At 73.7% G+C, this 56,213-nt stretch carries 55 protein-coding genes and 1 pseudogene (2 of these 56 only partly in view); 26 read left to right on the plus strand and 30 right to left on the minus strand.

Translation table 11 applies throughout. The features are described from left to right. A protein-coding gene (locus JOD95_RS14895) for an Asp23/Gls24 family envelope stress response protein (RefSeq protein ID WP_209685810.1) crosses the window boundary here: on the plus strand, positions 1-691 show its 3' portion. It extends 479 nt beyond the left edge of the window; 691 of the gene's 1,170 nt are visible here — the last part of the coding sequence; its start codon lies off the left edge, out of view; it ends in the stop codon at positions 689-691. Further along, positions 688-1,101, plus strand: a complete 414-nt coding sequence (locus JOD95_RS14900) for an MFS transporter permease (RefSeq protein WP_209685812.1) — start codon at positions 688-690, stop codon at positions 1,099-1,101. Before JOD95_RS14895 ends, JOD95_RS14900 begins: the two co-directional genes overlap by 4 nt. Positions 1,102-1,128: 27 nt before the next feature. Here JOD95_RS14900 and JOD95_RS14905 read toward each other — a convergent pair whose 3' ends face one another. From JOD95_RS14905 to rimK, 4 genes are all read right to left on the minus strand, one after another. Beyond that, a complete protein-coding gene (locus tag JOD95_RS14905; RefSeq protein ID WP_066658648.1) occupies positions 1,129-2,103 on the minus strand; it encodes an NAD(P)-dependent oxidoreductase in 975 nt (324 codons plus the stop codon). After that, positions 2,100-4,904, minus strand: coding sequence for an alpha/beta fold hydrolase (locus JOD95_RS14910; protein ID WP_209685814.1), 2,805 nt, complete (start codon positions 4,902-4,904; stop codon positions 2,100-2,102). Before JOD95_RS14910 ends, JOD95_RS14905 begins: the two co-directional genes overlap by 4 nt. Continuing rightward, on the minus strand, positions 4,901-5,974 hold the full coding sequence (locus JOD95_RS14915; protein ID WP_209685962.1) for a 3-oxoacyl-ACP synthase III: 1,074 nt from the start codon (positions 5,972-5,974) through the stop codon (positions 4,901-4,903). The genes JOD95_RS14910 and JOD95_RS14915 overlap by 4 nt, the downstream gene beginning before the upstream one ends. Before the next feature lie 68 nt (positions 5,975-6,042). Then, complete coding sequence (gene rimK, locus JOD95_RS14920) at positions 6,043-7,221, minus strand: 30S ribosomal protein S6--L-glutamate ligase (protein ID WP_058727301.1); 1,179 nt, start codon at positions 7,219-7,221, stop codon at positions 6,043-6,045. A 68-nt stretch (positions 7,222-7,289) separates the two neighbouring features. On the opposite strand from rimK, the gene JOD95_RS14925 reads away from it, so the two are divergent. Continuing rightward, positions 7,290-7,751 (plus strand): RimK/LysX family protein, encoded by a 462-nt coding sequence (locus tag JOD95_RS14925; protein WP_066656091.1) that lies wholly within the window; start codon positions 7,290-7,292, stop codon positions 7,749-7,751. 199 nt (positions 7,752-7,950) lie between these two features. Beyond that, positions 7,951-8,622, plus strand: coding sequence for a peroxiredoxin-like family protein (locus JOD95_RS14930; protein ID WP_209685816.1), 672 nt, complete (start codon positions 7,951-7,953; stop codon positions 8,620-8,622). A 105-nt stretch (positions 8,623-8,727) separates the two neighbouring features. Here JOD95_RS14930 and JOD95_RS14935 read toward each other — a convergent pair whose 3' ends face one another. Further along, positions 8,728-9,282, minus strand: a complete 555-nt coding sequence (locus JOD95_RS14935; protein ID WP_209685818.1) for a TetR/AcrR family transcriptional regulator — start codon at positions 9,280-9,282, stop codon at positions 8,728-8,730. 23 nt (positions 9,283-9,305) lie between these two features. On the opposite strand from JOD95_RS14935, the gene JOD95_RS14940 reads away from it, so the two are divergent. From JOD95_RS14940 to JOD95_RS14960, 5 genes are all read left to right on the plus strand, one after another. Continuing rightward, complete coding sequence (locus JOD95_RS14940) at positions 9,306-10,535, plus strand: MFS transporter (protein ID WP_209685820.1); 1,230 nt, start codon at positions 9,306-9,308, stop codon at positions 10,533-10,535. 10 nt (positions 10,536-10,545) lie between these two features. After that, a complete protein-coding gene (locus JOD95_RS14945) occupies positions 10,546-11,814 on the plus strand; it encodes a sensor histidine kinase (protein WP_209685822.1) in 1,269 nt (422 codons plus the stop codon). Beyond that, on the plus strand, positions 11,796-12,503 hold the full coding sequence (locus JOD95_RS14950; protein WP_209685824.1) for a response regulator transcription factor: 708 nt from the start codon (positions 11,796-11,798) through the stop codon (positions 12,501-12,503). The genes JOD95_RS14945 and JOD95_RS14950 overlap by 19 nt, the downstream gene beginning before the upstream one ends. A 130-nt stretch (positions 12,504-12,633) precedes the next feature. After that, positions 12,634-13,515 carry an ABC transporter ATP-binding protein gene (locus JOD95_RS14955; protein ID WP_209685826.1) on the plus strand — a complete coding sequence of 294 codons (882 nt, stop codon included), beginning with the start codon at positions 12,634-12,636 and terminating at the stop codon, positions 13,513-13,515. Beyond that, positions 13,512-14,588: an ABC transporter permease gene (locus JOD95_RS14960; protein ID WP_209685828.1), complete on the plus strand. Its 1,077-nt coding sequence runs from the start codon at positions 13,512-13,514 to the stop codon at positions 14,586-14,588. The genes JOD95_RS14955 and JOD95_RS14960 overlap by 4 nt, the downstream gene beginning before the upstream one ends. A gap of 564 nt (positions 14,589-15,152) precedes the next feature. Here JOD95_RS14960 and JOD95_RS14965 read toward each other — a convergent pair. After that, positions 15,153-16,217, minus strand: a complete 1,065-nt coding sequence (locus tag JOD95_RS14965) for a YeiH family protein (protein ID WP_209685830.1) — start codon at positions 16,215-16,217, stop codon at positions 15,153-15,155. A gap of 53 nt (positions 16,218-16,270) precedes the next feature. On the opposite strand from JOD95_RS14965, the gene JOD95_RS14970 reads away from it, so the two are divergent. Then, the gene (locus JOD95_RS14970; protein WP_209685831.1) at positions 16,271-16,951 is read left to right on the plus strand and encodes a hypothetical protein; all 681 of its coding nucleotides are present in this window, start codon (positions 16,271-16,273) and stop codon (positions 16,949-16,951) included. Positions 16,952-16,970: 19 nt separating this feature from the next. On the opposite strand, the gene JOD95_RS14975 is transcribed toward JOD95_RS14970, so the two are convergent. Further along, the gene (locus tag JOD95_RS14975) at positions 16,971-17,594 is read right to left on the minus strand and encodes an LppP/LprE family lipoprotein (protein ID WP_209685833.1); all 624 of its coding nucleotides are present in this window, start codon (positions 17,592-17,594) and stop codon (positions 16,971-16,973) included. Between the two features lie 172 nt (positions 17,595-17,766). Between JOD95_RS14975 and JOD95_RS14980 the strand changes: the two genes are divergently transcribed. Then, positions 17,767-18,108: a hypothetical protein gene (locus JOD95_RS14980; protein ID WP_066656115.1), complete on the plus strand. Its 342-nt coding sequence runs from the start codon at positions 17,767-17,769 to the stop codon at positions 18,106-18,108. A gap of 100 nt (positions 18,109-18,208) precedes the next feature. Here the strand turns inward: JOD95_RS14980 and JOD95_RS14985 are convergent, their stop codons facing one another. Together JOD95_RS14985 and JOD95_RS14990 are read right to left on the minus strand one after the other, a co-directional pair. Further along, positions 18,209-19,066: an ABC transporter permease subunit gene (locus JOD95_RS14985; RefSeq protein ID WP_066656118.1), complete on the minus strand. Its 858-nt coding sequence runs from the start codon at positions 19,064-19,066 to the stop codon at positions 18,209-18,211. After that, on the minus strand, positions 19,063-19,983 hold the full coding sequence (locus JOD95_RS14990; RefSeq protein ID WP_209685835.1) for an ABC transporter ATP-binding protein: 921 nt from the start codon (positions 19,981-19,983) through the stop codon (positions 19,063-19,065). The genes JOD95_RS14985 and JOD95_RS14990 overlap by 4 nt, the downstream gene beginning before the upstream one ends. A gap of 214 nt (positions 19,984-20,197) precedes the next feature. Between JOD95_RS14990 and JOD95_RS14995 the strand changes: the two genes are divergently transcribed. Beyond that, positions 20,198-20,656 carry a DUF4383 domain-containing protein gene (locus JOD95_RS14995; protein ID WP_209685837.1) on the plus strand — a complete coding sequence of 153 codons (459 nt, stop codon included), beginning with the start codon at positions 20,198-20,200 and terminating at the stop codon, positions 20,654-20,656. Positions 20,657-20,864: 208 nt separating this feature from the next. Here the strand turns inward: JOD95_RS14995 and JOD95_RS15000 are convergent, their stop codons facing one another. The 3 genes from JOD95_RS15000 to JOD95_RS15010 are packed head-to-tail and all read right to left on the minus strand — an operon-like array spanning position 20,865 to position 23,627. After that, on the minus strand, positions 20,865-21,806 hold the full coding sequence (locus JOD95_RS15000) for a 3-oxoacyl-[acyl-carrier-protein] synthase III C-terminal domain-containing protein (RefSeq protein ID WP_066656122.1): 942 nt from the start codon (positions 21,804-21,806) through the stop codon (positions 20,865-20,867). Next, positions 21,803-22,630 carry an MBL fold metallo-hydrolase gene (locus tag JOD95_RS15005; RefSeq protein ID WP_209685839.1) on the minus strand — a complete coding sequence of 276 codons (828 nt, stop codon included), beginning with the start codon at positions 22,628-22,630 and terminating at the stop codon, positions 21,803-21,805. Before JOD95_RS15005 ends, JOD95_RS15000 begins: the two co-directional genes overlap by 4 nt. After that, the gene (locus tag JOD95_RS15010) at positions 22,623-23,627 is read right to left on the minus strand and encodes an NAD(P)-dependent oxidoreductase (RefSeq protein ID WP_209685841.1); all 1,005 of its coding nucleotides are present in this window, start codon (positions 23,625-23,627) and stop codon (positions 22,623-22,625) included. The genes JOD95_RS15005 and JOD95_RS15010 overlap by 8 nt, the downstream gene beginning before the upstream one ends. Before the next feature lie 51 nt (positions 23,628-23,678). Between JOD95_RS15010 and JOD95_RS15015 the strand changes: the two genes are divergently transcribed. After that, positions 23,679-24,932 carry a glycosyltransferase gene (locus JOD95_RS15015; RefSeq protein ID WP_209685844.1) on the plus strand — a complete coding sequence of 418 codons (1,254 nt, stop codon included), beginning with the start codon at positions 23,679-23,681 and terminating at the stop codon, positions 24,930-24,932. A 56-nt stretch (positions 24,933-24,988) separates the two neighbouring features. On the opposite strand, the gene JOD95_RS15020 is transcribed toward JOD95_RS15015, so the two are convergent. Genes JOD95_RS15020 through JOD95_RS15030 form a run of 3 tightly spaced genes read right to left on the minus strand, consistent with a single transcriptional unit; the run spans position 24,989 to position 28,349 of the window. Further along, entirely contained in the window at positions 24,989-26,146 is a 1,158-nt protein-coding gene (locus JOD95_RS15020; RefSeq protein ID WP_209685846.1) for a Gfo/Idh/MocA family protein, read from the minus strand. After that, a complete protein-coding gene (locus JOD95_RS15025; protein WP_307810464.1) occupies positions 26,143-26,985 on the minus strand; it encodes a sugar phosphate isomerase/epimerase in 843 nt (280 codons plus the stop codon). Before JOD95_RS15025 ends, JOD95_RS15020 begins: the two co-directional genes overlap by 4 nt. Then, the gene (locus tag JOD95_RS15030) at positions 26,982-28,349 is read right to left on the minus strand and encodes an MFS transporter (protein WP_066656135.1); all 1,368 of its coding nucleotides are present in this window, start codon (positions 28,347-28,349) and stop codon (positions 26,982-26,984) included. Before JOD95_RS15030 ends, JOD95_RS15025 begins: the two co-directional genes overlap by 4 nt. 302 nt (positions 28,350-28,651) lie before the next feature. Between JOD95_RS15030 and JOD95_RS15035 the strand changes: the two genes are divergently transcribed. Beyond that, the gene (locus JOD95_RS15035) at positions 28,652-28,957 is read left to right on the plus strand and encodes a putative quinol monooxygenase (RefSeq protein ID WP_066656138.1); all 306 of its coding nucleotides are present in this window, start codon (positions 28,652-28,654) and stop codon (positions 28,955-28,957) included. 117 nt (positions 28,958-29,074) lie between these two features. On the opposite strand, the gene JOD95_RS15040 is transcribed toward JOD95_RS15035, so the two are convergent. Then, entirely contained in the window at positions 29,075-30,331 is a 1,257-nt protein-coding gene (locus tag JOD95_RS15040; protein WP_209685848.1) for an endo-1,4-beta-xylanase, read from the minus strand. A 203-nt stretch (positions 30,332-30,534) separates the two neighbouring features. Here JOD95_RS15040 and JOD95_RS15045 point away from each other — a divergent pair, with 203 nt between their 5' ends. The 6 genes from JOD95_RS15045 to JOD95_RS15070 all read left to right on the plus strand — a co-directional run bounded on the left by JOD95_RS15045 (position 30,535) and on the right by JOD95_RS15070 (position 38,029). Further along, positions 30,535-32,586 (plus strand): glycosyltransferase family 39 protein, encoded by a 2,052-nt coding sequence (locus JOD95_RS15045; protein ID WP_209685850.1) that lies wholly within the window; start codon positions 30,535-30,537, stop codon positions 32,584-32,586. Between the two features lie 28 nt (positions 32,587-32,614). After that, a complete protein-coding gene (locus JOD95_RS15050) occupies positions 32,615-33,223 on the plus strand; it encodes a molybdenum cofactor guanylyltransferase (RefSeq protein ID WP_209685852.1) in 609 nt (202 codons plus the stop codon). A gap of 4 nt (positions 33,224-33,227) precedes the next feature. Continuing rightward, positions 33,228-33,560 carry a DUF6457 domain-containing protein gene (locus tag JOD95_RS15055; RefSeq protein WP_209685854.1) on the plus strand — a complete coding sequence of 111 codons (333 nt, stop codon included), beginning with the start codon at positions 33,228-33,230 and terminating at the stop codon, positions 33,558-33,560. Next, complete coding sequence (locus JOD95_RS15060) at positions 33,557-34,753, plus strand: molybdopterin molybdotransferase MoeA (RefSeq protein ID WP_209685855.1); 1,197 nt, start codon at positions 33,557-33,559, stop codon at positions 34,751-34,753. The genes JOD95_RS15055 and JOD95_RS15060 overlap by 4 nt, the downstream gene beginning before the upstream one ends. Positions 34,754-34,859: 106 nt before the next feature. Continuing rightward, complete coding sequence (fdhD, locus tag JOD95_RS15065) at positions 34,860-35,726, plus strand: formate dehydrogenase accessory sulfurtransferase FdhD (protein ID WP_209685856.1); 867 nt, start codon at positions 34,860-34,862, stop codon at positions 35,724-35,726. 38 nt (positions 35,727-35,764) lie between these two features. After that, positions 35,765-38,029, plus strand: a complete 2,265-nt coding sequence (locus JOD95_RS15070) for an FdhF/YdeP family oxidoreductase (protein WP_209685966.1) — start codon at positions 35,765-35,767, stop codon at positions 38,027-38,029. A gap of 145 nt (positions 38,030-38,174) precedes the next feature. Here the strand turns inward: JOD95_RS15070 and JOD95_RS15075 are convergent, their stop codons facing one another. From JOD95_RS15075 to JOD95_RS15115, 9 genes are all read right to left on the minus strand, one after another. Continuing rightward, positions 38,175-39,044 (minus strand): hypothetical protein, encoded by an 870-nt coding sequence (locus tag JOD95_RS15075; RefSeq protein WP_209685858.1) that lies wholly within the window; start codon positions 39,042-39,044, stop codon positions 38,175-38,177. Beyond that, complete coding sequence (locus JOD95_RS15080; protein WP_209685859.1) at positions 39,041-39,601, minus strand: RNA polymerase sigma factor; 561 nt, start codon at positions 39,599-39,601, stop codon at positions 39,041-39,043. Before JOD95_RS15080 ends, JOD95_RS15075 begins: the two co-directional genes overlap by 4 nt. A gap of 67 nt (positions 39,602-39,668) precedes the next feature. Beyond that, the gene (locus JOD95_RS15085; RefSeq protein ID WP_209685861.1) at positions 39,669-40,178 is read right to left on the minus strand and encodes a hypothetical protein; all 510 of its coding nucleotides are present in this window, start codon (positions 40,176-40,178) and stop codon (positions 39,669-39,671) included. Between the two features lie 120 nt (positions 40,179-40,298). After that, a complete protein-coding gene (locus JOD95_RS15090) occupies positions 40,299-42,203 on the minus strand; it encodes a choice-of-anchor G family protein (RefSeq protein WP_209685863.1) in 1,905 nt (634 codons plus the stop codon). Next, entirely contained in the window at positions 42,200-42,925 is a 726-nt protein-coding gene (locus JOD95_RS15095) for a hypothetical protein (protein WP_066656170.1), read from the minus strand. The genes JOD95_RS15090 and JOD95_RS15095 overlap by 4 nt, the downstream gene beginning before the upstream one ends. Further along, complete coding sequence (locus tag JOD95_RS15100) at positions 42,922-43,509, minus strand: signal peptidase I (protein WP_066656173.1); 588 nt, start codon at positions 43,507-43,509, stop codon at positions 42,922-42,924. Before JOD95_RS15100 ends, JOD95_RS15095 begins: the two co-directional genes overlap by 4 nt. Further along, positions 43,506-44,186 (minus strand): acyl-CoA dehydrogenase, encoded by a 681-nt coding sequence (locus JOD95_RS15105; RefSeq protein ID WP_209685865.1) that lies wholly within the window; start codon positions 44,184-44,186, stop codon positions 43,506-43,508. The genes JOD95_RS15100 and JOD95_RS15105 overlap by 4 nt, the downstream gene beginning before the upstream one ends. A 236-nt stretch (positions 44,187-44,422) precedes the next feature. Beyond that, positions 44,423-46,024 (minus strand): MFS transporter, encoded by a 1,602-nt coding sequence (locus JOD95_RS15110; protein ID WP_081985053.1) that lies wholly within the window; start codon positions 46,022-46,024, stop codon positions 44,423-44,425. Positions 46,025-46,203: 179 nt separating this feature from the next. Beyond that, positions 46,204-46,428, minus strand: coding sequence for a PLDc N-terminal domain-containing protein (locus JOD95_RS15115; protein ID WP_066658679.1), 225 nt, complete (start codon positions 46,426-46,428; stop codon positions 46,204-46,206). 112 nt (positions 46,429-46,540) lie between these two features. On the opposite strand from JOD95_RS15115, the gene JOD95_RS15120 reads away from it, so the two are divergent. From JOD95_RS15120 to JOD95_RS17020, 3 genes are all read left to right on the plus strand, one after another. Continuing rightward, a complete protein-coding gene (locus tag JOD95_RS15120; RefSeq protein ID WP_209685867.1) occupies positions 46,541-46,957 on the plus strand; it encodes an HIT family protein in 417 nt (138 codons plus the stop codon). Positions 46,958-47,063: 106 nt separating this feature from the next. Continuing rightward, entirely contained in the window at positions 47,064-47,495 is a 432-nt protein-coding gene (locus tag JOD95_RS15125; RefSeq protein WP_209685869.1) for a hypothetical protein, read from the plus strand. A 1-nt stretch (position 47,496) separates the two neighbouring features. Next, positions 47,497-48,927, plus strand: a complete 1,431-nt coding sequence (locus JOD95_RS17020) for an FtsX-like permease family protein (protein WP_209685871.1) — start codon at positions 47,497-47,499, stop codon at positions 48,925-48,927. 30 nt (positions 48,928-48,957) lie between these two features. Here the strand turns inward: JOD95_RS17020 and JOD95_RS15135 are convergent, their stop codons facing one another. Together JOD95_RS15135 and JOD95_RS15140 are read right to left on the minus strand one after the other, a co-directional pair. Then, a complete protein-coding gene (locus tag JOD95_RS15135; RefSeq protein WP_066656185.1) occupies positions 48,958-49,386 on the minus strand; it encodes a hypothetical protein in 429 nt (142 codons plus the stop codon). 211 nt (positions 49,387-49,597) lie between these two features. Then, on the minus strand, positions 49,598-50,047 hold the full coding sequence (locus tag JOD95_RS15140; protein WP_066656188.1) for a DUF4383 domain-containing protein: 450 nt from the start codon (positions 50,045-50,047) through the stop codon (positions 49,598-49,600). A 161-nt stretch (positions 50,048-50,208) separates the two neighbouring features. On the opposite strand from JOD95_RS15140, the gene JOD95_RS15145 reads away from it, so the two are divergent. After that, a complete protein-coding gene (locus tag JOD95_RS15145; RefSeq protein WP_209685873.1) occupies positions 50,209-50,931 on the plus strand; it encodes a tyrosine-protein phosphatase in 723 nt (240 codons plus the stop codon). 101 nt (positions 50,932-51,032) lie between these two features. Here JOD95_RS15145 and JOD95_RS15150 read toward each other — a convergent pair whose 3' ends face one another. Next, entirely contained in the window at positions 51,033-51,899 is an 867-nt protein-coding gene (locus JOD95_RS15150; protein ID WP_066656201.1) for an SMP-30/gluconolactonase/LRE family protein, read from the minus strand. Between the two features lie 29 nt (positions 51,900-51,928). Further along, a pseudogene (locus tag JOD95_RS15155) lies at positions 51,929-52,956 on the minus strand (LLM class flavin-dependent oxidoreductase). A gap of 59 nt (positions 52,957-53,015) precedes the next feature. Here JOD95_RS15155 and JOD95_RS15160 point away from each other — a divergent pair. Together JOD95_RS15160 and JOD95_RS15165 are read left to right on the plus strand one after the other, a co-directional pair. Further along, on the plus strand, positions 53,016-54,926 hold the full coding sequence (locus JOD95_RS15160; protein ID WP_066656205.1) for an ABC transporter ATP-binding protein: 1,911 nt from the start codon (positions 53,016-53,018) through the stop codon (positions 54,924-54,926). 431 nt (positions 54,927-55,357) lie between these two features. Next, positions 55,358-55,846, plus strand: coding sequence for a hypothetical protein (locus tag JOD95_RS15165; protein ID WP_209685875.1), 489 nt, complete (start codon positions 55,358-55,360; stop codon positions 55,844-55,846). A gap of 24 nt (positions 55,847-55,870) precedes the next feature. Here JOD95_RS15165 and JOD95_RS15170 read toward each other — a convergent pair whose 3' ends face one another. Next, positions 55,871-56,213 carry the final stretch of a LysR family transcriptional regulator gene (locus tag JOD95_RS15170; protein WP_066656220.1) on the minus strand. It continues 605 nt past the right edge of the window, so the window shows 343 of its 948 coding nt (coding positions 606-948); its start codon lies beyond the right edge, outside the window; it ends in the stop codon at positions 55,871-55,873.

Genomic DNA, 56,213 nt, shown 5'->3' on the forward strand with positions numbered 1-56,213 from the left:
CTCGGGTGCCGCGGAGGACGTCCGCGGCGGTGCCGCCGAGGTCGCCGAGCGTGCACGGGACGCCGCGCAGGACGCGGCGGGTGCCGCGCGCGAGGCCGCCGGTCGCGCACGCGACGCCGCCGGCGACGCCGTCGACCGGGCACGGGAGACCGCGGGGGACCTGCGCGAGCGGGCGTCCGACGCCGTGGACACCGCGCGGGCGAAGGCGGCCGACGCCGTCGACACGGCGCGCGAGACCGCATCCGACGCGGCGGAGCGTGCCGCGGAGAAGTCCTCCGACGCCGGCGACGCGGCGAAGCAGGCCGTCAGCGCGGCGAAGGACGCCGCGGCGGACGCCTCGCAGGAGGTCCGCGACCGTGCCTCCGGTGCTGCCTCGGCAGCGACCGACGCCGCGGCCGACGCGGGCGCAGCGGCCTCGGACGCCGCCGACTCCGCAGCGACCGCGACGCAGGACGCGGTGACCGCGACGCAGGACGCAGCGGACGGTGCACGTCGCGAGGGCAGCACCGACGCCGACGAGCCGTCGGTGGAGAGCGCACCCGCCGCGGACGAGCAGGTCGCCGACGCGCTGGACGAGGCGGCCGACCGCATCGAGCACGCCGCGGACGTCGTCCGCGACGAGGCCGACGCCCGCCACGACCAGGCCGCCGCCCACCGCAGCGGCAGCGGCGACGGCGAGGCACAGCGATGACCGCGTGGGCGGGACGCCGGGGCACCACCGCCCGGCGTCCTCGCCCGCGCGGCGTCTGGACCACGTCGGGCATCGGCATCGTGCTGGTGCTCGCCGTGGCCCTCGGCGGGTACCTGCCGCTCGTCGGGTTCCTCGGCGGCGTGACCGCCACCACGGCGGGGCTCGTGCCGTTCCCGTTCGTCCGGATCGCCCTCGTCACCGTGCTCGGCCTGGTGGTGGTCCTCGCCCTGCTGCTCTGGGCGCTGACGCGACGGCACACGGTCACGTCGGTGTTCGCCGTCGTCCTCGCGGTCCTGGTCAGCCTCGCGGTCACGGCCTACCCCGTGGTGACGATCGCCATCGCCTCGGCGGACCGCGCGGGCGACGTGTGGCCGATCATCACCGAGCTCTGGCAGCGCTTCACCGGCTGACGGTCCGCCCGCCCGACCGACGACCGGTCAGTGTCCGGCGGCGGCCGCCAAGCGGGCCAGGCCCTCGTCGATCGTGATCGTCGGGGACCAGCCGAGGTCGTGGCGCGTCCGTCGCTGGTCGAACCAGTGGGCGGTGGACAGCTGCTCGGCGAGGAACCGCGTCATCGGCGGCTCGTCCGCCCCCGGACGCACCCGCCACACCGCCTCGACCACGGACCCGGCTGCACGGGCGACGGCGGCGGGCACGTGCAGCCGCGGTGCAGGGACGCCGGATGCGGTGCAGATGCCCGCCAGGAGCTCCCCCACCGGCCGCGGCTCTCCGTTCGTCACGACGTAGGCGTTGCCGTGCACGGCGTCGTCCGCCGCGTGCTCGAGCGCAGCGACCATCGCCGAGGCCGCGTTGTCGACGTAGAGCGTGTCGATGAGCGCGGCGCCCGAGTCGAGGAGCGGCAGCCGGCCGGCACGTGCCCGGTCCACGATGCGTCCGACCAGCTGCGTGTCGCCCGGTCCCCACACCAGGTGCGGGCGGACGGCCACGACCGCGAAGCCCGGCTCGTCAGCCGCCAGCGCGAGGAGCTCCGCGGCGCCCTTCGTCCGCGCGTAGTGCCCGCGGGCGGCCATCGGCTCGGCAGGGTCGGCAGCGGCGCCGGCCAGCGACGACCCGGTGTGCGCCACGGACGGCGACGACACGAAGACGAAGCGCCCCACCCCGGCGGCCCGCGCGGCGTCGAGCAGCGCGCTCGTCCCGGCGATGTTGACCCGCGCGAAGTCGGCCGGGTCCCCGGCGAGCGAGACCTTCGCCGCCAGGTGCACCACGGCGTCGACGCCCTCGACCGCGCGCGCGACCGCAGCGGTGTCCGTCATCGTGCCGAGCGAGTCCTCCACACCGTCGACCCGGGACGGCCGACGCTGGAACGTGCGGACGTCGTGCCCGGCGTCCCGGACGGCAGCGGCGGTCGCCCGGCCGAGGAAGCCGCTGGCACCGGTGACCAGGACCCTCACGGGCGGGTCATCCGGCCGCCGCCGAGCACCGTCGTCGCCCATCGCGACAGCCGGGCGCGGTCGACCTTCGAGTTGTGCCGGACGTCCGTCGGCAGCACCGGGACGACGAGCACCGCGGCGAGCGGGACCCCGGCGGCGGTGCGGACGGCGGCGGCGAGCTCGGCCGACGCGAGGCCGGGACGCCGGGCTGCGGGGACGGTCTCGACCACGGCGACGACCTGCTGGGTGCCGGACGGTCCGGTGCCCGCGATGCCGGCACGGCCGACGCCGTCGACGCGCTCGACGCGCTGCTCGGGTCCGACGGGTGTCACGACCCCGTGCGGGGTCGTCACGACGTGCTGGAGCCGGCCCTCGATCCACAGGCGCCCGTCGGCGTCGAGGTGCCCCACGTCGCCGGTGCGGTGCCCGCGCGGGTCGTCGACCCCGAGCCGCGAGACGCGGTCCGTGCGCCAGAGTCGGTCGTAGTGGTCGCGGACGTGCGGGGCCGCGACGACCACCTCGCCCGTGACGCCGGCCTGCTCCGTGAGGTCTCCGGTCGGTGCGCCGTCGGCGTCGAGCGGCGCGATCCGCACGCGCACACCGACCGCCGGTCGACCGACGCAGATGCCGTCGTCGGGAGCGGAACCCGCCGACCGGATGCCGTCCAGGTCGACGTCCGTCATGAGCAGGCCCTCGGTCATGCCGTAGGGCGTGTGCGCCGCTGCGTTCGGCATGAGGTCGGTGGCCGCCCGGAGGAGCGCCGCGGGCACCGGTGCCCCCGCGGACAGGACCAGGCGCACCCGACCGAGGGCGTCGCGGTGGCCGGCCGCCAGCGCCGGTGCCGTCGCGACGACGTTCGCCAGCGCTGCGGGTGAGAGGAACACCACGGTCGCGTCCACGGCGGCCACCGCGTCGGCCACCGCCGTCGCGGTCAGCGTGCGGGGCCGGGTGACGTCCATGTCCGGGGCGACCGACCGGGCGCCGAGGGCGGGACCGAGCAGGGCGAACGGCGCGAAGCCCGCGACCAGCCCCGTGCCGACGCCGACGCCGTACTGCGCCGCGAGGACGTCCCGCACCGCGGTGAGCTGCCCGTGCGTGTAGACGACGCCCTTGGCCGGACCGGTCGAGCCCGAGGTGAACAGGACGGCCGCGGGTGCGTCCGGCGACGGTGCAGCGGGCAGGTCTGCTCCGGCTGCGAGTCGTCGGGCGCCACGTCGGGCGACCTCGGTCAGGGTGTGCTCCACGCCGAGGACCGCTCGCGCGGGGGCCGGGAGCGCGACCGTCGCGATGCGTCGACCCGGCCACCCGAGTGCGCGCGCGGCTCCGAGACCGGGCAGCGCCCCGATCACCCAGTCCGGCCGGGCGCCGCGGACGGCACGGGTGAGCCCGCGCAGACCGAGGCCGGCGTCCGCGACGACGACCACGGCACCGATCCGGACGCAGGCGTACAGGACGGCCGTCAGGTCGGCCCCGGGCGTGACGAGCAACGAGACGCGGTCGCCGGGACGCACGCCGAGGTCGGCGAGACCGACGGCGACCTCGCGGACACGGCGGGCGAGCAGCCGCCACGAGACCGTCCGCGGGCCGCCGGGAGCGGCCATCTCGACGAGCGCCGGGCTCGCGTCGTCCGCGAGGTCGTCGAGGGCTGCCCAGAGCGGTCGGTCGGTCGCGGGGCCCTCGGTGGTCGCATCGGTCGCGTCGCTCGCGTCGGCCGTCCGGGCGTCGGCCGTCCGGGCGTCGGCCGTCCGGGCGTCGGCCGTCCGGGCGTCGGCCGTCCGGGCGTCGGCCTGGAGGCTCGGCTCGCCGCCGCCGGGCGCGTGCCCGTCCGGCAGGCGGTCGCCGAGCCAGTCGAGCACCGTGCCCGCGACGTCGGCGTCGTCCGGCAGCAGGTGCCCGGCACCCTCGAAGCGGTGCACGTCGGCGTGCGGCAACCGGTCGACCAGGTCGTCGAGGTACCGCTCGAGGAACACCGGGTCACGCGGTCCCCACATGACGAGCGCCGGGACCTCGAGCGCCGCGACACCGGCCGCGATCCGGTCGAGCTCGGTCGCGCTGGGGTGCACGGCGTCGACGGGGATGTCCGCCACGAACCCGCCGATGCCCCCGCGGCGGGTTGCTCCGCGGTACGGCGCCCGGTAGGCGTCGGCGGTCGGCCGGTCGAGCGTCGGGTGCGCGATGGCGAGCGTCGTCTCGAGGAACGCGGGCGTCAGGACGGTGCCGCGACCGAGCACGCCGGGACGCAGGGCCAGCCGCAGCGGTGCGGGGATCGGGGCGTCGTCGGGCTGGTGCACGGCGGTGTTGCACGTCGCAACGCCCACGACGAGGTCGGGGTGGTCGACCGCCCAGCCGAGCGAGACGACGCCGCCCCAGTCGTGCCCGAGCGTGACGACGGGTCCGGCGAGTCCGAGCTCGTCGGTCAGGGCACCGAGGTCGCGCACGCGGTCGGCCAGACGGTGCTGGTCGGCGATGCGCTCCGAGAAGCCCATGTCGAGCTGGTCGACGGCGATCACGCGCCAGGCCGGGCCACCGGCCCGGGCGACGCTGAGCGTGCGGGCCGCGACGGACCGCCAGAGGTAGGACCAGGTGGGGTTGCCGTGCACGCAGAGCAGGGTGCCGACCGGGGTGACGCCGAGCGCCTCGAGCTGACCGGCCGTGTCGAGGAGGTGCCAGGTGCGCGCGGGGTGGTGCGTGCCTCCCGGCCGGCCGTCCGGCGACTCGGGGACGGTGACCAGACGAGACCAGGCCGGGTCGAGTCCGGGCAGGGGCGGCGGGAGCGTCGCCGGGGCCGTGCTGGCGGCGACGCGCGGGAGGCCGGACCTCACCAGCGCAGTTCCATCATCGCCGTGTTGATGCCGGAGCCGACGCCGCCCAGGAAGACGCGGTCGCCGCGGGTGATGCCGCCGCGGTCGACCTCGTCGGCCAGGGTGATCGGGATCGACGCCGGGCCGACGTTGCCGTAGCGCTGGTAGGTGGTCGGGACCTTCGTGCGCGGGATGCCGATCGCCTCGACGAAGGCGTTCGTGTGCACGTCGGAGACCTGGTGGAGCACGTAGCGGTCCATGTCCTGCCAGTCGAAGTGCGAACGCGCCTCGGTCCAGGCGGCGACGACGAGCTCCATGCCGCCCTTCAGCAGCATCTTCGCGTCGGTGAACATGCCGTCCACGCTGCCGACGCACAGGTCGTACCACTGCGTCGCCGCGCGGGTGACGCCGCCGATGATGCGGTGCCCCTCGGGGTGGACGTCGGACGGGCCGAGCACGGCGGCCGCGGCGCCGGACCCGAGGGTCAGGCTCGCGAACTCGCTCATGAAGTCCTTGCGGTTCCGACCACCCTGGTTCAGGCGGTCGATCGTGTTGAGCTGCACCTGGTCGGCGTCCTCGCCGTCCACGATGAGCGCGTACTTGATCTGCCCGGAGTCGATCATGCCCGCGGCGACGCTCATCGCGTTGACGAAGCCGAGGCACGCGTTCGCGATGTCGAAGTTGATGGCCGACGTCGGCAGCCCGAGCCCGTGGTGCAGGCGCACGGCGACGCTCGGCTCGAGGTGCGGACGGGTCACCGAGGTGTTGATCAGCAGCCCGACGTCCTCCGGGCGGATGCCGGCCTCGACCATCGCGCGACGGCCGGCGTCGATCGCGGCGTCCTGGAAGGTCTGCCCCTCACCCCAGTTGCGGCGCTCGGTGACACCGGCGACACGCTCGAGCAGACCGGTCGGGAGACGGAGCCGACGCAGCGCCCCGCGGAGCTTCGCCTCGATGTCCGCGGAGGTCGTCACACGGTCCGCGACGGTCGTCGCCACCGACAGCAGCGACACGTTCTGGTGCTTCGCCGTGGCGTTGCCGGGGCGCTCCGGTTCGCTGCTCGTCGACTGGTCGACCGGTCGTTCCGTCATGATCGTCACCGACACATACTTCCGCATCCGACCTGGATGTGCGATCCGGGTGCGCTGGGCGGCACCGGTCAGGCGTCCTTCGGCAGCTTGCGGACCTTCGACCGGCGACGCCGACGGTCCGGGATCATCGACCGCATCTCCTCGAGCTTGCCGAAGCAGAGCAGGCGGTCGCTGGCCTGCAGCTCGACGCCGCTGCGGGGGTTCGGGATCACCGAGGCGCCGCGGTGCAGGGTCAGGACCGTGATGTCCCGGTCCCAGAGCCCGGACTCCTTGATGGTCTTGCCGACCAGGTCCGCGTTCGTGTGCACGAGGAGCTCGGCCACGCCGTAGCCGGTCGAGACGCTGAGGCGCTGACGGACGTCGATCTCCGGGAACGCGACCTGGTTGCCGATGAAGTCGATGATCGCGCCGGCGACGTCGAGGCCCGTCGCACGCTCGATGCCCTCGAGCCCCGGGGAGGAGTTGACCTCCATGACGAGCGGTCCGTCGTTGCCCTCGAGCATGTCGACACCCGCGACGCGGAGCCCCATGATCTGCGCCGAGCGCACCGCCGCCTCCTCGTACTCGGGGCTCAGGGTGACCTTCTCGACGGTGCCGCCGCGGTGCACGTTCGAGCGGAACTCGTCGCCGGAGGCACTGCGACGCATCGCAGCGACGACCCGGTCCCCCACGACCAGCGCACGGATGTCCCGGCCCCGGCTCTCGGAGATGAACGCCTGGATGAGCACGTTCTGCTTCGTGGAGTGCAGCGTCTCGACGATCGACTCGGCGACCTTCGCCTCGGGAGCAAGGATCACGCCGATGCCCTGCGTGCCCTCGAGCAGCTTGATGACGACCGGCGCCCCACCGACGCTGTCGATCGCCCCGCGGACGTCGGCACGGCTGTTCACGAACGTGGTCGCGGGCATGCCGATGTGGTGGCGGGACAGGATCTGGTTCGCCCGGAGCTTGTCGCGCGAGTTCGTGATGCCCGTCGCCGTGTTCGGCGTGTAGACGTCCATCTGCTCGAACTGCCGCACCACCGCGGTGCCGTAGTAGGTGATCGAGTTGCCGATCCGCGGGAGCACGGCGTCGTAGTCGCTGAGCAGCTTGCCCCGGTAGAGCAGGTCGGGCTCGTCCCCGGACAGGTCGATGGCGAACCGCAGGGTGTTGAGCACCTTGACCTCGTGGCCGCGATCGACCGCGGCGGCACGCAGACGCTGCGTCGAGTACGCGTGCGGGGCGCGCGACAGGATGGCGAGTTTCATCGGGGTTGCTCCACGGGGTCGAGACGTCGACGGCGACGCTCAATCAAAGCATGCGACAGGATGGGCACATGGCCCGGAACCCGACGATCGCAGGATGGCGTGAGTGGGCTGCTCTGCCCGGGCTGGACCTGCCCTGGATCAAGGTGAAGCTCGACACCGGGGCGCGGAGCTCGGCACTGCACGCGTTCGACCTCGAGGAGCTCCCCGGCGACCGCGTCCGCTTCTCGGTGCACCCGTGGCAGGACACCGACGCCGACGCCGTCACGCACGAGTGCGACGTGCACGACCGACGGATCGTCCGGAGCTCGACGGGGCACACGCAGGAGCGCATCGTCGTGCTGACGCCGATCACGCTCGCGGGTCGCACGATCGACGCCGAGGTCACGCTGAGCAATCGCGACCAGATGGGCTTCCGCATGCTCGTCGGCCGCGAGGCGCTGCGCCAGGGCTTCCTGGTCGACCCCGCGCGGTCGTTCATGGCCGGCCGGGCCCCGAAGGAGATCCGGCGGCGCAACCGCGGTCGCGCCTGAGGCGTGGGGCCGCGCGTTCCGCACCACGGCGGACGGGAGGCGCGGGGCGGGTCGGATCCGCGCCTCCCGTCCGCCGCTCGGGTCGCGCTCCGCAGCCCGGATGACGCTCCGTGACGACGCCCGTTCCCCCGCCGAGGTGACGTGCCTACGCTCCACGCACCGGCCCAGTCGCCGGCGTCCCGGACCCGAGGAGACCGACGTGACCGACCAGACCATCGCCCGCCAGGTGGACGACTTCAACCAGGGCTTCACCACCCAGATCGGCCCGGAGCTGTCCGCGGTCTTCGACGGCGAGCAGGCCGACCTGCGCGCCTCGGGGGTGCCCGACGGGGTCGTCGGTGTCGGCGAGACCGCCCCGGACGCGCGACTCGTCACCCCGACCGGCGACGAGACGTCGTTCGCCGCCGTCCGCGGCTCCACGCCGACCGTCGTCGTCTTCTACCGCGGCGCCTGGTGCCCCTACTGCAACATCACGCTGCGCACCTACCAGCAGGAGCTCCTGCCGGCGCTGCGGGAGCGGGACGTCCAGCTCGTCGCGGTCTCGCCGCAGACGCCGGAGGCCGCCGAGCAGTCGATCGCGAACGGGGAGCTGGAGTTCCCGGTGCTGACCGACCCGGAGAACGTGCTCGCCGGACGCTTCGGCATCGTCACGGAGCCGAGCGACGCCGCGCGGGCGGCGCACACGCAGCTCGGGTTCGACGTCGCCGACAGCAACGCCGACGACACCGCGGCGATCCCGTTCCCGTCGGTCTTCGTGATCGACGCGGACGGCGTGGTCCGCTCCGCTGACGTGCACGTCGACTACACGACGCGCACCGAGGTCGCGGACGTGCTGACCGCGGTCGACGCCCTGGTGGTCCCCGCGCCCTGACCGGCCGCTCGGCGCGGAGCCGACCGGGGCGGACGGGAGGCGCGGGCCGGGTGGCGGACGTCCGTCACCCGGACCGCGCCTCCCGACCGCACCGCGGCGCGGCCGTCAGGGCAGGAGTGCGGACGCGACCGCGCGTGCGGTGGCGGAGTCCGCAGCGGGGTCGCGCAGGCGCATCGCCAGCGCACCCGAGACGACGAGCAGCAGCTGCTCGGCGAGCGCCGGGGCACGGTCGCGGACGAGCGGACGAGCCGTCTCCGTCAGCCGCCGTCGCAGGGTGTCGGTCTCGCGGTCGAGGACGGCGCGCAGGTCCTCCGGGGCATCGACGTACTCGGCAGCGGTGCCGAGGAAGGCGCACCAGCGGGAGCCCGTCGGGGTGGACCGGTACTCGTCGAGCGCGTCGAACACGGCGAGCAGGCGGCCGCGGTCGTCGGTCGCCCGCTCGAGGGCACGGTCCCACGTCGCGACCCAGTCGTCGTGTCGTCGGTCGAGCGCCGCGGCGACCAGGGCCTCCTTGCTCGGGTACCCGCGGTAGAGCGTCGCCGACGACACCCCCGCGCGTTCGAGCACCGCGTCGACGGGGGTCGCCGCGATCCCGCGGGTGAAGAACAGTTCCTCGGCGGCGTCGAGCACCCGTTGCTCGGTCCCTGGACGCATCGCCATGCAGCCAGCCTAGGGTCGCAGAAGTGAAACGATCGTTTTCGTTACCGACCTCCGTCCTGCTCGCGAGCGGGCTGGGGCTCGTCGCTGCGACCTACGGCCTGGTGCGCCTGGCGTTCGGGCTCTTCCTGCCGGACGTCCAGCGTGACCTCGGCTTCGGCGCGGACGTCGGCGGTGCGGTGTCCTCGGGCGCCTCGGTCCTGTACTGCACCGGTGCCGTCGTGGGGTTCCTGCTCGCCGACCGCGCCGCCCGGTGGCTCGTCGTGGTCGCGGCGCTCACCGCGGGCCTCGGCGCGATCACGACGGCGGCGAGCGCGACGACCCTCGTCTTCGGGGTGGCCGCCGTGGTGGCGTCGACCGGGGCCGGGCTGGCGTCGCCGGCGATGGTGCAGCTGGTCGCCGGCCGGCTCGACGGCGCCGCTCGCGACCGGGCCCAGGCGGTGGTGAACTCCGGGACGGGCCCGGGGCTCGTCGCGGCCGGGGTCCTCGCGCTCGTGCTGCTGCCGGACTGGCGCACCGCCTGGGCCGCCGCCGGCGTGGTCACGCTGCTGGTCGGTGCGGTGGTGTTCCTCGCGGCCGGAAGAAGAGCACCGGACGCGCGCTCCACCCCGGCAGCGGCCCAGCGCTCCGCGCTCCAGCGCCCCGCGGTTCGGCGCCCCGCGCTCCGCGCGGCGCTCCCGGGCCGGTCGTGGTTCGGCGCACAGGTCGTGCCGGTCGTGGTCGCGCTCCTCTTCGGTGCGGGCTCGGCGGTGGTCTGGACCTACGGCCGCTCGGCGCTCGTCGGAGCCGGCGTGCCGAGCGGACTGACGGTCGTCGCCTGGATCGCGCTCGGCGTCGGCGGGGCCTCGGTCGCGGTGACGGCGCGGTGGACGAGCAGGCTGCCCGCTGCCCGCCTGTGGCTGTTGACGACGACGCTCGCCGCCGTCGCGGTGCTCACGCTCGGCCTGCTGCCCCACGTCGTCGGGGCCGCACTGGTGGCGTGCGCGCTGTTCGGGTGGGGCTACACCGCGGCGACGGGCGCGCTCATCGCCTGGACGACCGAGATCGACCAGGGTCACGCGGCCGCGGGCACCGCGCTGCTCTTCGTGGTGCTCGTCGCCGGCCAGGCACTCGGGGCAGCGGCGGCCGGCGTGCTGGTCGGGCCCGCGGGCACGGCGACGACCTTCACCGCGGCAGCCGCCGTCGTGGCGGTCGCTGCCACCACACCGCTCGTCGTCGCCCGGCGGGACCTGCGGCCGGCGGCGCCCACCCGGTAGCGTTGCCCGCATGGGGTGGACGAGGGAGGGGTGGGCCCGGTTGCCCGTCGGACCGCGGGAGCACCGGCAGGACGCACTGCTCGCGCTCGTGCTCGGCGTCGGGTTGGCCGTCACGACCACGCTGTACGGCGCCGCGGGCGTCTACGAGGACGACCAGGCGCCGTGGTGGGTGTCGGCGCTCATGGTGGTCGCGAACGCCGCGCCGATCGCGTTCCGCCGCCGCTGGCCGATGACCGTCGCCGTCGTGTCCGCGCTGGCGTTCGCCGCGACACAGCTGCTCCACGTCCCCGAGATCATCCTCGTCAACTTCACCCTCTTCATCGCGCTGTACACGGTCGGGGCGTGGTGCTCGGACCGGATCCGCGCCGAGGTGGTCCGCTGGGTGATCATCGGCGGGATGTTCGCGTGGGTGTTCCTCGCGCTCTCGTTCGGGTGGGCGGTGCCGAACGCGCTGCCGAACGACGACGACGCCCTGATCCCGCCGTACATCGCGTACTCGCTCGTGAACATCCTCATCAACGTGCTGTACTTCGGCGGCGCCTGGTACGCCGGCAACCGCGCGTGGGCAGCCGCGGTGGCCAAGCACGACCTCGCCGAACGCACCGCGGAGCTCGCCGCCGAACGGGAGCGCACGGCTGCCCAGGCGATCACCCTCGAGCGCGTGCGGATCGCCCGCGAGCTGCACGACGTCGTGGCCCACCACGTGTCGCTGATGGGTGTCCAGGCCGGAGCCGCCCGACGCGTGGTCGGCCGCGACCCGGAGCAGGCGACCGCCTCGCTCACGGTGGTCGAGGACAGCGCACGCACCGCGGTCGAGGAACTCCGCCGGATGCTGGGGACCCTGCGCGAGGACGACCCCGGCGCGAGCGCGACCGACACCGCGCCGAGCACGGCCGGGCTCGGTCGGATGCCGGAGCTGGTCGACGCCGTCCGCTCCTCGGGCCGGGACGCCGGGCTCGTCGTGGTCGGTGACGAGCGCTCGGTACCGCCGACCGTCGGGGCCGTGGCGTTCCGCATCGCGCAGGAGGCCGTGACGAACGTCGTCAAGCACGCCGGCCCCACCGCCCGCGCGGACCTGCGCCTGCGGTACCTCGACGACGGCATCGAGGTCGAGGTCGCCGACGACGGACACGGCGCCGGCGCGGTCCGCGACCCGGGCGGCAGCGGGCTGGGCCACGTCGGCATGCGGGAGCGCGTCGCCGCCGTGGGCGGTCGCATCGAGATCGGGCCCCGCGCCCGGGGAGGGTACCTGGTACGGGCATGGCTGCCGACGACCTGACGATCGTGCTCGCGGACGACCAGGACCTGGTGCGTGCCGGCTTCCGCGTCATCCTGGAGTCCGAGCCGGGCTTCCGCGTGGTCGGCGAGGCCCCGGACGGCGGCGCCGCGGTCGACGCGGTCGTCGCGCTGCGACCCGACGTCGTGTGCCTCGACGTCCAGATGCCCGGCATCGACGGGCTCGAGGCGGCACGACGCATCGGCGCGCTCCCGGACCCGCCGGCGGTGCTCGTGCTCACCACGTTCGACGACGACGACGCCCTGTTCCAGGCGCTCGAGGCGGGGGCGAGCGGGTTCCTGCTGAAGAACGCCTCCCCCGAACGGCTGATCGACGCCGTCCGCACGGTCGCCGCCGGGGACGCCCTGCTCGCCCCCGACGTCACGCGCCGGGTGATCAGCCGCGCGACCGCCGGGCACGGCCCCACCTGCCCCGCGCACGCCGGCCACACGGCGTCCCCGGTCGACGACGGTGCGGCCGCGATCGCCGCAGCGGGGCTCACCGAACGCGAGGCCGAGGTCCTGCGACTGCTCGCGCGCGGCTGCAGCAACGCCGAGATCGCCCGCGCGCTCTTCGTCGGCGAGGCGACCGTGAAGACGCACGTGTCGAACGTCCTGCAGAAGACCGGCGTGCGCGACCGCATCCAGGCGGTCGTGTGGGCCTTCGAGCACGGCGTCTCCTCCGCGGCCTGACGGACCCCGCTCCCCCGCGCGGTGGAGCCGGGGCGTCGGGAAGTCCCGCCTCCCGCCGGAGGTGGGCAGCGCCTCCCGGACCGTAGCGTCGAGACGTCGGCGAGGACCGCCGGCGGAAGGGGAACGGGCGATGCTCACCATCGAAGGCGTGACGAAGCACTTCGGCGACCGCCGGGTGCTCGACGACGTGGGGTTCTCGGTCGGCAGCGGCCGGCTGACCGGGTTCGTCGGCGGCAACGGCGCCGGCAAGACGACCACCATGCGGATCCTGCTCGGCGTGCTGCAGGCCGACTCCGGGCGCGTGTCGATCGACGGCACCGAGGTCGGCCCGACCGACCGCCGCCGCTTCGGCTACATGCCCGAGGAACGCGGGCTCTACCCGAAGATGCCGGTCGCCGAGCAGATCACCTACCTCGCACGCCTGCACGGTGTCGACAAGCGGACCGCGGGGCAGCGGACCACCGCGCTGCTCGAACGACTCGACCTCACGCAGCACGCGAGCGACGCCGTCGAGAAGCTCTCGCTCGGCAACCAGCAGCGCGTGCAGGTCGCCGCGGCACTCGTCCACGACCCCGAGGTCCTGGTGCTCGACGAGCCGTTCTCGGGCCTCGACCCGATGGCCGTCGACACCGTGCTCGGCGTGCTCCGCGAGCAGGCGGCGAGGGGTGTCCCGGTGCTCTTCTCGAGCCACCAGCTCGACGTGGTCGAGCGGCTGTGCGACGACGTCGTGGTGATCGCCGACGGGACGATCCGTGCCGCCGGCTCCCAGGAGGACCTGCGCCGCAGCGCCGGCCCCGCCGCGTGGGAACTGCTCGTCGACGGCGACGTCGCGTGGATCCGCGACGAACCCGGCGTGACCGTGCGCGAGTTCGACGGCGGGTACGCGGTGTTCGAGGCCGACGAGCCCACGGCGCAGCGCATCCTGCAGCGCGCCGTCCAGCACGGCACGGTGGGCTCGTTCGCCCCGCGCGTGCCCCGTCTCAGCGAGGTCTTCCGGGAGGTCGTCCGATGACCAGCCACTTCGTCGACGCCGTCCGGCTCGTGACCGTCCGCGAGATCCAGGCCCGCGTCCGCAGCAAGGCCTTCGTGGTCTCCGCCGCGATCCTGGTGCTCGCCGTCGTCGTGTCCGTCGTCATCGCGGGCATCATCGGCAAGGCGACCGCAGACGACACCACGCCCGTCGCGGTGGTCGACGGCGTCTCGCTCCAGTCCACCGACGGCCTCGACGTCACCCCGACCACCACCGTCGCCCAGGCCGAGCGCCTCGTGCGGAGCGGTGACGTGGACGCCGCCGTCGTGCCGTCCGACGACACCCTCGGGTACAGCGTCGTCGGGCTCGAGGACACCCCGACCGACGTCGTCGGTGCCCTCAGCGTCACCCCTGCGGTGGAGCTCCTGCAGCCCGGCACGCTCTCGGCGGGCCTGGTGTCCGCCATCGGCATCCTGTTCGGCGTCGTCTTCTTCACCTCCGCCGTGACCTTCGGGTCGTCGATCGCGCAGAGCGTCGTCGAGGAGAAGTCGACGCGGGTGGTCGAGATCCTGATGGCCGCCATCCCGGCCCGTGCCCTGCTCGCCGGGAAGGTGCTCGGCAGCAGCATCATGGCGTTCGCGCAGATCATCGCCATCGCGATCGCCGGCGCCGTGGCCCTCGCGGTCACCGGGCAGGACAACCTGTTCACGTTGCTCGGCCCCAGCGTGCTCTGGTTCGTCGGCTTCTTCGCCGTCGGCTTCGTGCTCATCGCCGCGCTGTTCGCCGCGTCCGCCGTGCTCGTGTCCCGCCAGGAGGACGTCGGCAGCGTCACGATGCCCGTGATGCTCCTCGTGATGATCCCGTACATCCTCATCGTCTCGGCGGCGGACAACGAGACGATCGTCGGGATCATGTCGTACGTCCCGTTCAGCGCGCCGATCGGGATGCCGATGCGGATCTTCCTCGGGACCGCCGAGTGGTGGGAGCCGATCCTGTCGCTGCTGCTCGTCGCCGCGTCGGTCGTCGTGGTCGTCGCCGTGGGCGCGCGCATCTACGAGAACGCGCTGCTCCGGACCGGCGGACGGGTGAAGCTGACGGAGGCGATCCGCGGCTGACGCCGCCGCACGACGGACGGGAGGCGCGGCGCCGGCTGGCACCGCGCCTCCCGTCCGGAACGCGGATACGCCGGGCGCGGGGCGCCCCGCACAACCAGACGCACGTCACGCCACGAAACCGCACGGCGCGACGTGCCTCCCGTTGTGCGGGAGCCCGTCACGCCACGCGGACGCCGCCGGACGGGAGGCGCGGTGCCGGACCGGACCGCGCCTCCCGTCCGGAACGCGGCCGCGCCGGGCGCGGGGGCGCGAGGCGCCCCGCACAACCAGGAGCACGTCGCGCCACGGAACCGCGCGGCGTGACGTGCCTTCCGTTGTGCGGGAGCACGTCGCGCCACGCGGACGCCGCCGGACGGGAGGCACGGGACCGGACCGCACCGCGCCTCCCGTCCGGAACGCGGCCGCGCCGGGCGCGGGGCGCCCCGCACAACCAGGAGCACGTCGCGCCACGGAACCGCGCGGCGTGACGTGCCTTCCGTTGTGCGGGAGCACGTCACGCCACGCAGGCGTCGCCGACGCGACGGCTGACGCACGGTGCCGGCTGGCACCGTGCCGCCGGGCCCGTCAGAGCTGACCGAAGGCCGCCTGCACGCCCAGGCTCGTCCCCGCGACGAGCACCCACAGCACGATGCCGAGCAGCATCGGCCGGAACCCGGCCCGGCGCAGCGCCGAGAAGTCCGTCGAGACCCCGACGGCCGCCAGCGCCACCGTGATGAGGAACGTCGCCGCCGTCGAGAACCCCGGGGCCGCAGCCGCGGGCAGGACCCCGGTGGTCCGGAGCAGGACCACGACGAGGAAGCCGACCAGGAACCACGGGACCAGCCGCAGCACGCGGACGCCCCCGGCGCGACCCGTACCGTCGACGGCGGCGGGCTGCGTGCGGGCGGTGCGGCGCGCCTCCAGGCCGGCGAGCCCGATCACGATCGGGATGATCATCAGGGTCCGCACGAGCTTGACGACGACGGCGGTGTCCGTCGCCTGACGGCCGTAGACCGTGGCGGTCGCGACGACGGAGGACGTGTCGTTCACGGCGGTCCCGGCGAAGACGCCGAACGCGTGCTGGGACAGGCCGAGCGCGTGGCCGACGAGCGGGAAGACGAAGACCGCGGCGATGTTGCAGAGGAAGATCGTCGACAGGGCGTAGGCGACCTCGGCGCTGGCGGCACCGACCACGGGGGTGACGGCGGCGATGGCCGATGCGCCGCAGATGCCCGTGCCGACCCCGATGAGCGTCCGGAGCGTGCTCGACACCCGGAGCAGCCGACCGATCCCCCACGCCGCGACGAGGCACACCACGAGCGTGGTGAGCATCACGGGGAGGGTCTCGCCGCCGATGCGCAGGACCTCGCCGATCGACAGCTGTGCGCCGAGGAGCACGACCGCTGCCTGCAGGACGCGGCTCGACGCGAACTTCACGCCGGGCTGGAGCCCACCGAGGTCGGCTGCTCCGTCGTCCTGGGCCCGTCGACGCCGGACGAGCCAGCCGACCAGCGCACCGAGCAGGACGGCCGGCACCGGACCGCCGACGACAGGGACCGCGCGGCCGACCAGGGTCGCGGCGACGCCGATCACGACGGCGAGCGCGACACCGGGCAGGGCAGCGGCGAGCGCCGGGCGGGACAGGGGCATGCGGTCCAGCATCCCACCGTTCCGTGCCCAGGCGGTACGGGCAGGCTGAGGTGGTGGACCATCAGTCGGAGCCGTGGGTGCAGCGACTGCGCGACGGCGTCGTACCGCCGCTGTGGCCGTTCGTCGCGGGCGCGCTCGGCCTGTTCGCCGTCGCGGTCGGCATGCTCGTCGTCGAGGCCCGGTTCGTCGACCAGGCGTCGCTCACCGGCCGCGGCTCGATCGCCGTCCTCCTGCCGCTGCTCGGCGCCGTGGGCTGCGTCGTCGCGCCGATCAGCGCCTGGCGGGACGGACGACGGGACCGACGTGCGCTCCGGCACGCGCACGGCCACGGCCAGGGTCGACCGGCGTTCCACCTCCCGGTCTCCGCGCGCGGGACCATCGCCGGACAGGACCTCCCCGACCCGCGCATCGCGCTCGTCACCGTCGACCGGAGCGGGCTGCTCGGCTGGTCCCCCGTGTCACCCGACCCGGTGGTGACGATCCCCTGGACGCGCGTCGCACGGATCGACCTGGCCACGAAGGACCACCGCGGACGACGGAGGGACTACGGGCTGTGGCTCACGCTGACGGACGGCGGACCGTTCGTCCTCGAACCGCGTTCGGCACTCGGTCGACCGTTCAGCGCGTCCCAGCCCCGGCTCGACGTCCTGCGGGACGTGCTGCGGGCGCTGCGCCCCGGGTCAGGGCCCGGGTCCGGGTCCGGGTCCGCCGGTCGACGCGGAGCACCGCGCTGAGTGACAGGGCGGCGGGACGTCACCGGGCGGGCGGGACGTCTCCGGACATCTCAACGCGACCGGCAGCGTCGTCCCACGTGTACGTCGCGGTCGCTCGGCCGGAGGGGTCGGCGTTGCTGTCCGCACCCTGCGGGTAGCGGTACTCGACGCGGATCGTCCCCGCGGACTCCCGCGTCACCTGCGGGACGAACGGGTACTGCTCCTTCGTCGCCGTCCCCAGGTACGTCCCGTCGTGGAAGAGCAGGATCGCGACCGGCGAGCTCGCGGTGCCGTCGACGACGCTGACGGTCACCGCGGACAGCGCGGCGCAGCCGTCGTAGACCGAGGTGTCGGCGTTCGACGCGTCCCACCGCGCCGACTCGAGGCCGGCGGGCAGCGGGAGGTCGGCGATCGGACCAGCGGCGGCGGCGGCCCCGTCGGACGGTCCGCAGGAGGGTGTCACGGTCGGCGTCGACGACGGGCCCGGGGTCCCGCTGCCCGTCGTCGACGACGAGGACGACGCCGAGTTCGAGGGCGTGACCGTCCGCGTGACGGTCGCGGTCGGGCCACCGCCGCCCCCGCCGGTGCACCCCGCGAGGGCGAGGGACGCCCCGGCGACGATCAGGAGCAGGCCGGCGGGACGGGAGTGACGTGTGGTGCGCATGGGACCACCCTGCCCGCCGCGCTGCCCGGATGTTCATCCCCCGACCGCACCGACGCCTGGAGACCCCACCGCCTGTCGGCGTACCATCCAGGCGGAAGCAAGGGCGGTTCCGAACACCTCCCGAGCACCGACCTCACGGGCCGGTCGAGTCAGACACAGATCAGAGCACGCCGTGACCGAACACCTCATCGAGTACGTCGCCCGCGACCGGACGGGCATCACCACCGTCGTCACCACGACCGGTGTCTTCGACGTCGACACCGTCATCGACCACATCCGCGCCGGGCACGCCGGCTACTACGTCGCGGCCGATTCGTGGAAGCGGACGCCGGTCCGGAGCATGTCGTTCATCGGCGGTTCCTACCTGTTCGCGAACTGGGACGGCTCGAAGCGGAACATGCTCCACGACCTCGCCTTCCGGATGCCGACCCGCGCGGTCGAGGTCGTCCAGCAGCCGCGGCGCTCGTGGCGACTGACGCGCGCCCTGCGCGGGCTGTTCTCACGGGCGGCCTGAACCGCCCGTACCCGGCTGCGGACGGACGGGAGGCTCGGTGCCGGTCGGCACCGAGCCTCCGTTCCGTCACGCCCCGCCTCGCGGGCCGCGCGGCTCGTCGTCAGACGTCGCGCTTCTTGACCGCGGCCAGGGCGAGGACACCGATCGCGACGACCCACGCTGCCAGGACCCCGCCGCCGGCCCAACCGTTCAGCACGACGCCCTCGGGTGCGGGCTGGCCCGCGGACCGCTCGTAGGTGTAGAGCTGGCTGCCGGCCTGGTCGGGCAGGAAGCGGGACACGTCGAGGAGCCACTGCTGGTCCACCAGCCCCGCGAAGAGCTGCAGCACGATCGGCAGGACGAGCAGCACGCCGAGCGCGATCGCGATGCCACCGGCGCTCGACCGGACCAGGAGGCCGATGCCGAAGGCGAGCAGTGCGATCCCCGTGACGTAGACCGACGAACCGAGGATCGGCATGAAGACGGCGGGGTCGGCCAGGTCGGCGTGCACGCCCTTGTCCGCCTGGAACAGCGCGACGAGCACGACCCCGATCCACGTCGCCGCTGCACTGACCACGAAGGTGGCCACGGCGAGGACGACGGCCTTGGCGAGGATCGCGCCGGTGCGCCCGGGGTCGGCCGTGAAGGTCGAGCGCACCTGCCCGGTGCCGTACTCACCCGTGATGATGAGGACACCCAGGACCGCGGCGACCAGCACGGTGAAGCCGACCGACGAGATGCTGAGGTTGACGATCTGGGCGTTCGCGACCGCCTGGGTCACCTCGGCGCCCTCGGGCAGACCGACGATCGGCGCGTAGAGCCCGAGCAGCGCACCGAGCCCGATGGTCAGCGCGACGATGATGGCGTAGCACCACCACGTCGACCGGATGCTGCGGAACTTGATCCACTCGCTGCGGACGAGTCGACCGAACCCGAGTCCGACGCGGTCGGGCATCGCGGTGGCCGTCGCGGCGCTCATCGTGCGACCTCCGCCTGGTACTCGACCTCGTCCTTCGTGAGGGCCATGTACGCCTCCTCGAGGCTCGCACCCATGGGGGTGAGTTCGTGGAGCACCGCGCCGGCCCGGGCGGCGATGGTGCCGATCTGCTGTGCGTCGGGACCGACGACCACGAAGGCGCCGTCCTCGCGCGGGGTGATCGACGACGCCGCTGATCCCACGGCATCGAAGAGCTGGTCGGGGTGCGGGGTCCGGACGAGGGTCCGTGCGCCGCCGCCCTGTCCGCTGCCCGCGACGAACTCCGCGATCGGGGCGTCGGCCAGGACCTTGCCGCGGCCGAGCACGACCACGCGGTCGGCCGTCTGCGCCATCTCGCTCATGAGGTGACTGGAGAGGAAGACCGTGCGTCCCTCGGACGCCAGGTGCCGGGCGAGCTGGCGCACCCACACGACGCCGTCCGGGTCGAGGCCGTTGACCGGCTCGTCCAGGATCAGGGTCCTCGGGTCGCCGAGCAGTGCCGCCGCGATGCCGAGCCGCTGCCCCATGCCGAGGGAGAACCCGCCGACGCGCTTCTTCGCGACCGACTCGAGGCCGGTGAGCTCGATCACGTGGTGCACGCGGGACTTCGGGATGCCGTGCGTCGCCGCGAGCGAGAGCAGGTGGTTGTACGCGCTGCGCCCGGAGTGGACGGCCTTCGCCTCGAGCAGCGCGCCGACCTGGCGGAGCGGGTCGCGGAAGGACCGGTAGTCCTGGCCGTTCACCCGGACGCGTCCGGACGTGGGCGTGTCGAGGCCCATGATCATCCGCATGGTCGTGGACTTCCCGGCGCCGTTCGGCCCGAGGAAGCCGGTGACGCTGCCGGGACGGACGACGAAGGAGATGTCGTCGACGGCGGTCTTGGCGCCGTAGCGCTTGGACAGATGCTCGATCTCGATCACGTGGTCCACGCTATTTCCGGGACACCGTCGAGCGCGTCCCCCCTGGGGCGGAGACCCGGGGTCATCCCGCAGGAGGACGCCGCGCTGGAAGGACACCCGGACGGCGCACCAATCCGGCTGCGCACCTGCTCCGAAACCCCTGTACGACGACGACGCTGCCCCTGCGCGGTGACCCGGAGACGCCGTCGTGGAACGCATTCGGAAGGACCGCACCATGACCAGCAACGCAGCATCACCCCGTACCGGTTTCGCGTCGACCCTCGTCCAGAAGGGCGCACTGCTCTTCGGCGTCGTCTTCCTCATCGTCGGCATCGCCGGGTTCATCCCCGGACTCACGATGGACATGGGCACGCTGTCCTTCGCCGGCAACAGCTCGATGGCCATGCTCCTCGGCCTGTTCCAGGTGTCGGCCCTGCACAACATCGTCCACCTGCTGTTCGGCATCGTCGGCATCCTCGCCGCCCGCTCCGCCGCAGGGTCGCGCTCGTACCTGCTCATCGGCGGCATCGTCTACGCCGTGCTGTTCGTCTTCGGCCTCTTCGTCGCCGGCATGGCCGGGGCTGCGAACTTCGTCCCGCTGAACAGCGCCGACAACGTCCTGCACGCCTTCCTCGCCGTCGCGATGATCGTCCTCGGCGTGCTCCTGCCCCGCGCCGGACGCACCACCCGCTGACCGACCCCGGTGGACCGCCCGGTGCTGGGCGGTCCACCGGACCAGCGGTGGCCTCCCCGGGGATCAGGGGTCATCGGACGCCTCCGTCGCAGCAGCGGCGGGGGCGTCGTCGTGTCCCCGGCGAACCCGGCGCAGCGCCGACCGCGCGCGCCAGAGCCGCAGCGCCGACCGCGCGCGCGTCAGAGGCGCAGCGCCGACCGCGGGCGCGTCAGAGGCGCAGCGCGAGGGCGTTCGCGGTCAGGCCGGCAGCCGTCCCGCAGAGCAGCACGGTGTCCCCGCGCCGGAGCCGACCGTCGTCGAGGCACCGCGCGAGCATGAACGGCACCGACGACGAGACCGAGTTCCCGAACGCCGCGACCTCGTCGACGTACTTGTCCGTCGGGATCCCGAGCCGGCGCATCGCGAGCCCGATCGCGCCGCTGGCCTGGTGCGGTACGACCAGGTCGACGTCGTCCAGCCCGAGACCGCTGCGCTCCCAGAACCGCGCGAAGAACCCGGGCAGGACCCGGAGCATCCCGGTCAGGGCGCGCCGGCCGTGCATGTCGAACAGGTAGTCAGCGGGGTCGCCGTCGGCGTACTGCTGCGCCGGGTACCGGGACAGGCCGCCCCGGAGCTCGGTGTCGTGGGCGTGCTCCGGCCAGGTCTGCTGCAGCGCCGACAGCACCCCCTGCGTCCCGTCGCCGCGCGTCAGCACCACCGCGGCCGCAGCGTCGGAGAACAGCTCGGCGGACTCCCGTTGCGCCGGGTCGAGGAAACGTGACCCGACGTCCCCGGAGACGATGAGCACCCGGTCGTGGTCGCCGTCCTCCAGGTAGCGGGAGGCGATGTCGAGTGCCGTGATGAAGCTCGTGCACGTCGAGTTCACGTCGAACGCGGCCGCTCGGGCGTCGGGCGCGACCCGCTCCGTCACGAGTGCCGCCGTGCAGGGGATCGGCTGCACGCCGGCGGCGCAGGCGGCGATCACGAGGTCGAGGTCGGCGGCGTCGATGCCGGCGTGCTCGATGGCTCGGGACGCTGCCGTGGCGAGCATGTCGAGGTGCGACACGTCGTCGGCGATGCGGTACCGGGTGACGGTGCGGGCACCGCTGCCGTAGGTGACCGTCCGGTCCGGCAGTGCCGTCCCCCACCCGGCGATGGCGCAGTGCTTCATGGTCCCCCTCGGTCCTCGTCGTCGTCGACGAGCAGGTCCACCCCGGTCCGGTGCTCGTCGTGGCTGAACAGCAGTCTGACACCTGCGCGCTCGAGGGCGAGCAGGCGCTCGGCGGTGTCGCGCTGCGATCGGGCGTCGTGGGCGACCGCACGCGGCAGGAGGCGCAGGTCGCGCTCGCGTCCGAGCAGGTCGCGGCTCCAGGCAGCGTCGCCCGCGAGCAGCACACGGTCCTCGACCAGGAGGCCGAGGTGCCCGTCGGCGTGCCCGGGCAGCCGGACGAGCCGCGTGCGACCGTCGCCGAACGGGTCGGCCGTCGACAGACCGACCGCGGCGAGCGGCCCGGTCGGGGCGGGGCCGAAGGCGCTGTCCGGGACGACCTGCAGCCGGTCGACGAGCCCCGCGGGCAGCAGCCCCCGCAGCTGCCCGGCGAGCACCCGCGGGCGGGCGGTGCTCCGGGCCACGCCCTCGGAGACCAGCACCCGCGCGTGCGGCACGGAAGCCAGCCCGCCGACGTGGTCGGGGTGCAGGTGCGACAGGACGACGTGCGTGACGTCGTCCGTGTCGATCGCGTCGGCGAGTGTGCTGCCCGGGGGGACGACGGGCGGGAGCAGGCGTCGGTACAGCCACCCGGCGGCACCCGTGCGCCACGGCAGGGGTGCGTACCCGGTGTCGAACAGCACGGAGCGGTCCGGACCGGACCAGTGGAAGACGTTCGCGGGGAAGACCCGACGGCCACGGGGTGCACCGCGGAGCAGACCGTGCACGTCGTGGGTCGTCCACCCGCAGGCGGCAGCGCGCAGGGTACCGACCGGGCGCTCAGCCACGCGGCTGCCCACCGAAGCGCCGGCCGGCGGTCGCGTAGCTCGCGAGTGCCTCGTCGAGCCCGACGACCGGCTGGTAGCCGAGCACCTGCCGGGCCCGGGTCAGGTCGAGGGTCTGCGAGTGCGTGATCGTCGTCACCGTGTACCGGGTGATGGGCGGCTCGGGCTGCCCGGGCAGCACCGTGCACACGGCCTCGAGCACGGTGGCCAGCGCGGACACCGGCCCGGCCGGCAGGTGCAGGTGCCGCGGCCGGACCCCGAGTCCGGTGAGCAGCTGGTCGAGGAGCTCGACGAACGGACGCGGGTCCCCGTTCGTGATGTTGAACGCCAGCCCGGCGGCCCCGGGCACCTCGGCCGCGAGCCGGACGGCGTGCGCGACGTTCTCGACGGCGGTCAGGTCGACGAGTCCGCGTCCGCCGCGCAGGAGGGGCACGCCGACCCGTTCGTGCACACGGAGCAGCCTCGGGACGAGTCCGGTGTCGCCCGCACCGATGATGCCGCGCGGCCGCAGGACGACGATCTCGGGTCCGTCGGGGTCGCCGGTCGCGGCGCGGAGGAGCGCCTCGGCGTGCAGCTTCGAGCGGATGTAGTGGTTCATCGGGCGGCTCGGGTCGACCTGGTCCTCACGGATGTCGAGCCGGTCGCGCGGTGCGGCGTAGATGCCGGGCGACGACACGTGCACGAGCCGCCGCGCCCCGACGCGACGTGCGTACTCGAGCACCCGGGCGGTCCCGGTGACGTTGGCGTGCTCGAAGGCCGACCACGGGCCCCACGGCGAGCTGAGCGCCGCGCAGTGCACGACGACGTCGGCGGGGACGTCCGCGCGGGCGAGGTCGTCGAGGTCGCCGACGTGGACGTCCCCGGCGGGCAGCGCCGATGCCCGCCGACCGGACGCCGTGACGCGGTAGCCGTGCTCGCGCAGGGTCCGCACGACGTGACCGCCGACGAACCCGCTCGCCCCCGTGACCAGCGCGCGCTCCCCGGTGCCTGCTCCCCCCATGCCCCAGATCCTACGAGCCCGGCAGGAGCCGACGGCCCCTAGGCTCGGGGCGTGCGGATCGCGCTGGTCACCGACTACTACCTGCCGACGCTCGGGGGCGTCCAGACGGCGGTGCGCTCCCTGGCCGAGGCCCTCACGGCAGCGGGACACGACGTCACGGTCTTCTGTCCCGACGACCCGGCGGGCCCCGCGCACTCGGCGGGCACGGCGCAGGCACCCGGCACCGCCACCGTGCCGGCCGTCGTCGGTCTGCCCGTCTCCCCCGTGTTCCGCCCCGACGGCTACCCCTTCGCGTGGTCCCCGCGTCGCCTCCGCGCCCTGCTCCGCCGCGAGTTCGCCGCACGCCGGGTCGACGTCGTGCACACCCACTCCGAGATGTTCGCGGCGCTCGGCGGGATCCGGGCCGCGCAGGACCTCGGCATCCCGGTGGTGCACACGATGCACGGCCGCATCGACGTCTACACGCGGAACGTCCTGCCCGTGCCCGCCGTCACGACCGCGCTGCTCGCCTTCCTGCACGCGACGCAGGTCCCCCGCCGGGGCGTCCGTGTCGCGGCCGACACCCCGTACACCCGGACCCGGACGGCGCGGCGGATGTGGCGGGTCATGCTCGCGCAGTCCCGGGCGAGCGACCACGTCGTGGTCCCGTCGCGGCACTTCGCCGACAAGCTCGTCGACCGGGGCGTCCGGACCCCGGTGTCGGTCGTCTCGAACGGCATCGAGCCCGCGGTCCTCGACGCGATCGGACCGGCGACCGTCCGGACCAGGACCGCAGACGAGCCGCTCCGGGTGCTCTGGGTGGGGCGCCTGTCGCCCGAGAAGCGTCCGGAGGTCCTGGTCGAGGCTGCCCGCTCCTTCCCACCCGGCACCGTGGTCGACGTGCTCGGCGACGGCGTCGCGCGTGCTGCGGTCGCCCGGGCCGCGGCCGGCACCCCGGTCCGGCTGCACGGGTCGACCCCGCACGACGAGGTCCTCGCCGCCATGCGCCGTGCACACGTGCTCGTGTCGAGCTCCTCCGACTTCGACAACCAGCCGATGGTGATGCTCGAGTCCGTCGCCACCGGCCTGCCCGTCGTGCACTGCGACCCGGACCTCGCCGAGGTCGTCCCCGAGGGCGGTGGCTTCACGACGCCCACACCGGACGCCGCGGGGATCGCGTCGGTCGTCCGACGGCTCCACGACGAGCCGGAGCAGCTCGTGCGGGCGAGCGCCGCGCTGGTCGCGGCCCGCGGCCGCGTCGAGCAGCGCGTCGACGAGCTGGTGGCGGTCTACGCGAGCGTCCTGCGGCCGTCCCGCACCACGTGACGGTCTGGAGGCTCGGTGCCGACCGGCGCCGAGCCTCCAGACCGTCGTGTGTTCGCTCAGACCGTGGCGGACGCACCCTCGAGGGTCGCGGCGAGCGGGTCGAAGTCCTCGGGCAGCGACGCGATCGGCGCCACCGTCGACGCGACCTCGACGAACGCGCGGCGCGCGACGGACTCCTCGACCGCGACCATGGTGTCGAGCACGTGGTAACCGACCTCGCCGGTCGCGATGTGCGCACCGCCCCCGCGGATCGCCCGTGCCATGTCGAGCACGCCGAGGCCGCGGCCGACCGTCGGTTCCTCGTCGGAGAGGGTCTCCCACGCCTGCTCGATCGGGAACGACACGTCCGTGCCGAGCGGTCGTGCGATGCGGATCGGGTGTCCGCCACCGAAGGTGTTCGGGTCCGGGAGCACGATCGTGCCCTCGGTGCCGTTCACCTCGAAGACGCCGTGCCGGAACAGCGGGGTGTCGAACGACAGCAGCGACTGCGCGTTCCCGCCCTGCTCGAAGGACGTGAGCACCGAGAGGTGCGTCGGGACCTCGACCGGGAACTCCTGCCCGGCGTTCGGACCGACCACCAGCTGCCGGGTCTCGCGCGACCGGGACCCCGTCGCCACGACGGACGCGACCGGGCCGAGCAGGTGCACGAGCGCCGTGAAGTAGTACGGGCCCATGTCGAACAGCGGGCCGGCACCCTTCGCGTAGAGGAAGGACGCGTTCGGGTGGAACACGTCCGGTCCCTGCCACTGGAAGCTCGTGACGGCGGTGAGGGGGGTGCCGATCGCGCCGGCCTCGATCGCGCGCTTCGCGGTCTGCCACCCGGTGCCGAGGACGGTGTCCGGTGCGATGCCGAGACGCAGGCCGAGCTCGTCGGCGAGCGCCACGAGTCCGGCGGCGCTCTCGCGGTCGACGCCGATCGGCTTCTCGCTCCAGACGTGCTTGCCGGCGCGGAGTGCCGCCGTGGAGACCTCGACGTGCGTGGCGGGCAGGGTGAGGTTCACGACGATCTCGACGTCGGGGTCGGTGAGGACCTCGTCGCCGGTGCCCGACGCGGGGATGCCCCACTTCGCCGCCGACGCCGCGGCGCGCTCGGTGTCGATGTCGCCGATCCGGACCACCTCGACGTCCGGGAAGGTCGTGAGGTTCGTCAGGTACTGCTCGCTGATCATCCCGGCGCCGATGAAGCCGACGCCGACGCGGCCGGTGCGGGTCATGCGGACACCCCCGTGGTGGCGGTCTCGTCCGACCCGGCGAGCGCGGCCTGCAGCCAGCGGTACGACTGCTCGACCCCGTCGAAGATCTCCCCGTCGAAGCCGTCGAACTCGATGACGGCGTACTCGAGCGCCGGTGCTGCGGCGAGCGCCTCGGCCAGCCGGACGTCGCCCTGGCCGGCCGGGGTCTGGTCGGTCGGCACCTGCGCGGTGGAGATCCCCTCGCGCATCGGGCCGTCCTTGACGTGCACGGCGACGATGCGGTCGCCGAGCTCCTCGACGAAGGGCACGAGGTCGATGCCCGCGGCGGACGCCCAGTACAGGTCGAGCTCGAGCACGACGCGCGGGTCGAGCAGTTCGGCGAGCACCTGGAGCGCGGGCTTCCCGTCGATGCGCGGCCGGAGCTCGTGGTCGTGGTTGTGGTAGCCGACGCGCAGGCCGTGGACGGCGGCTTCCTCGGCGGCGGCGTTCAGCCGGGCGGCGACCCGCTCGACGCCCTCGCGGGTCGTCCAGTGGCCGGGACCGACGAACGGGTCGATGACGATCTCGATGCCGAGCGCCGACGCCTCGGCGAACGTCTCGGCGTGCGACGGGGCGCTCATCACCGTGCCGTCCGGCAGCGGGATCGACTCCTCGACCAGGAAGGCGTGGCCGGTGCGGGCGCTGATGCCGTGCGCGTCGAACGCCGTCCGGAGCTCGGCTGCGCGGCCGACGAAGGCGAACGCCTCGACGGTGTCGAACCCGATGCCGGACAGGCGGGCGACGCCGCCGTCGAGGTCGGGCGCCAGCGCCTTGTCGACCGTGTAGAGCTGGAGGGAGATGCGGGGTGCCACGGTGGTCACCGGACCTTCTTGATCGGGAGGATGACGAGCGCACCGAGGAGCACGGCGACGCCGGCACCCCAGAGCATGAGCGTGTAGTTCTGGCCGCCGCCGAGGCCCAGCAGGAACAGGCCGACCGCCGGGGCGAGCGACTGCGGCAGGGCGTTGGCGATGTTGATGACACCGAGGTCCTTGCCCGGACGCTCGGGGTCGGGCAGCACGTCGACGACGAGCGCGGTGTCGATCGCTGCGTAGATGCCGAAGGCGAACCCGAGCACGATCTCCGCGAAGTAGAACCCGCCGACGCTGTCGACGTGCGCGAGGATCACCAGGCCGACCGCGGTGAGGGCGGTGGAACCCCAGACGAAGACCTTGCGGCGTCGGACGCGGTCGGACACCCAGCCCGAGACCGCGGCGCTGACGAGCAGGGCGACCGTGTACAGGAGCACACCGAACGCGACGGTGGCGGTGGCCTCGGCCAGGTCCTCGATCCCGATCTGCTCCTGCATGTACAGCACGCGGTACGTCGTGAACATGAACGTGCCGAAGGTGATGAGGAAGCGGCCCCACCAGGCGAGCCCGAAGTCGGGGTGCTTGATCGGGTTCGTCCAGAACGACGCGATCAGGGTGACCCAGCTGAAGGGCTTGGTCGTGGCCGGGAGCTCGTCGCGGGCCACGACCGCGTAGACGAGGATCACGACGATCGCCAGGATGCCCGGCGCGATGAAGAGGACCGGCAGGTTCCCGACCAGGTACACGGCGAGGTAGAGGCCGGCGAGGATCGCGATGTTCTGCGCGAGGGCGATGACGCTCGACGCCTTGCCGCGCTGGAACTCGGGCACGTTGTCCGCGAAGCTCGCGGTCAGGGTGGCGAGGACGGCGTTCGCGGCGACCTGGGCGAGCACCCACGCGATGGTGAGCTGCAGGACGTCCGGCGCGAACGCGAGCCAGGCCAGCGCGACGACGAAGACGACGACGCCACCGACCATCCAGGGCCGACGGCGACCCCAGCGCGTGCGGGTGCGGTCGGAGAGTGCCCCCGCCAGCGGGTTGGCGAGCAGGGCGCCGAGGGCACCGAACGGCAGGACCGACCCGACGATCGTCTCGGGGCTGTCCGGGTTCAGCACCGTCGCCTTGATCGCCATGCCAACGAACACCGGGGTGAGCAGGGCGGCGAAGAGGCCGAACTGGGCGAGGCTGAGTGCCCAGAGGTACTTCGGGCCGACCCGGACGGTGCTGACGTTCTGCGTGAGGCCCTCGACCGAGAACGCGCGCGATGCGGCTGCGGGGTCGGTGCTCGTGGCTCCCGCGGCCGCGGTGACCGGCGGGTTCGCGGTACCGGCGAGACCGGACTGCGGTTCTTCCTTCGACGTCGGTGTCGACATGACTCCTCCTCGAGCCATCGGGGGCGGCGTGCCCTCTCGAATACCTAGTGCTGCTAGGTGATCAGGACAGTAACACCGAAAACCTTCCTCCGGAAGCTTTCTTCTCGACATGTGTCGGCGTCGAGCCCGCAAGACGCAACCCCGGCGGTTCCCCGCAGCGCCCCACCGCTGCGAGCAGTCGCCGACGTTGCGTTCTGCACTTCTCCGTCGGTCCGCGGAACACCACGGGTCACCCGGACGTTGGCGCACTCGGCACCCGACGGACGGGTGCCGAGAACGAGCACCAGACGAAAGGCACGCACATGACCCAGACGGTCCTCCTCGAGGTCCAGCTGCGAGACGACGTCGCGCAGGACACGATCGACTCCGCGATCCGCGAGACCCTCGCCCAGACGGCGACCTTCGCCGGCAACGAGTCGCTCGAGGTCCTGGTCGACGACTCCGACCCGCTGCACCTCGTCGTGCTCGAGCGGTGGACGACGCCCGCCGACCACGACGCCTACGTCGCCTGGCGCGCGACCGACGAGGGTGCCCCGAGGGCCCTCGCGGCGATCGTCGCCGCGCCGCCCGTCACGCGGACGTTCGGCCGGACGCTCGACCTGGGCTGAGCACGCAGGGCCGCGCCGCGGTCCCGACGGCACCGCACCGCGCGGCGCGGGACCGGGGGGCGACACCGGACGGGAGGCACGGGACGGACCCGCACCGCGCCTCCCGTCCGCCGCTGGTCACGTCGCGGACGCGACCACCCGCTGCTCGGCCGGCTCGCGCCCGACGGTGACCGCCGCCGACGCGCCCCGCACCTCGGCCCGGTACTCCCCCCGGAACCCGCGCACCCGCACCTGTCCGCGCTCGTCCGTGCGGAGCACCGTCGGCCCGGTCCACCACTCGTCCTTCACCAGGCGACGGAGTGCCTCGTACGACGGCTTCGGCGTCCCGTCCTCGCGGACCAGCCCGATCGGCGCGCCGAGCCAGGCGCCCGCGTCGGTGATGCCCCAGGACGTGACCGCCTCGACCGCGGGATGCCCGACCAGGCTCCGGTAGTGCCGCTCGACCTCGTCCGCCTGTCGGGCCTCGCCCTCGGGCGTCGAGGGCCACGAGTCCACCACGTGGTCGTTCAGGTCCACGATGTCCGCGGGCATGAGGTCACCCGACACGAGCGAGGTCTCGGTCAGGTGCAGCGGCAGGCCGTACCGGGCGAAGCGGTCGACCATCGCGAGCATCGTCTCCTCACCCCAGTACCCCTGGTGCATGTGGGTCTGCAGCCCGATGGCGTCGATCTGCACGCCGGCCTCGAGCACGCCCTCGATCAGGCACTCGTACGCGCTCGACAGGTCGAAGTCGTTGAGCAGCAGGGTCGCGTGCGGGTTCGCGGCGCGGGCCTCCTCGAACGCCATCCGGATCGTCGGGATGCGGCCCTTCGCCCGGGCGAGCGGGGTGATGGCGTTGTCGCCGTTGTCGAACACGGGCATGATGACGACCTCGTTGATCGCGTCCCAGGTGTCGACCAGCCCGGCGAGGTCGCCGACGTCACGGCGGATGCGCTCCCGCTGCAGCTGCTCGACCTCGTCGAGGGGCAGCCCGAGGAGCCAGTCCGGCTGCACGGTGTGCCAGACGAGCGGGTGCCCCTTGAGCGCGATCCCCCGGTCGCGGAACCACTCCGCGGTGCGCCGGAGTCGAGCGGTGTCCGGGCGCCCGCGCTCCGGCTCGAAGCGCCCCCAGTAGAACGGCAGCGTCGCGGTCGTGAAGACGTCGGCGTACAGGTCGGCGAGGCGTTCGAGGCGCTCCCGTCCGGCACCGTCGACCTCGTCGTTCGCCAGCTCCACGAAGTCGAACCCGATGTTGCCGAACCCGAAGGCGTGCCGGGTCTGCTCGACGGCGACCTCGACGTCCGGCAGCGGTGCGCCGTGGTGGTCGACGACCGTCAGGGCCGTCTCGCCGGTGCGGTGCGCGACCGACTCGTGCTGGACTCCGTGCTCGACCATGGGCTGCTCCTCCGGCGGCCGCGTCGCCACCGTCGTCCGGTTTTGTTGTGCTGCCGAACATAGCTGGTGCTCGGCGGACGCGACAGCCCCGACCCCACCGTCGTCCGGAGACCGCGGTTCCCTGGGGGCCTGGCTGAACGGATCCGTTGCCCCCGGGCGGCTCAGCACGGCTGCTCCATCGACTGCGGCGGGACAGTCACCGCATGACGACGATCGACGCGGCCGCGGAACGCCCGGCCCGGTGGTGGCACCAGAGCCGGTGGGAGCAGACCACCCTCACCCTGGTGGTGGTGCTCGGCGCGGTGCTCACGAGCTGGAACCTCGGCCGCGGCGGCGACCTGTCCTTCTACGCGAGCGCCGTCCGGTCCATGTCCGAGTCCCTGCCGGCCTTCCTCTCGGGCTCCTTCGACCCGGATGCGACCGTCACGCTCGACAAGCTCGCCGGCTTCGCGGTCCCCCAGGCTATCAGCGTGCACCTCTTCGGCATGTCCGCGGCCGCGATGGGCCTGCCGCAGGTCGTCGAGGGCGCCGTCACCACGCTGGCGGTGTCGGTGGTCGTGCTCCGCTGGCTCGGGGCCCGCGCCGGTCTGGTCGCGGCCGCCCTGACCGCCGCGACCCCGATCTTCGTGTCGATGTTCGGCCACCCGATGGAGGACGGCCTGCTCACCGCTGCGCTCGCCGTCGCCCTCGTGTGGTGGCAACGCGCCGCCCTGACCCGCACCTGGTGGCCGCTGCTGCTCGCGGGACTGTTCGTCGGCATCGGGTTCCAGGCGAAGATGCTGCAGGCGTGGCTGGTCCTGCCGGCGCTGGTGGTCGGCACCCTCGTCGCGACCGCCGGTCCGGGTCCGCGCTGGCGTCGGGCCGCCGGTCACCTCGCCGCCCTGGTGTCGGCGACGCTGGTCGCGAGCCTCGGCTGGTCGGTCGTCGTCGCCCTGCTCCCGACGGCCGACCACCCGTTCGTCGACGGCTCCACCGACGACAGCGTCTTCGCGATGGTCTTCGGCTACAACGGGGTCGACCGGTTCCTGCCGGGCGCCTGGCCGGGCGCCGTCAGTGCGCTGCGGACCGCGGGTGACGCGGCCGCGGACCGGTGGTCGCTCGCGGTCAGCCACGCGGCCGGACACCCGCTCCTGCAGCTGTTCTCACCCCGCTACGCCTCGCAGGTCGGGTGGTCGTGGCCCGCTGCGCTCGCCGGGATCGTGCTCGGCGCGTTCCGCTGGTGGCCGCGACGCACCGTCCGGGAGGCCCGGGTCCCCTCCGCCACGCTGTGCACGCTGGTCGTCTGGCTGGCGACCGCGGTGGTGGTCCTGTCCGTCATGCACCTGCCGCACACCGCCTACGTCGCGGGCATCGGCGTGCAGCTCGCCGCCCTCGCCGCCCTCGGCTGGTGGGGAGCCGCCCGGCTCGCGGACGCGCCGGACCGCCGACTGCGGCTCGTCCCCGCCGGGCTGCTCGTCCTGCAGGGCGCCTGGTGGACCTGGCTCGCACGCACCTCGGCAGAGCCGGCACTGCTCGCGACCGTCGCCGTCGGCACGACCGCCGCCGCCCTCGTCGTGCTCGCCGTCCGGAGCCGTCGGTCCGGGTCGGCGGCGACCGGACGAGCGCCGGGCGGGGCGGGGCGCCGGACCGCGGGGGCCCTGCTCGTCGCCGCGGTCGTGCTCGGGCCCGCGTGCTTCTCCCTGCAGGCGCTCGACGCCGCTCGCGACGGTGACCGGGGCGACGCGTCGGTCGGGGTGCGACAGGACGCTGCGACGTGGGACGCTGCGCGGTCGCAGCGGGTGTCGGCGCCGGGCCGAGGCGGTCCCCGCCGCGTCGGGCAGGCGACCGAGGACGCTCCCTTCACCGTCTCGGCACCGGACCCGTGGGGCGCTGGGCAGGGCCTGCCCACGGCGGACGCCGAACTGGTGCGGGACGCCGAGCGCGCAGGTGGCGGGCGGGACGGCGCCCCGCTGTTCCTCACCGACTCGTGGCGGGTCGCGTCGGACGTGATCGGTGCCACCGGGAAGGAGGTCCTGACCGACGGCGGGTTCTCCGGTCAGGTCGCCGTGTTCTCCGCGGCGCAGATCGAGTCGATGGTGCACTCCGGTCGGGAACGGCTGTTCCTCGTCGCACGGGACGGACGCGCCGCGGACCCGGTGCGCCAGGCCACGACCGCGCTCGGGTGCCGCGTCCTGCACCGGTGGGGCCCCGCGTTGGGCCAGGGACCGTCGCAGTGGGACGCACTCCAGTCCTTCGCGCTCGAGCGCTGCTCCTGACCCCGGGCCGTCCGGCTACGGTGCAGGCATGACCTCCCCGACCGCACCGCACCACGACGCCGTCCTGCTGGCCGGCGGCCGAGCGACGCGCATGGGTGGGATCGACAAGACCGCCCTCGTCGCCGACGGCGTCGCACTGTCCGACCACGCCGTCGCCGCGGCCGCCGGCGCTCGTCGGACCGTGCTCGTCGGGCTGCGGGCGGGACGGGGTGCACCCGCCGGGGTCGTGCACACGCGCGAGGACCCGCCCCTCGGCGGGCCGGTCGCCGCGATCGCCGCCGGACTCGCCGCCGTGGCCGACCCCGCGCCGTGGACGCTCGTGCTCGCGTGCGACCTCGTGCGCCCGGAGCCGGCGGCCGCGCTGCTGCTCGACGCCGCCGGCACGGCACCCGACGACACGGACGGCGTCGTCGCGGTCGACGAGGACGGGCGTCGCCAGCACCTGCTCGCGCTGTACCGCTCGGACGCGCTGCGCGCCGCGGTCCGGGCGCTCGGCGACCCGACCGGCGCGGCGGTGCGACGGCTGACCGGCGGCCTCCGGCTCGTCGAGGTCCCGCTGCCCGCCGCACTCTGTGCGGACGTGGACGAACCGGAGGACGCCACGCGGGCCACGGCGGACGCCCGGCTGCTTGACTGACCGCATGACCACTGACGACGTCCTCGCCGCCTGGACCGCCGAGCTCGCCGAGGCGCTCGGCCTCCCCGAGGGCTCTGCGCTCGACCGCGACGTCGTGCTCGACCTCGCCCGTGACGCCGCCCACGGCGTGGCCCGTCCGGCTGCCCCGCTGACCACCTTCCTGGTCGGGTACGCCGCGGGGCTCCGCGGCGGGTCGGAGGCGGACCTGGCCGACGCCGCAGCGACCGCGACACGGCTCGCGCTCGCGCACGGGGACACCCCGGACACGACCGACGGCCCGGACGGACCCGAGCACACGAGCCGGACCGACGGCACCACCGGGTCCGACGCCCGGTGACGCTGGTCCTGCCGTCCTGGTCAGACGCCCGGCACGAGGCACACCGGCAGGGCGTCCGCCTCGCCGCCGACACCGCCGCCGACCCGGGAGCCGGATCCGTCCGGCTCGACCTGGCGTCGGCGCTCGGCCGGACGCTCGCCGGCGACCTCGCCGCCCGCGGCGACGTCCCCGGGCACGACGGCGCAGCCATGGACGGGTGGGCCGTCGCGGGACCGGGGCCGTGGGTGCTCGGCGCGCCGATCGTCGCCGGAGCGGTCCCCTCCGACGCGCCGCTGACGACCGGGCACGCCCGACCGATCACGACCGGGGCACCCGTCCCGCCCGGCACGGAGGCCGTGGTGCGGTCCGAGGACGCCACCGTCGACGCCGACGGCCGGTTGGTCCGCCACACGCCGTCCACCCGACGACACGTCCGGCCGGCGGGCGAGGAGGTCACCCGGGACCAGGTGCTGTTCACCGGCGGCACGGTGCTCACGCCTCCGCGTGCAGCGCTGGCAGCCGCCTCGGGGGTCGACGACGTGCGCGTCGCGCCGGTCCCGACCGCCCGGGTCGCGGTGCTCGGCGACGAGGTCGTCGGTGCCGGGGTCCCACGACCCGGACAGGTCCGCGACGTCTTCTCGCACACCCTGCCCGCGGTGCTCGGGACCTTCGGTGCCGACCCCGTCTCTTCGGACCGCGTGCCGGACGACCCCGACACCACCGCCCGCGTGCTCGACGCCGCGCGCGAGCGCCTCGTCGTGAGCACGGGCGGCACGGCCGGTTCGTCGACCGACCACGTCCGCGGTGCGCTCGCCCGGATCGGGGCCGAGCTGCTCGTCGACCGGGTCGACGTGCGTCCGGGACGACCGATGCTGCTGGCCCGCCGGGGCCCGACGGTGTTCCTGTGCCTGCCCGGCAACCCGATGGCCGCGATGGTCGGCCTCGTGCTGCTCGGTGGACCGCTCGTCGCCGGACTGCTCGGACGGCCGCTCGAGCCGGTGGGACGGGTGCGGCTCGCGGTCGACGTGCCCAACGACCGACCGGGCGCGCTGGTGCTCGCGTACCGCGCGACGCCCGAGGGCGCCGTCCCGGCGTCGCACCAGACCTCGGCGATGCTGCGGGGCCTGGCCGACGCGGACGGACTGCTGGTCGTCCCGGCCGGGGGCGGCGTGGCGGGCGAGGACGTGCCTCCCGTCCGGCTGCCGTGGTGCTGACGGGCGCACCGGACGGTCCGACGGCAGGCCTTAGGACCGCCACAGGACGGCGTGCGGGAACCGCACCGCCCTGGCGGGTACCGGGCACGGGTGGTAGACCCGGAGCATGAGCCGGATCACGGCGCGGAAGCGCGTCACCCGCATCACCGTCGCGACGTCCCGGTCGGTGCGCGACGACCTGCTGGCCGTCGAGGAGCCGCTCGAGATCCGCGTCGGCGGGAACTCGCTCGCGATCACCATGCGGACGCCCGGCAACGACGTCGACCTCGCCGCGGGGTTCCTGGTGTCCGAGGGCGTGATCGCCCGGGGTGACGACTTCGCCGCCGCCCGGTACTGCGCCGGCGCGACTGACGAGGGGCTCAACACCTACAACGTGCTCGACGTGACGCTCGCACTCGGCGTCCCCGCGCCGGACCCGAGCCTGGAGCGCGCGTTCTACACGACGAGCTCGTGCGGCCTGTGCGGCAAGGCCAGCATCGACGCCGTGCGGACGACCTCGCAGCACAGCGTCCTGCACGACGACCTCGTGCTCGACCCGGCGCTCCTCGCGACGTTCCCCGACCGGCTGCGCGAGGCCCAGGACGTGTTCGAGAAGACCGGCGGCCTGCACGCCGCAGCGCTGTTCGACGGCGCCAGCGGGCGGATGCTCGTGCTCCGCGAGGACGTCGGTCGGCACAACGCCGTCGACAAGGTCGTCGGGTGGGCCGTGAAGGAAGGACGGCTGCCCCTGCGGGGCACGGTCCTCATGGTCTCCGGCCGGGCGAGCTTCGAGCTGACGCAGAAGGCCTCGATGGCCGGGATCCCGGTGCTCGCCGCCGTGTCCGCGCCGTCGTCGCTCGCGGTCGACCTGGCGAAGGAGGTCGGCATCACGATCGTCGGCTTCCTGCGCGGCCAGAGCATGGTCGTCTACAGCCGCTCCGAACGCATCACCGAACCAGCACCAGCCCCTCGAGAGACCGTGAGCGCACCGTGACCGAACAGCCCCCGAAGGACGACGTGACCGACGCCGAGATGACGGTCGGCGAACCGAAGGAGTGGGCCGCAGGCGTCCCCGGCGTCCTGCACTCGATGGCCCCGGCGATCGAGCAGCTGGGCGTGGCCCGCACCGCCAAGCTCATGCTGAACCTGAACCAGAAGGGCGGGTTCGACTGCATGAGCTGCGCCTGGCCGGACCCGGACAAGCGCAAGACCGCCGAGTTCTGCGAGAACGGCGCAAAGGCGGTCGTGTGGGAGGCCACCCCGCTGCTCGTGCCGCGCACGTTCTGGTCCGAGCACTCGGTCCACGACCTCGCCGACAAGACCGAGTACTGGCTCGGACAGCAGGGCCGCATCACCGAACCCGTGTGGAAGCCCGCGGGGAAGGACCACTACGAGCCGGTCAGCTGGGAGCGGGCGTTCGGGATCATCGCGGACAAGCTGAACGGGCTCGACTCCCCCGACCAGGCGTCGTTCTACACCTCCGGGCGCACCTCGAACGAGGCGGCCTTCGTCTACCAGCTCTTCGTCCGTGCCTTCGGCACGAACAACCTGCCCGACTGCTCGAACATGTGCCACGAGTCGACGAGCCTCGCGATGGCGGAGGTCGTCGGCATCGGCAAGTCGACCATCGCCTACGACGACTTCGAGGAGACCGAGCTCATCATCGTGATGGGCCAGAACCCCGGCACGAACCACCCCCGGATGCTCACCGCGCTCGAGGACGCCAAGGAGAACGGCGCCGAGATCGTCGCCGTCAACCCGCTCCCCGAGTCGAGCCTGAAGCGCTACAAGAACCCGCAGAAGGTCCGGGGCATCGTCGGCCGCGGGACCGAGATCGCCGACCAGTTCGTGCAGATCCGGCTCGGCGGCGACATGGCCCTGCTGCAGGCGCTCGCGAAGCGCGTCGTGCAGGCCGAGCTCGCCGCCCCCGGCACGGTCGTCGACCACGCCTTCATCGCCGAGCACACCAGCGGGTACGAGGCGTTCGTCGAGCACGTCCTGCGAGTCGACGACGACGAGGTCCTCCGCGCCACCGGCCTGACCACCGAGGAGATCGACGAGCTCGCCGAGCGCTACATGCGCTCCGAGCGGACGATCATCACCTGGGCGATGGGCATCACGCAGCACACCAAGGCCGTCGACACGATCAAGGAGATCATCAACCTCCTGCTCCTCCGCGGGAACATCGGCCGACCCGGCGCCGGCGCCTCGCCGATCCGCGGGCACAGCAACGTGCAGGGCGACCGGACGATGGGCATCTGGGAGCAGATGCCGGACAGCTTCCTCGACGCCCTGGCGGAGGAGTTCCACTTCGAGCCGCCCCGCGAGCACGGGGTCGACGCGCTGAAGGGCATCACGGCCATGCAGCGCGGCGAGATCAAGTTCTGGATGGGGATGGGCGGCAACCTCGTCGCCGCGATCTCCGACAGCCAGCTCGCCGAGGCGGCGTTCCGCGGCACCGAGATGACGGTGCAGGTGTCGACGAAGCTGAACCGGTCGCACGCCGTCGTGGGCGAGGAAGCCCTGATCCTGCCGACGATGGGCCGCACCGAGATCGACGTGCAGGCCGCGGGTCCGCAGTTCGTCTCGGTCGAGGACACCGTGTGCTCCGTGCACGGCAGCCACGGGCAGGTCCCGCCGGTCGCCCCCGGGCTGCTGTCCGAGGTCGCGATCGTCTGCGAGCTCGCGAAGGCCACCCTCGGTGACCGCGTGGCCGTCGACTGGCAGGGCATGCGGGACGACTACGACGTGATCCGCGACCACATCAGCCACGTCGTCCCCGGCTTCGACGACTACTCCCGCCGCGCCGCGAGCAAGGAGGGCTTCGTCCTGCCGAACGGTCCCCGCGACTCCCGGACCTTCGCCACGAAGACCGGCAAGGCGATGATCACCGTGAACGAGCTCGAGCACGTGGAGCGCCCCGAGGGCACCCTGCTGCTGCAGACGCTGCGGTCGCACGACCAGTACAACACGACGATCTACAGCCTGAACGACCGGTACCGCGGCATCAAGAAGGGCCGCCACGTCGTCTTCGTGAACCCGGACGACCTGGTCGAGCTCGGGCTGCAGGACGGCGACCGGGTGGACGTCGCGACGGTGTGGGACGACGACGTCGAGCGCGTGCTGCGCGACTACCGGGTCGTCGCGTACCCGAGTGCTCGCGGGTGTGCGGCGGCGTACTTCCCCGAGGCGAACGTGCTCGTGCCGCTCGACAGCGCGGCGAAGGGCAGCAACACGCCGGTGTCGAAGGCGGTGCCGGTGCGGTTGACACGGGTGGCGGTGCCCGCGGGCGTGTGAGGCACGCGGGCGGCGGCGCGTGACACGCGTCCTGCGACGAGACCGCTGTCGTTCGACAGCCGCGACGTCGCGGAACGCGCACCGCTGACGGACGGGAGGCACGGTGCCAGCCGGCACCGTGCCTCCCGTCCGCCGCGGTGCCGGGTCAGGGCTCCGGGTGCTCGCCCTGCCAGATCGTGTCGACGGCCTCGAACTCGCGCGGGTAGCACTGGGTGTCGTAGACCTCGATGCTCTCCGACGCGATGCCGTACCGGTACCAGGGCCCGTCGCCGCCCGGTGTCGAGCTCGACAGGCCGTCCGCGGCGTACGTGAGCGGGACGACGGCCATCGGGTGGCCGGCCTGCGCCATGCACGCCTGCAGCCGGTTGAACGCCGTCGTGTACTCCTGCAACGTGACGACCCCGTCGTCGGTCTCGGCGTCCTGCTGCGGCGACGGTCCCGCGATCGTCGCCCGCTGCGTCCACGACGTCCACAGCGCCCACCGTGCCGATCCCGAGGCCGCGACCGTCACCCGCACCGCCCCGTCGTCGACCGGCAGGAAGTCCACCGTGACCGGATCACGGCCGTCGCGTGCGGGTGTGCAGGACTCGCCGCCGACCGGGGTGCCGTCGACCTCGACGCGGAAGCTCCCGGCATCGAGGCAGGTCCACGCGACGGTGAGTGCGTCCGCACCGCGGGGCGGATCGACGACCGTCGTCGTCCGGTCCCCGTGCGCCACGAGGAAGACCGGGTCCCCGAGCACGCGCGCGTGGTCGCCCTCCTCGACCTGGTACCGGGCGGAGATCGCCAGCCCGGTCTCGACCGCGGCGTCGGGGTCTGCGCCCGGCAGCGCCGCTGCGGTGAGGCCGCCGGTCAGCCCGCCGCCGACCACGAACGCGGCGAGGACGGCGAGCACGGTGGCACGCGTCGGGCGCCGGCGACGGGCCCGGGCGGTCCCCGGAGCACCGGTGCGGTCGACCTCCGCGACGAGCGCGTCGCGCATGGCGGTCAGGCGGGGGGAGAAGTCGTCGTTCACAGTGCGCCTCCGAGGGGTTCCGCTGTGGCTGTGTACCGCTTGTGGAGCCGGGCCTTCGCCCGGTGGAGTCGGGACTTGACGGTCCCGGGGGCGACGCCGAGCACCGCCGACGCCTCGCGCTCGCTGAGTCCCTCGAGCACGCAGAGGGTCAGGACGCGCTGGTCGTCGAGCGACAGCCGCCCCATGGCCGCGACCGCACCGCCGTCGCCGAACTGCTCCGCGGGGTCGGGTGCCGGCTCGGGCGCCGGGAACCGGCCGAGGAACGCCCGGTGCCGGTGCGCCGACCGGGTGACGTTGTGCGCGGTGTTCGTCGCCGTGACGAGGAGCCACGGCAGGAGCGAGTCGTCGACGAAACGGACGTGGTCACGGCGCCGCCAGGCCTCGAGGAAGGTCATCGCGACGACGTCGTCCGCGTCGGCCGGTGCTGCTGCCGGGACGAGGCCGACGGCATGTCGCCGGAGCCTCGCGGCGTGCCGGTCGAAGACCCTGCCGAAGGCCTGCCCGTCCCCCGCGAGGCTCAGGGCCCAGTCGGCCCCGTCCCCCGTGATCTGGTTCATGTCAGGTGGTGTCCGCACCGACGCGATCGGTTCCCGGCTCGGCGTGTCGCGCGCGGGCGCGGCGTGTTCAGCGCTGGTCGGCGGCCTCGCGCGGCTCCGTGATCCGCTCCCCGGTCTGCGGGTCCCAGCCGATGGTCCTCGGTTCCTGCGCACGCGGGCGTCGCTCCCAGCGAGGGAACCACGGGCGTGCCGACGGCAGGTACAGCAGCACGGCAGCGGCGACGACAGCGACCGGCTCGAGCGTGGGCCGGTCCGCGCTCCCGACGGCCACGGCGATCACGACGTCCACCAGGGCGAAGGCACCCAGCACCCCGAGCCACACCCGCGCGGTGCCGGAACCACGCCACACGAGCAGGGTCGCCCAGGCGAGCAACGCGCAGATCCCGATGCCGAGCACCCCACCGATCACCGCGATGAGCGGACCACCGGACTCGTCCTGCGCCAGCTGCACCGCTGCCACCGAGACCGTGGTGACCCGTACCAGCAGCACGACCGCCCAGATCGCCAGGGCCGCGGTGACCACCGTCGGTCGTCGCAGCGGTCGGTCGCTGTCCTGCGCGCGGTCGTCCGTCGTCACGGTGCCCCCTCCGGTCGCTCACGGACTCGTCGCCCGCGTACCGCGACGGTAGCGGAGTCGAGACGCCGACGGCAGCCCTAGGAGACGACCCGCTCCGTGTCAGCGCGGCGGCGGAGGCCCTCAGGACCGCGGGGTACCGAGGTCGACCAGGTTCGGCCCGACCGTCGACGACGCCAGGTCGACCCGGGCGAGGGGTGTGCCTCCGCCCGGTCCGAGGACACCGATGCGGATCGCCGTCACCGAGTACGCGCCCGTCCTCGCGTACCGACCGTCACGGGAACCGGGGAGGTCGCGCTGCACGTTGACCTGCACCGACAGCAGCGCGGGGAGCGCCCGGAGCACCGGTGTGACCGCGGCCACGAGCGGCCCCGTCGCCGCTGCCAGGGTGCTGCCCGCGGTGGTGACCTGGGCCAGGAGTCCCCTCGCCACACCCTGGACGACTCCCGGGAGGTCCTCCGTGAGGCCGCTGACGAGCAGGCTGACGAGACCGCCCAGTCCGAGGTCGAGCCCGAGCAGCTTCGACCCGACGGTCACGGTCCCGCTCCCGCCGGCGGCGGTCCCGAGCCCGCTGTCCGTGCGGATGTCCAGTTCGACGACCGGTGTCCCGAGCAGGCCGAGCAGCTGGACGTCGAGCGCGACCTGCAGGCGCAACGCCTCGAGCGTCGAGGTCAGGACCGCCGCGATGCGTTGCGTCCAGGCGTCCAGCATCGCCGTGACCCTGGCCGTGAGCTGGTCCACGAGACCGGCGTCGAGGACGATCTCGGTGTTCGGGGGCAGGCCGTTCAACCCCGAGGACCGACCACCGACGAGCCGTGCGAGGTCGACGTGGACGCTGCCGGACGCGAGGTCGACCGTGACGACGCCGTCGGTCAGCGGCTCCCGGGTGATCGGGGCGATCGCGGTCCCGAGGTCGGCTCCCTGCAGGGTCACGCTGCCGCGCACGGTCCCGACGCGGAGCGTGCCGCCGAGCAACTCCGCGCCGATCTCGGCCCTGACGGCGTTCGCGAGCAGCCCGCCCGGACCGGCGAGCTGGGCCACCGCGCCGTCGAGCGTCCGCACCGTGCTGTCCACCGAGCTCGTGAGCGACGAGACGAGCGGACTGTCGATCCGCAGGTCGAGCCCGGCGATCCCGTAGTCGCGCGTCACCCGCCGCGACCCGTCGGCAGCGGCAGCCGCAACGGGAGCCGTCGTGGTCCCCGTCGCCGCGAGCAACGCAGGTCGGACGGTGGGCGCGTCAGCACCTGCACCGGCCGCGGTGGGACCCGCGGTCCCCCACACCTCGTCCTCGAGCAGGTCGCAGCCGTCGAGCTGCGCCGAGGATCCCACGGCCCCGACCTCGAGCCCGACGTCCGAGACGTTCCGCAGGTCGACGACCCCTGCCAGGGCCTGCCCGAGGTCGAGCGTCGCCGGCTCGGGCAGCGCCTCGGTCGGCGTGGTGTCGGTGACGAGCACGCCCCCGGAGTCACTGACCAGGCCGGAAGCGGCGACCGACCTGCCCGTGGCGACGGACGTCGCGACCTGGTTGACCGCTCCGGCCGATCCTCCGGGCAGTCCGGTGCCGAGGCCGGTCAGGTCGAGTCCGGCGACACTGCCCAGGACGCCGACGTCGAGGGGGTTGCCGTACGCGGCGGTGGTCTCCGTGCGGGTGATCTCGGGCGCGGTCGCCGGGCTGACCGAGACGCCCTGCGTGCCGGTCTTCGTCACGTCGAGCCCGCGCAGGTCCGCGACCGCCCCGAGGTCCTGCCCCGCCACGCTCCCGGCGAGGAACCGGCTCGAGGAGTTCGCCGTGTAGCCGACGTCCTCGCCGCACGAGAACGACGAGGTCCCCAGAGCACCGTCACCGTGCACCCACTCCGAGTCCTGCCACGTCGCGGTCGACGGGGCGGGTCCGGGGACCGTCACCGCTGCGGTCGCCCCGACCACCGCCACGATCCCGACCAGCACGGCGCCACGACCACGGCGCAGCATGCCGAGCACCGCCGGGCGGTGACGGGCACGGTGGCGCGGGCTCGTGCGCGGGATCACCGGGCGCACCCGTCGCTCGACGCCGCTGTCCGCCACACCCGGACCACCACCCCGGCGAGCACGAGCGCCGCCGCGACGAACAGCGGCGCCACGAAGGCCGCACCGGTGGAGGCCAGCGAGGTGGACGACGCCGTCGGCGACACCGGTGGCCCCGCGACCGCGTCGTCCGCGCTCGCGGTCACCCCGAGCCCCACGGTCGCTCGGAGTCCCATGAGCCCGTCGTCGGCCGAGGCTCCCGCGGTGTCGGCGACGGCGAGCTCGACGAGCAGCCAGGTCGCACCGTCGCCGTCGGGATCGGAGACCGGCACACGGAGGGTGTCGGGCTCTCCCGGACCGACCGACAGGACCCGCTGCCCGCCGTCGCAGACCGGCACGGCATCGAGTCCTCGCCAGGGCCGCTCGCACGCCGACACGGCGACCCGGAGGCCGTCCGGGTGCTCGGCGAGCGCTCCGTCCCGACGGAGTTGCACCTCCGTCGCGATCAGCCCTGGTCGGTCGACACTGGTGCGCACCTGCCAGTGGACCGGTCGACCGGGCTGCAGCTCGGGTGCGCGCAGCGGGTACGGCGATGCCTCGAGCACGAGACCGCCCGGTACTCCGGTCTCGGGAACGACGTGCCACCCCGCTGCGACGGCCGCACCGCCGCTGGCGAGCCCGAGGACGGCGCAGATGACCGCTCCGGCCGCGGTGACTCCCGCACGAGCGCCCGCCGTACGACTCATGCTCGCGCTCCGGTGTCGTCGTCCCGAGCGGTCCGTCGTGCTGGCCAGAACGACCACACGACGAGCAGGCCGACCGTCGCCACCGCCAGCCCGCGGGCAACGGGGGTCGAGGACCACTGCAGCACGTGCCCGAGCCCGGGGGCGCTGGCGACGGTGAGCCGGGCCTCGCGGACGACCGAGGGATCACGGTCGATCGTGTCGTTCGCGTCGCCCCGCATCGTCAGCGACCTCGCCTCCGGGTCACCCGGCACCCGATCGACGGCGACCACGCGGTGGGTCACCGGCAGCTCGGATCCCGGTCGCGGGACCGTGACGACCTGCCCCGGTCGCACGTCAGCCGCTGCGATCCGCTCGGACACGACGACCGCCCCGGCGGGGATCGTCGGGCTCATCGACCCGGTGGTCACGACCACGAGCGACAGCCCCGTCGTCGTGGCGACGACCCACCACGCGACGCAGAGGACACCGACGACCCCCGCCACGGCGACGACGACGGCTCGCAGGCGGTGCAGCACGCCGCGACGGCGTGCAGCGGCGGTCGAGACCACTGCCGCGCTGTCCTGCACCGGAACGACCCCGGTCACCTCGAGGTGGCTGCGAACATCCATGCCGGCGCCGCGGTCCGTCCCTGCAGTGCGTCGAGCGCGACCCCGGCGGGCAGCGACGGCGTGGTCGGGAGCGACACCTCGAAGCAGTACGCCTGCTCCGAACCGGCGTCCGCCGCGAGCGCCTGGCTCGCGGCGGCTCCGGTCGACGCAAGGGGCCCGTCGGCGATGACGGTGCCGGTGGTGAAGGCCGTCGCACCGCACGGGACGCCGTCGGCCGTCGTCGCGACGCGGACCTGCAGGGCTTGCCAGAGCAGCTCGCCGGGGTCGGAGGTCGTCACCCCGGTCGCGGTCTCCGCCGCCGCCATCCGCACGTCGCCCGCGATCGAGCCCGCCACCGTCCGGAGTCGGACACCGGCGTACGTCGCGTCGCCCGGCGAGAGCGCGATGCCGTCGAGGCCGAAGGTCATCTCCTGGCCGGGGTTCTCCTCGGCCTGCGTCCACCCGGAGTCGAGCGCCGCGGTGACGTTCTGCTCCACCTCGAAGGTGGAGGTCCCGATCCCCGGCCCTCCGGTCCCGTTCCCGCCGAACACCCACTCGGTGTCCGTCCACGACGCGAGCGTGTACCCGACCCCGCCGACGACGAGGGCGCCGCCGGCGACGAGCGCCGCGGCCCTGGTGCGCCGCGAAGCGGGCGCGCTGGACTGTCCTGACATCGTTGCTCCTGATCCGTGCACGCGGACGCCGGTGGTGGGCCGGTCCGACACGGCGGGAGCTGGTGAGGTCCCCCGTCGGCGGCTGTCCGCTCTTCTGGGGACATGCTGCCGGACCTCCGGCCGGAAGACAAGCCAACCGCGAGGATTGCTCCGGAGACTACGGACGGGAGGCGCGGTGCCCGCTGGCACCGCGCCTCCCGTCCGTCAGCTGGTCGCCGCGCAACGGTCGCGCCCGTTCAGACGGACGCCTCCGTCCCGCGGACCTTCCCCACCACGACGTCGACGATCCCGGCGATGAGCGCCGCCGCGACGAAGACCAGGGAGACCCCGAGCCCGAGCGGCAGGCCCTGCGAGTAGTCGCCCTTCGTGCTCGCCAGCGACGAGTAGAACACGCTGCCGACCGCGGCGATGCCGATCGCCGAGCCGACGCGGGCCCCCACCTGGATGAGACCACCTGCGGACCCGCCCTGCTGGACCGGTACCTCGGAGAGCGTGAGCGTCTGGTTCGGCGAGATGGTGAGACCCGACCCGATGCCGGCGACGAGCAGCGGCAGCACGAGCCACCAGCCGAGGTCCGGGCCGTAGTGTTCCGCGACGACCCAGACGACTGCGCCGAGGCCGATGAGCACCAGCACGGTGCCGACCACGATGAGCTGCCGACCGAAGCGGTGCACGATCCGGCCGCCGACGGTCGATGCGATGCCCGAGCCGATGGCGAACGGCACCGAGGCGACGCCCGCGAGCAGCGCGGAGTACTGCAGGCCCGACTGCAGCGCCAGGGTCAGGACGAAGAACAGCGGGGTGAACCCGGCGAAGTAGACCGTGGCGAGACCGACCCCGAGCGAGAACGACCGGCGGCGGAACAGCCGCAGGTCGACCACGGGCTCGTGGTCCCGGCCGTAGCGGCGCTCCCAGAGCACGAACAGCACCGCGAACACCACCGCGGCGACGACGAGCCACCACTTGGCGTTGCTCTTCCACTGCTCCGACTGCACGAAGGGCAGCAGCAGCGCGACGACCGCGGCGCCGAGCAGGACGATCCCGACCGGGTCGAAGTCGTGCTTCTGGCCGCGCTCCGCCTTCGGCGTGGTGGGCAGGTAGCGGAAGGCGAGCAGGATCGTGACGAGCCCGACGGGCAGGTTCACGAAGAAGACGAAGCGCCACCCGTTCTCGGTGCCGAACGCCGTGATGAGCAGGCCGCCCACCAGCGGACCGATCGCGGTCGCGATGCCGACGGTCGCGCCGAACAGGCCGAAGGCGGTGCCGCGCTCCTTGCCGCGGAACAGCTGCTGGATGAGCGCGGTGACCTGCGGGGTGAGCAGACCGCCGGCCAGGCCCTGCACCAGGCGGGCGACGACGAGCACGAACCCGTTCGGGGCGAAGCCGCAGAGCGCGCTCGCCACCGTGAAGAGTGCGACACCGACGACGAACATGCGGCGACGGCCGACGGCGTCACCGAGCCGGCCACCGGGCACGAGCAGCAGTCCGAACGCCAGGGCGTACCCGGACAGGATCCACTGGACGGCCTCGGGGGTCGCGCCGCTCAGGCCGCTCGAGATGGACTGGAGTGCGACGTTGACGATCGACACGTCGAGCAGGACGATGCCGCCGCCGAGCAGGCAGATGACGAGTGCCTTCCACCGGTTCGGGTCCGGGGCGTCGTCCTGCTGCTGCGCCGGTCGTCCGCCGGTCGGCTGCTGCTGGTCGGGGTGCTGCTCGGGGTGTTGCTCGGCCTGCGGTCCCGAGGGCTGCTCGGCGCTCGCGGCGTGGTGCGCGGTGTGGTGCGCGACGGTGGGAGCCGCATCGGGCTCGACGGGTCTGCGGTGTTCGGCTGCCATGACGATGCCACGCTAGGCCGGGCCCTCGGGGCGATCCGCAGGCTGTGCGGTTCTTGTCCCCCGATCCGACCCGCGGACGCTGAGGACACCGCGAACACCTCGGACACCTCGAACACCTCGGACACCTCGGACACCTCGGACGCAGCAGACGCCCCGGACGGGCCGGAGGGGCCGGAGGGTCAGCGCCCCGTGCGCTGCAGGCCGTCCGCCGCCCTCCCCAGGAGCCAGTTGACCGCCCAACCGAGCACGCCGACGACCGGCACCAGGACGATGACGAGCGTCCAGACGATCTTCACCGCGTCGCTCCGGCGTCGGTCGCGCCAGACCTGCACCAGCGCCAGCACGTCCAGGGTCAGCAGCAGCACGAGCACCAGCACGTGGGCACCAGCGAGGTTCTCGAACACGTCGTCCTCCTTCGTCGTCGGAGGTCCCACGCTAGGACGCGCCCCGTGTCGGTCGCGTCCTCCGCGAGGACGACCTCACTCCCCCCTGGTCGGCGTCGACCAGACTGGAGCGATGGAGTCGTGCACGTTCTGCAGCATCATCGCCGGCGGGGAACCGGTCACCTGGGTCGAACGCGAGGAGCACGCCGTCGCCTTCGCCCCGCTCCCGGCGTCGGCGCTGGCGCCCGGGCACACGCTGGTCGTCCCGGTCGCCCACACCGCGGACCTGCTCAGCGCCGACCCCACCTCGCTCGCAGCCTGCACGGCGCTGGCGCGACGGGTCGGCCTCGCCCTGCGGGGTGCCCTCGGCGCGACCGGGACCGTCCTCCTGCAGGCCTCCGGCACCGACGCCGGGCAGAGCGTGCCGCACCTGCACTTCCACGTGGTGCCCTGCTGGCCGGACGACGGCACGACGCACTGGCCGGAGCCGCCGTCGGCGCACGTGCACGACGGCGATCCGTACGCCGACCTGCGGGCGATGTTCGAGTAGGCGCGGCACCGGATGTCATCCCGGAGGAGCACGTCGGTCCTCCGCTGTGCCGATCCCGCCGTGGGCCGCGGTGCGCTGTGATCGTCCCAGACACGAAAGGCTCGACATGCCCCGCTCCACGATCACCGCTCCCCTCGCCGTCGGCGTGCTCGCCCTCGGCGCCCTGACGCTCACCGGCTGCTCGGCCCTCGGCGACCTCGCCCACGACCGGGTGACCTCCGAGGCCTCGAGCCGCGCCGACCTCGACTCCGCACCCGACTGGCTGCCCTCGGACGCCAGCGACATCACCTCGGTCGCAGGCACCGGCGGGAAGGGCTCCGACGCGACCCCGACCACGCTGGTCTTCACGAGCACCGACGGTGTCACCGACGACGCCTGCCGCACGACGCCCCGGCAGTCCGCGCCGACGATGGACGTCGACGGTGCGCCGGACGTGTACAAGGCCACCTCGGTGCTGCGGTGCGGCCCGTGGTCGATGACGTCGACGGGTGACCGCTGGGTCGCCTGGACGCCGAACCCGGGCGACGGCGGGTCCTGACGTGCCCCGTCCCCGCGGCCGCCACCGACGCACGAGGACGCGGCGCGCCCGTCCGTTCGGCGAGCACCGCGCCACGGTCGCCGTCGCGGCCCTCTCCGCCGGCCTCGGCGCCCTCGTCGTCACCGGCGCCGAGGCCGCGCTCCGGATCGTCGAGCTCGGCGAACGCACCGGGTCGAGCGCCACGGTGGCCGCGATCCTGCCCGTCGTGGCGTGGGTCTTCATCGGGATCGCCCTGTACGTCAGCGCCGTGGTCGCGTCCAACACCTGCGCGACCGTCATCGCCGGCCGCACCCGCTCGCTCGGACTGCAGCGTGTCCTCGGTGCCACCGGTCAGCAGCTCCGCTGGCAGGTCACCCGGACCGGGGCGACCTGCGGGATCGTCGGCGCCGCCGTCGGCACCGTCCTCGGCGCGGTCGTCGCGGACGCCGCGCTCGCCGTCGCCGCGGCCGCGGACGTGCTCCCGTCGCTCGGCGTCGTCGCCCCGCCGTCCCTGGTCCCGATCGGGCTCCTGGTCGCGGTCATCACGACGGTCGCGTTCCGCATCGGCTCCCGCGCCGTCCTCACCATCTCCCCGCTCCGCGCGCTCGAGGCCGGCGTCGAGGCCGCTCCCGGCACGACCCGTTCCGTCGGCCGCACGGTGACCGCGAGCACGCTCTCCCTGCTCGGCACGGCGGGGCTCGGCGTCGCCGTGGTGCTCGGCGCGACGAGCGTCGACTGCCTGCTGCTCGCGGTGGCCTGCGGTGCCCTGTCGTTCACGGGCGTCGTGGTCGCCGCCCCGGTGCTGCTCCCCGCCGTCCTGCGGATCGCGGCCGCCGCGTCCGCCCGGTCGGTCGTGCCGGCGATGGCCGCACGGAACTCGCTCCGGGCGCCGAAGCGCACCGCCCGCGCGACGGTGGGGCTGCTCATCGCGGTGACGCTCATGGCCACGTTCGCCGTCGGGTTCTCGACCTACGCCAGCATGCTCCAGGGCCAGGCCGCGGACGACCCCGAGTACTACCGCGGCATCCAGGAGCAGTTCGACCAGCTCGCGGTCATGTTCACCGGCCTCGTCGGTGCCGCCGGGGTCATCGCGGCCGCCGGGGTCGTCGCCGTCACGGCCCTGACGACCGCGCAGCGGGGACGTGAGCTCGGACTGCTCCGGGTGGTGGGCGCGACGCGGCAGCAGGTCCGCGCGCTCGTCCTCGCGGAGACGGCGATCACGGTCGCGGTCGCGGTCGTGCTCGGCGGGCTGCTCGGCACCGCGTACGGCTGGGCCGGGGCGTACACGCTGCTCGGCGCGACCAAGGGTGCGGAACTCGTCGCGCCCGTCGTGCCGCTCTGGCTCGTGGTCGTCGTGGTGGTCGGCGCTGCGGGCACCGGGCTCGCCGCTGCGCTGGGCCCGGCGGCACGAGCCGTGCGGGCGGCCCCGGTGACCGCGCTCCGGTACGAGTAGCGCCCGACGGGGCCGGCCGGCGACCCGGGGTCAGCCGGCCGCCCGGCGCACGAGCTCCCGGAGCCGCTGCTCGACCTCGTCGGTCCACTCGACGACGGCGAACGAGGTCGCCCACATCGCGCCGTCGTCGAGCGTGGCGTCCTCCTGGAACCCGACGGTCGCGTAGCGCGCACCGAACTTCGAGGCCGGCTGCACGAAGGTGACGACCTTGCCGTCCCGCGCGTACGACGGGAACCCGTACCAGGTCTTCGGATCGAGCTCCGGAGCGACCTCGGTCACGAGCACGTGGTAGCGCGCGGCCAGGACCTGGTCGAAGCCCTCGAGTGCCTCGATCGCGGCCGTGCACGCCTCGCGCTCGGCCTCGCGCTTCGCGGCGCCCTTCAGCCCGCGCGTCGCCTTCCGTTCCGCTGCTGCCTGCTGCATCGCGGCTCGCTCCGCGTCGCTGAACACCTCGGCCATGCCCGTCTCCCTCACCGATCCGCCCGGTCCGCGACCGGTGCTGACGGCATCCTGGCACCGCCGGTGCGGACCGCGCGACCCGGCGGACGGGAGGCACGGTGCGGGTCGACCACGAGCCTCCCGTCCGTCCCGGCGCACGCCCGTTGCCCACGGACGACAGGAGCGCGCCGGTCCGAGGACCGACGCGCTCCTGTCTGCGCTGGGCTGGGTGTCAGCGGGTGGTGCGTCCGGCGCGGGGCAGGAGCACGCCGAGGACGATCATCGCGACGGCGAGGAAGGCGTGCAGGACGTTGTCGGCGCTGTTCAGCGGGACGAAGTTCGCAGCCCCGGCCATGCCGGCGACGAAGAGGCCGAAGACGAACAGCACGGCGTAGACGATGCCACCGATGAGCAGGTACGAGCGCGAGCCCGCGGCCGAACGGGCGGCGAGCAGGCCGACGATGCCGAACAGCAGGTGCACGATGTTGTGGAGCACCGACACCTGGAACAGGCCGAGGAGCATGGCCATCGAGCTGTTGCCCGCGAAGGACAGCGTGCCCATGTCCATCGTGAGTCCGGGGATGAAGCCGGCGATGCCGACGATGAGGAAGACGATCCCGAAGAGCAGTGCGCCCTTCTGGACGAGGGTCGAACCGGTACGGGGGGTTGCTGCGCTGGACATGTGGTCTCTCCTTGTGTGCGAGGACCGGGTCGTGGTTCCGGTCGGGGACGTGACGCGTGTCACGCTCGGTTGCCTTTCACGGTAGACATGCAGCCTGCTCTCGGTTTCCCCCCGTCCGGGGGCACGCGCCGAACGGACAGGACCCGTCGTACGGTGGGAGGGTGCGGGAACTCGACTGGGACGGCTACCGGAACGTGCGGGACCTCGGCGGGCTCCCCACCCCGTCGTCCCCGACCGGTGCGACGCAGCGCGGCCGGATCGCACGCGGTCCGCGCCGGGAACTGCTCACGGACCGGGGCTGGCAGGACGCACGCGTGTGGGGGCTCCGGTCGGTGGTCGACCTGCGGTGCGCCGACGAGGTGGGGCGTCGCGAGGGCGATCCCCTCGTCGCTCCGGACGCCCTCACCGACATCACCGTCGTCGCGGCCCCGACCGAGGACCAGGACGACCCGGAGTTCCGCGAGGTGTGCTTCCCGATCCTCGACTCCCCCGAGTACTGGCGGCACAACTGGCGGATCCTGCCCGACCTGGTGCTCGGTGCGCTGCGGGCGATCGCGGACGCGCCGTCCGGGGTGCTCGTGCACTGCAGTGCGGGGCGCGACCGGACGGGCATGATCAGCACGCTGCTGCTCGCGAACGCCGGCGTCCCGCCGACTGCCGTCGCCGAGGACCACGCGGCTTCCGTCCGCGCGATGGCCGGCACCGGGACCCACGCTCCGGGTGACCGCCAGGCGACCTGGGATGCCGACCAGGTGACCGAGTGGCTCGCCACCGTCACACCGATCGTCGAGGACGTCGCCGCCGACGTCGACGCGGCGTTCGCCGCCGTCGGTGCCGACGACGACCTGCGCGCACGGTTGCGCGCCCGACTCACCATGCCCTGACCACGCGGGAGCCGTCGGACGGGAGGCACGCTGCCGGCCCGCACCGCGCCTCCCGTCCGTCAGCTGCGCCCCGCCGTCGACTGCTCAGGTCGGTCGTGCGGTCACGGTCCGGGGACGGTGACGCGGACGGCGCTGATCCGCCCGGCGCGCGTGCGCGCCGTGGTGTCCGGGTCGTAGCTGTCGGCGGTGGCGAGGTAGAGGGTGCGACCGTCCTCGCCGCCGAGCGCGCAGTCGATCGCACACAGGCCGGGGGCGTCGATGCGGTCGGTGACCTCGCCGCCCTCGACGACGCGGAGGAACTCCCCCGTGTCCACCGAGCAGACCCAGATCGCGCCCTCGGCATCGACCGTGCTGCCGTCCGGCGTGACGCCCCCGGGCAGCGTCGCCCACTCGCGGCGGCCGGTGAGCGACCCGTCCGGCTCGATGTCGAACGCGGTCAGTCGACCACCCCAGGTCTCGCTGACCACCAGGGTCCGCGTGCCGGGGAGCACGTTCGCGCTGTTCGGGAACACCAGGCCGTCGGCGGCGAGCCGGGCGGAGCCGTCCTGGTCGACGACGTAGAGCGGTCCCGGGCGGAGTTCTTCACCGCCGTACAGGTCGTAGCCGAACGCGCCGACGTACGTCCGGCCGGTCGCCTCGTCGACGACCAGGTCGTTGAGGAGCGACGGTTCGGTCGACGACAGGTCGGCGAACGGCTCGTTCGAGCCGTCGGGACGCACGACCTGGATCGTCCGGGCGTTCATGGCACTGACGATCAGCCGACCGTCGGCGAGCCACCCGAGGCCGGACGACTGGCCGTCGATGGTCGTCTCGAGGCGTGGTCGCGCGTCCGCCGCACCGGGGTCGACCGAGAAGACCTCGCCCGTGTGCATGTCGGAGTACCAGAGCCGGCCGTCGTGCCAGCGGTTGCCCTCGGGGAAGCGGATGCCGGAGACGACCTCGGTCGCGGAGTCGATGGTGGTGTGCACCCGTCCAACCTGCCACTCGGGACTGGCGGTCACCTGGCGCTCGTGGCCGGGGTCCAGCCGAGCTCGGGGCCGAGCCGCCCGGCCATGTCCTCGATGATCTGCGCGTAGTCGTCGGGCGCGAACGAGAACGGCAGCGCGAAGGCGACCTCCGTCGCCACCTGGTACCCGGCGTCGGCGCGGAGTCGATCGGCGATCTCGGCCGAGCTCCCGACCAGGTCGGCGGCGAACAGCAGCTTCCCCGGCCCCTGCGGGACCCCGACCCGACCGGCTCGCGCCGCGGCGTAGGCCCGGTACCGCTCGACCTGCTGCGGCGTCGCCGAGTCGGTCGGGATGACCACGAGGCCCTGCGAGACCCGCGCCGAAGCAGGGTCCGGGTGCGCGTCGAGGTAGGCGTCGACCTGCGCGCGCTGGTTCGCGGCGAAGTCGGTGCCGACCTCGCTCCGGGTCACGCTCGAGGTGAGCAGGTGGAAGCCGTGCTCGGCCGCCCACACCGCGGACCGCGTGCTGCCGGTGCCGTACCAGATCCGGTCGGCGAGCCCCGGGCTCTGCGGTTGGACGGTCGTGGCGAACTCCTCGATCCCCCGGCGCTCCCCGGCCGCCGTGACGGGGTCGCCGCGCACGAGGTCCCGGAAGCGCAGGAGTCGGTCGTTGCCGAGGTCCTCGTGCTCGGCGGTGTCCGGGTGGATCGCTCACGGTAGAGGTCGTAGTGCATGGGCGTCCCCACGGAGAAGCCGGGCTGCAGCCGACCGCCGAGCAGCACGTCCACCGTGCCGAGGTCCTCGGCGAGGCGGAACGGGTTCTCGGCGCCGATCGGGGTGACCGCTGTGCCGAGGGCGATCCGCGAGGTGCGCTGCGAGGCGGCGGCCGTGATCGCCACGGGCGACGAGATGCCGTGCTGCAGGTGGCGGTGCCGGAGCCAGGCACTGTCGAAACCGAGGGCCTCGGCTCGCTCGATCACGCGGAGCGTCTCCTCGTGGCCGTCGGCCGGGCGCACGGGGTCGAACGAGCCGATGGTCAGGAAGCCGAGGCGCTCGAGGGGCCGGTCGTCGGAGGGCATGCTCCGATCGTCGCAGACCGGGGCGCGGGGCGTCGGTGGTCCCGACGTATCCTGGCTGCATGAGCATGGAAGGCGCTGCCTGGAGCTCGCTGTACAAGATCTCGTCCGCGAAGGACGCCGGGCGGGGCTTCTCCCGCGAGTCGCTCCGGCGGATCATGACGTTCGCCGTGCCCTACAAGGTGCAGCTCGTGGTGTTCATCGCGCTGTCCGTCGTGGGGGCCTTCCTCGCGGTCGCGACGCCGGTGCTCGCCGGCCAGGTCGTCGACGTCATCGCGGCCCGCGGCGCCGTGTCGACCATCGTCTGGTTGGCCCTGGTCATCGCGCTCGTGGCCGTCGCCGACGCCGCGTCGTCGCTGCTCACCCGCTGGTACTCGGCGCGGATCGGCGAGGGCGTCATCCTCGACCTCCGCACCGCGGTGTTCAACCACGTGCAGAAGATGCCGATCGCGTTCTTCACCCGGACCCGGACCGGCGCGCTGGTCAGCCGGCTGAACAACGACGTGATCGGCGCGCAGCAGGCCTTCAGCGGGACGCTCTCCGGCGTCGTCACGAACTCCGTGGCACTCGTGCTGACGCTCGTCGTCATGCTCAGCACCTCGTGGCTGGTGACGGTCATCGCCGTCGTCATGCTCCCGGTGTTCCTCGTCCCCGCACGTCGGATGGGCAGCCGCCTCGCCGCGCTCCGCCGCGAGGCCGCCGACCACAACTCCGCGATGAGCACCCAGATGACCGAGCGGTTCTCCGCACCCGGCGCGACGCTCGTCAAGCTGTTCGGGCGCCCCGACGAAGAGGCCGAGGAGTTCCGCGTCCGCGCCGCCCGCGTGCGGGACATCGGCGTCCGCACCGCGATGCTGCAGTTCGTCTTCGTCACCGCACTCATGCTCGTCTCGGCGCTCGCGCTCGCACTCGTGTACGGCCTGGGCGGCACGCTCGCCCTCGGTGGCCAGCTGAACACGGGCGACGTCGTCACCCTCGCACTCCTGCTCACCCGCCTCTACGCACCGCTCACCAGCCTGGCGAACGCGCGCGTCGAGATCATGAGCGCCGTCGTGAGCTTCGAGCGCGTCTTCGAGGTGCTCGACCTCCGGCCGCTCATCCAGGAGAAGCCCGACGCCGTCACCCTGCCCGACGGCCCCGTCGCGGTCGAGTTCGACGACGTCCGCTTCGCCTACCCGTCCGCCGACAAGGTCTCCCTCGCCTCGCTGGAGGAGGTCTCCACGCTCGACACCCGCGGCGGTGACGAGGTCCTGCACGGTGTCTCGTTCCGGATCGAGCCCGGGCAGACCGTCGCCCTGGTCGGGTCCTCCGGCGCGGGCAAGTCCACGATCGCGCAGCTGCTCTCCCGCCTGTACGACGTCGACAGCGGTGCCGTCCGACTCGCCGGGACGGACGTGCGCGACGTCACCTTCGCGTCACTGCGGCACACGATGGGCATGGTCACCCAGGACGGGCACCTGTTCCACGAGACCATCGGCGCCAACCTGCGCCTCGCCCGCCCCGAGGCCACCGACGACGAGGTGTGGGACGCCGTCCGACGTGCGCGCCTCGAACCGCTCATCCGGTCGCTGCCCGACCAGCTCGACACCATGGTCGGCGAGCGGGGCTACCGCCTGTCCGGCGGCGAGCGCCAGCGCATGACGATCGCCCGGCTCCTGCTCGCGCAGCCCCGTGTCGTGATCCTCGACGAGGCGACCGCCGCGCTCGACTCGACGTCCGAGGCCGCCGTGCAGGCCGCCCTGAGCGAGGCACTCGACGGTCGCACGGCGATGGTCATCGCGCACCGGCTGTCGACCATCCGGAGCGCGGACCTCATCCTGGTCATCGAGGACGGCTCCGTCGTCGAGCGCGGCACGCACGAGGAACTCCTCGCTGCCGGCGGGCGGTACGAGGAACTGCACCGGACCCAGTTCGCCGTGCAGGCGGACCAGGCGCCGGACCCCGCTCCGCTGCGCGGGAGCGGCATCCGCTGACGGCGCGACCGCAGCGTCCCGTGACGGGCTGCGGGCGGACGTGCGATCGCGCCCAGCGCCGGCCCGGAGGCGCGTGGTGCGCGCGCCCCGCGCCTCCCGTCCGGCGGCACCGCGGTCCGCAGCCGTCAGCCGCTCCGTGCCCGAGACCGAGATCGGGTCCACGTCCGTGACGATCCCGGTGCACGAACCGCGGCATCCGTGCACCGGGATCGTCACGCGGCGGACGGGACGTGGCCGCCCCGTACTCGGCTCCCGGCTCGCTCGGTGCGACGAGGCGCAGGATGGCGTCGTGTCGTCGCTCACGCCGCCACGGGACAAGGAGTCGAGATGACCGCGTACCACCTCTCGAGGCCGGCCTCGGGATCGTCCTCGGGATCGTCCTCGGAGCGGATCCCTGACCGATGCGGACGGTGAGGGAACACGTCCGTGCGGTGATCGCCGTCGTCACTGCGGCGACAGCGATCGTCGTCATCACCGGTTGCAGTGGAGGAAGCCGCGTGGACTCGGAGAGCAACGGGGCCGTGAGCACTGCCGAGGCCCGGCAGTCCGTGCAGGACATCGTCGACCGGACTGCCTCCTCACTCGAGGGCGACTGGGAGGTCTACAGCGGGCCCTCGGTCGAACAGTGCAGCAAGAGCGACGGCAGCGACGGCGCTGCCTACAGGTACATCAAGGCTCTCGCGAAGCCGACCGGTGAACCCGAAGCGGACATCGCCGTCGTCGAGAAGCTGTGGGAGGAAACCGGGATCACCACGCAGCCGTACGAGAGCGGGGGCGACGACCCGATCCTCGGTCTCCGCGGCGCAGGAGGCCCGACCACGTCCATCAGCTTCCTGGCGGACACCCGTCGGTACACGGTCTCAGCAACGTCCGAGTGTGCTGACGGGGACGCCGTCGAGATGCAGCGCAACGGCGAGTGACGAGCGGCGGAGATCCTCGACGGATCAGTGCGGCCCGAGCAGCTCGACCCCGTAGCTGACGACGACCGCCCGCAACTCCTCCAGGTACGTCTGCGCCTGCTCCGTCAGGGGCACCGAGGAGTGCGCGATCCACCCGATCTCGATGCGCTCGTCGACGTCGAGCGGGATGGCGACGATCTCCGGGTCGAGGTCGTCACTGATGAGCCCGGTCGAGATGGTGTACCCGCCGAGCCCGATCATCAGGTTGAAGATCGTCGCCCGGTCCGACACCCGGATCTCCCGCTTGCTCGACATCGTCGACAGGATCTCCTCGGCCAGGTAGAAGGAGTTGTTCGCGCCCTGGTCGAACGTCAGGCGCGGCAGTTCG

Origin of the sequence: Curtobacterium sp. 1310, from assembly GCF_017834105.1 — a bacterium.
Classification (GTDB): domain Bacteria; phylum Actinomycetota; class Actinomycetes; order Actinomycetales; family Microbacteriaceae; genus Curtobacterium.

Excerpts from the sequence above, each read along its gene's own strand:
- JOD95_RS14900 (WP_209685812.1), top strand. The coding sequence starts at position 688 with ATGACCGCGTGGGCGGGACGCCGGGGCACCACCGCCCGGCGTCCTCGC.
- JOD95_RS14915 (WP_209685962.1), bottom strand. The coding sequence starts at position 5,974 with ATGACGGAACGACCGGTCGACCAGTCGACGAGCAGCGAACCGGAGCGC.
- rimK (WP_058727301.1), bottom strand. The coding sequence starts at position 7,221 with ATGAAACTCGCCATCCTGTCGCGCGCCCCGCACGCGTACTCGACGCAG.
- JOD95_RS14925 (WP_066656091.1), top strand. The coding sequence starts at position 7,290 with ATGGCCCGGAACCCGACGATCGCAGGATGGCGTGAGTGGGCTGCTCTG.
- JOD95_RS14935 (WP_209685818.1), bottom strand. The coding sequence starts at position 9,282 with ATGGCGATGCGTCCAGGGACCGAGCAACGGGTGCTCGACGCCGCCGAG.
- JOD95_RS14945 (WP_209685822.1), top strand. The coding sequence starts at position 10,546 with ATGGGGTGGACGAGGGAGGGGTGGGCCCGGTTGCCCGTCGGACCGCGG.
- JOD95_RS14950 (WP_209685824.1), top strand. The coding sequence starts at position 11,796 with ATGGCTGCCGACGACCTGACGATCGTGCTCGCGGACGACCAGGACCTG.
- JOD95_RS14955 (WP_209685826.1), top strand. The coding sequence starts at position 12,634 with ATGCTCACCATCGAAGGCGTGACGAAGCACTTCGGCGACCGCCGGGTG.
- JOD95_RS14960 (WP_209685828.1), top strand. The coding sequence starts at position 13,512 with ATGACCAGCCACTTCGTCGACGCCGTCCGGCTCGTGACCGTCCGCGAG.
- JOD95_RS14965 (WP_209685830.1), bottom strand. The coding sequence starts at position 16,217 with ATGCCCCTGTCCCGCCCGGCGCTCGCCGCTGCCCTGCCCGGTGTCGCG.
- JOD95_RS14975 (WP_209685833.1), bottom strand. The coding sequence starts at position 17,594 with ATGCGCACCACACGTCACTCCCGTCCCGCCGGCCTGCTCCTGATCGTC.
- JOD95_RS14985 (WP_066656118.1), bottom strand. The coding sequence starts at position 19,066 with ATGAGCGCCGCGACGGCCACCGCGATGCCCGACCGCGTCGGACTCGGG.
- JOD95_RS14995 (WP_209685837.1), top strand. The coding sequence starts at position 20,198 with ATGACCAGCAACGCAGCATCACCCCGTACCGGTTTCGCGTCGACCCTC.
- JOD95_RS15000 (WP_066656122.1), bottom strand. The coding sequence starts at position 21,806 with ATGAAGCACTGCGCCATCGCCGGGTGGGGGACGGCACTGCCGGACCGG.
- JOD95_RS15010 (WP_209685841.1), bottom strand. The coding sequence starts at position 23,627 with ATGGGGGGAGCAGGCACCGGGGAGCGCGCGCTGGTCACGGGGGCGAGC.
- JOD95_RS15020 (WP_209685846.1), bottom strand. The coding sequence starts at position 26,146 with ATGACCCGCACCGGCCGCGTCGGCGTCGGCTTCATCGGCGCCGGGATG.
- JOD95_RS15030 (WP_066656135.1), bottom strand. The coding sequence starts at position 28,349 with ATGTCGACACCGACGTCGAAGGAAGAACCGCAGTCCGGTCTCGCCGGT.
- JOD95_RS15035 (WP_066656138.1), top strand. The coding sequence starts at position 28,652 with ATGACCCAGACGGTCCTCCTCGAGGTCCAGCTGCGAGACGACGTCGCG.
- JOD95_RS15040 (WP_209685848.1), bottom strand. The coding sequence starts at position 30,331 with ATGGTCGAGCACGGAGTCCAGCACGAGTCGGTCGCGCACCGCACCGGC.
- JOD95_RS15045 (WP_209685850.1), top strand. The coding sequence starts at position 30,535 with ATGACGACGATCGACGCGGCCGCGGAACGCCCGGCCCGGTGGTGGCAC.
- JOD95_RS15050 (WP_209685852.1), top strand. The coding sequence starts at position 32,615 with ATGACCTCCCCGACCGCACCGCACCACGACGCCGTCCTGCTGGCCGGC.
- JOD95_RS15055 (WP_209685854.1), top strand. The coding sequence starts at position 33,228 with ATGACCACTGACGACGTCCTCGCCGCCTGGACCGCCGAGCTCGCCGAG.
- fdhD (WP_209685856.1), top strand. The coding sequence starts at position 34,860 with ATGAGCCGGATCACGGCGCGGAAGCGCGTCACCCGCATCACCGTCGCG.
- JOD95_RS15070 (WP_209685966.1), top strand. The coding sequence starts at position 35,765 with ATGACGGTCGGCGAACCGAAGGAGTGGGCCGCAGGCGTCCCCGGCGTC.
- JOD95_RS15080 (WP_209685859.1), bottom strand. The coding sequence starts at position 39,601 with ATGAACCAGATCACGGGGGACGGGGCCGACTGGGCCCTGAGCCTCGCG.
- JOD95_RS15095 (WP_066656170.1), bottom strand. The coding sequence starts at position 42,925 with ATGAGTCGTACGGCGGGCGCTCGTGCGGGAGTCACCGCGGCCGGAGCG.
- JOD95_RS15105 (WP_209685865.1), bottom strand. The coding sequence starts at position 44,186 with ATGTCAGGACAGTCCAGCGCGCCCGCTTCGCGGCGCACCAGGGCCGCG.
- JOD95_RS15110 (WP_081985053.1), bottom strand. The coding sequence starts at position 46,024 with ATGGCAGCCGAACACCGCAGACCCGTCGAGCCCGATGCGGCTCCCACC.
- JOD95_RS15120 (WP_209685867.1), top strand. The coding sequence starts at position 46,541 with ATGGAGTCGTGCACGTTCTGCAGCATCATCGCCGGCGGGGAACCGGTC.
- JOD95_RS15125 (WP_209685869.1), top strand. The coding sequence starts at position 47,064 with ATGCCCCGCTCCACGATCACCGCTCCCCTCGCCGTCGGCGTGCTCGCC.
- JOD95_RS15135 (WP_066656185.1), bottom strand. The coding sequence starts at position 49,386 with ATGGCCGAGGTGTTCAGCGACGCGGAGCGAGCCGCGATGCAGCAGGCA.
- JOD95_RS15140 (WP_066656188.1), bottom strand. The coding sequence starts at position 50,047 with ATGTCCAGCGCAGCAACCCCCCGTACCGGTTCGACCCTCGTCCAGAAG.
- JOD95_RS15160 (WP_066656205.1), top strand. The coding sequence starts at position 53,016 with ATGAGCATGGAAGGCGCTGCCTGGAGCTCGCTGTACAAGATCTCGTCC.